Below are 56241 nucleotides of genomic sequence, written 5' to 3'. Positions count from 1 at the left end.
GCGCTGGTCATCGTCGAGAGATCGAGCGAGCCCTGGGCTCAAGATCGCCGAGATCGCGAGCCCGAGCAGAACCAGGCGCTTCGTGCGAGGGAGGGGGTTGGGAGTCATTTGGCTCATGAACCTTTCCCGACGAAGGGGGGAGTGGAGTCGTTTCGCTCATGGACCCTTCACCGCGTCGCCGCATTGACGACTGCGCGATAGAAGTGATTGGGGAAACGCGCCTGGACAACGCCGGACACGGTCCCGAGGAAATCCCAATGCTCGTTGATGGTCGCACTCCCTTGCAGCACGGCGAGGGTTTCCAGCGGAAAACGCTTCTTCGTCCGGCGGCGAACGACGATCACCTTCCCGTTCTTCGTGACGATATGAAACGGCTTCCGCTTCTGACCGTCCATGCGCTTCAACTGGCGGCGCACAACGGTATGCACCGGCGCACTGCCAATCGATCCGTAAGGCTTGATCAGGATGCCGCCCGACGCGAGACGGCCACGGCTATCTCGCTTCGCGCGGATCGACAGAGCGTTGTCGGGATACTTCTCCTTGCCCGCACCGATGACATGGCGCTCCATGTACTTGTCGATGCTGCCCACCGTCGCCATGAGCGTGCTGCCGTTGGCAGGGCGGATGCGGATGCCACCGACAACCCATGGCCGACGAAGCACGAAGATACTTGGAATCTGTGTGCGCAACGCCTGTTGGGCGTCCTTCGCGGTGAAGGTCAGCGCTTTTGCGGTCGCGGTGTTGATGCTGCGATCTCGAAGCTGATCGAGGCGTTCGAGCATCCCCTTTTCGAGCGCGAGCGTGATCTGCACTACAGATAGCTCCGCACGATCCGCTCGACTTCGTCGGCAATCTCTTCCGGCGTCTTCGCCTTGATCGTGATCACAGTGAAGCCCAGGCCGATCAGCTTCTTGTGCCGATCCTTCTGATCCTTCGAGCGCGACCCCTTCGGCGTCTTCAGTTCGAAGCTGAGCAGAAAACCGCCGGTGATATAAACGCGGACGTCGGGCTCGCCCGCCGTAAGGCCCGTGACCTTGGCTTCCATGCGCTCGCGTCGGGTGCGCTTGGCTCGGTTCATATCACCGGCGCAGGTGATCGGAAGCCCGGCGTCTTCGAGCGCGTGAAGGCGGGCTATGACTTCCGCCTGATAACGCCACTCAGGGATGTTGTTGACGATGCGGGTTTCCATGCGCGAATCTTCGCGCAGATCACCGCATCAAGAGAGACCGATCCGGTCTCCGTCATGGCTTGTTCCGGTTTAGCCCGGTAAGCGGACATGCTCGGCACAGACTTGAAGGTCCGAAGTGGGCCAAAGCGTTTTTTGGACATCGGGTGGCCTCACTCAACCTGAACTCGCGTGAAGCTCACATCATCGCCGCCACCCGAGGATCATCCAAGAAAGCTCGGCTACAAGCGCAAAATTCTTTTGAAGCATCGCTCTCGTTTTTCAACAATGCTTCCGATAGTACTTTCCGTAGTTCGACCTGCGGGCAGTTGACGATAACCTTTAAATTGCGCTCTAGGTTCTTGATTCGCTCGCCGCGTCTTTCAACCAAATTCGCCCTGTTCAAATCAAGCGCGACGAGTGAAATTTCTGCCGCTAAACTAGCGGTCGGCGTTGCGAAAATGAAAGGACCGACGAACCAGAAATGCGATGATGGGTCATCGCTATATGGGTCAAAAATATCCGTCTTGGTCCCTTTGTTAGTGTTGCATACGTCGCAGGCGAGCGTCAGGTTAAACCACTCGAAGGCGAGTGCCTTCTCCCATTTTTTGGGAGTTATGTGTTCTACGTCGCCGTACGCAATGTGAAGTAACTTGCTCTCGCAAAACGCACACTTGCCGTTCGTTTCCTCGATGATCGCCGCCTTAATCGGACCGAGGGCATATTTGCGCTTTACCAGAGCATCGTCGTTCCCACCCAGTAGCTCTTGGGTCCATCGCTCTTTGTTAGCGGCTAGAATGCTTGGTTCAGCGGATTTGCGAAGAGATATCATTTGGTTTTGCTAGCCCTGCTAACGCGTCGGAAAAATATTCGCCCAAACCGGCGTTGATAAGATCCGTTTTTAAGTTTGCCAACCGCTCCTTGGTGATCGGCGTGCCGACGTACTGACGTACGATATTGTTCAATTCCGTCTCAACCCACTCAGGGGCTGTCACTGGAACGCCAAGCACTTCACGCAAAATTTCACCGGCGGTTCCGGCCTTTTCAACCAGGTCCAGCTTTTGACTGTAGATGCGTCGCCTTTCCGTCAACGCTTTAGTTTCATCTACAAAATAGCGGAGTGCGTAAACGGTAGAGTCTCGAGTCGACGAAACAACAAACGGGCTATGAGTTGCAACGATAAATTGCACACGTGGAAACGCCGTTATGAGGTCGCCCATGAGAGATCGCTGCATCGATGGGTGAAGATGATTCTCTGGCTCATCCATTGTTACGACGAAGTGCGTGTTGTTCAGCGAATACAAATGTATCTGCCAGCATATGTCGATTAATGCCATTACGCCGCCAGATGCTGCATCTAAAAGGAACTCCCCAGACGCGGTGGAGAGTACGATGTCGGTCTGCCGGATTAAGATGCTTTGGAAGCCAAGTGTCTTCGGTAGCACTTTCCGCAAAATAGCTTCAAAACCTGACAAAGCTTCGTCTGCCGCGACATTGCGCTGAATCCGATTGTTCCCGGGGCCAAACGTTGCCATCGAAATCAGGGCTTCTTTCATCCTGTATGTTGGCGAATATCCGGTATGTCCCCCTTGAAATCGATTTACCGTTTCTGTGAAGTAGGAACTGTAAGCAGCCGACGGCGTCATCGCGTTGACGGGAATATTGGCGACCGGCTGATAGTTCGAAACTGGCCGATGCGAAGCAATATTGACGCCGGCGACGGCCTGTTGAGATTGAAATTGAAGTTGGTACTGAACTGAATTGCCGTTAGGGACAACGATAGGAGACGCAGAACCATCCGTGTACTGCATCTTGCCTATATGATTTACCGGTTGGGAAATTGTTTCCTCGCGGCCGAACATTTTCCAGGCAGCGCTCTTGAAAAGATCAAGCGCGTACGAAACCACGCCGGTTTCGCTCAATTTAGGTGTTGCAAGTATAGGTGCTTGATACCCAAAATGCCGTGAAAACAGGTTTAGTAGTGTGGTTTTCCCACATCCATTCGCGCCCGTCAAAATCGTCAGCTTTGGATGCAAGTCTAACTTCACATAGTCAAACTGTCGCCATCCCTGAATTTCCAGGCTTGAGAATAGACCCGATTGTATTGCCACTCTTATTCTTTCGATCTGCAGCTTCACCAACGATCTAGTTCATTAATTTGATAAGCGCAACTGAAAGCTGCAATCCGAAGCTCTCACTCCGACCCGCACCGCTTACTTCCAGCTAAGCCCAGCGAGCGGACGTTCTCGGCGCAGACTGGATAGCGGCACGGGCCGACTTGGCTGGAAGACGATAGTCACACCGGGATAACTAGGCGCCCGCCCTCGCCGATCACCGGCTCGCCGTACTTCCGCATAAAATACCGCGTACCCCTACGGCCTCGATCCGACGTTCGGACCACCGCCGAGCGGATCACGCCTATGTTCTCGAACATCTCACCGATCTGCACGACGCGGTCGCGAGCGATCTTGCCCTTGTTCGCGATCTCATACGCCGCGATGCCGGTCCGACCGGCAGCTTCGATGTAGGAGATCATCCGCTCTTCGTCGGTCAGGTTCTTCGAGAGGCGTCGCTTCCCCTTCGGCTGCTCGGCGAACTGCTCAGAGCCGGCCATAGCGAGATCGGGCTGCGTCTGCGCGACGATGGGCATGGTGTGCGGCCTATCGAGCCAGAGAGCATCACGGAGCGCCGCAACGGGGATGGTGGGGTGTTCTTTGGCGAACGTCCGGCAGAGCGTCATCAGGTTCGTCGCCTCGACCGTGATCGCGAACTTGATCTCGGCCTTGAGCGCCTGATGCTCGTTCCACGCACCGCCGGGATCACGGCCGAGCAACAGCCTGATCTTCAGGAACGTCGGATGCGCCTGCGTCAGGAAGCCAGCCAGTACCGGGTCGATCAGTGCGGGTTGCTCGACGGCTGCCGCCTTCGGCCGACCGCGACCGGGGCGCATCGCCGCCGGGAAGACCCGCCCGTGTCCTTGGCGCATTGAGAGCCAGATCAGCTTCTTCCGGTGCAGATACCGGGCAATGGTCTCAGCCTCGCTTGGATGGCACGGCAAGGCGTTGGCGAAGCCAACGAGGGACCATCCATCGTCCGGCACGGTTAGGAACGCCGCCTTGGCGTCCCACTCCGACATGACCTTCCTGCGCATCGGATAATATCAACTCCCATCCGTCGATCTTGGGTCGATATCCGTCGAGCCGGATAATATCAATGGACGATTTCGGGGTTTCGCCCCTATATATAACTGTAACGCCCTACACGCATATCTTCTTATATAAATATTACAAGTATATATTATTGTTATATATATGGGGGATACCCCTCAATGGTCGTCCTGAGCCCTGCGCCAGAGCAGGTTTCAGTTTTGCAGGCGTTTCCTCGCAAAACCCAAACCGCTCCCAAAAGATAATATGGAGTTCGCGATTTCCATGCGCGATCCCGGCCTGCTCTGACAGGCAGCGACCACATCTCGGCGGACAATCCGTCGATATTTCTCACAAATCCCTTGCGCGACGGATGATCCTTCGTGTATCCGTTGATTCCAGCGGAGCCGACCTGAATCAGGCCGGTTGGGTCGGGAGCACCACCGCACATCGCTGATCTGAAAAACGCCCTTCGGGGCGAACGGGAGAGCTTTGTCTATGCCTGAGAAGTATCCGAACACGCCGGGGTCGAAGGGCGGCGGCGCATCCAAGGATGCCGCCGAGCAGATTGCCAGCCGAGCTTTCATGCTCCGCTTCAAGATCGTCGAGCTTATGCAGCACGGCTATCGCCTGACGGCGGACGAGATCGCCAAGCAGATGGGCGAGAACGTCCTGGCGATCCGCCCTCGCGTCTCCGAACTCGTCAAGAAGGGCGTCCTGATCAAGCTGAAGGATCGCCGCAAGAACGCCAGCGGCATGACCGCTCACGTCCTTCGCCATCGCGACAGTGAGACGGAAGTCCCCCTCCCCGAACCCACCACCACCGCAAAGCCGCGTCGCTCCGCGCCGCAGGCAATGCACGCCGACCAGAACGCCTTGTTCGCTTGAGGGGATGACCATGAACGCCATCACCCACGACGAAGGCATGTTGGTCCGCCGGGCGCTCGGCCTCGAACGCTCACGCTCCATCAACCGCAACCGCGTGGCCGTTCACGCCAACGGCCAAGACATCAAGCTCGCCAAGAGCCTCGCCGAGAAGGGCGCGATGTTCTGCGACCTCGCCGCCGGGTACGGCGCGATGCGCATCTTCCGCGTCACGGCCGAAGGCGCTCGCGCGATCGGCAAGAAGCTGCCGCCCGCCCACAACGTTCAACCGCTCAACTGAGCCCTCCCCAACCTGCAAGCGATCCTTGCAGGTTCAACCTCTCACGAAAGCATCACTCCATGTTTCGCCTCTTCTTCGGGATCGTTGCCGGTGGGCACGGCCTCGCACTCGCTATCGAGTCCGCTCTCGCAGGCCACACCGCCATGGCCGTCCTGTTCACCGCGATGACCATCTTGCTGCTCGGCTACGGTTGGTTCGAGTTGAAGGCTCAGACCGCCACCAAGGCGCAGACCGACATACTGCGCGCGAACATCGACACGCTGATCCAGATGAACGCGAAGCGCTCGGGCGAGTCCGCCATGTTCGTGCAAGCGCTTCTTGATGCCCGTGAAGTCATTCAGGACAAGGCACCGAACGCAGCTATCGAGATCATCGACGATGCGCTCGCCGAGTTTCATGAGCCCGCCACCATCGTTCGCTTCTGCATCGACTGGCTGACCGATGTCGTTCACAACGCCAACAAGCATTGGTGGATCGACCCGGCCACCGGCGAAGACCTGCGCAACGCGCGGTTCATCGTGCCGACCAAGCTCATGCTGACCGTCAGCGAGATCGCCGAAGCGATGGAAGCCCATCGCAAGAATCTGGCAGACGACAAGCTGCCCAATTACCCCGGCCTGACCGTCGAGCTTGCCGATGCGCTCTTTCGCATCTTCGACCTCGCCGGTGCCCAGCGCCTCGCAGTTGGTGCCGCCGCTGCCGACAAGCTGCGTTTCAACGAAGTGCGGCCCGACCACAAGGCGGAAGCTCGCCTCAAGGCCGTGAACGGAAAGCACTACTGACATGGCGCGCACTCAGAACCCGGCTCTGCTCGCCCAGGCGCAAGCCTTCGTTGATCGCAAGTACGTCGTGACGGCTGACGAGCGCCAGAAGTCCATGGGGCTCGGCTACGTCACCGCAGAACGCACCGATCTCGCCCGCGAGATCACGAACTTCACCAGCGCGATCACCGCCGAATTGCAGGCCAAGCTCGCTGACACCGAGAAGCGGCTTAACGCACTTCGCGCCGCCTACCGCGTGGGTGACGGATCGTGAGCACGCTGGTCAGGCTTCCCATCAGTCAGGCGGCGTTCGCGGAGATCGCCGAGAAGCTGCGCGCCGCCGACTATCACCACTGCTTTCTGACCGGCGGCGGGATCGCAATGGACGGCATCGCCGTCGAGCCCGATCCGAACGCAGCCCTTCCGCCGAACATCGTCGAGGTTGATCCGAGAGACATCAGCCGCGACGCCTTCCGCAACATCTATGGACTCGACAACCTGGGGAACGGGGACAATGAAGCTGAATGACTTCGCCGCAGTCGGCGAACTGATCAAGGAACGCGACTACCTCAACGGCCTGCTCTTGCGTCTCGACGCCGAGCCGCGCATCACGATCAAGTCGCCGATGCTGAACACGCAGGACGTTCGGCCCGACATCGTCGAGAAGATGGTGCCCGAGATGAAGCTGATCATCTCGCAACAGATCGCCATCGTTGACGTGAATCTGGCCTTGCTCGGCGTGACCACCGAGAAGGACGCCGCGTGAGATGGCGCGCGTCCTGACCGACGTTGACGTGAAGATCGTCAACCGCACTCGCGCGAACGGCAATCCGTTCGCCGAGTTGCTGCATACCTGGGTCGAGGGCGGGCAGCGTCGCAACGCTCTGTCTCGCGTGCCATGGCCCGTCAACGACACGCCGCACAATCGCGCGTTCCACATTGAGGCGTTCAAGCAGCGCCAGTTGCGCGCTTGAGGCGATCCAAATGACTTCACGCAGAGATCGGATTCGCGAGAAGGTCATGGCGCGCGTCGAGATCGTGGACGGGCCGCTCGATACGCCCTGCCACATCTGGACAGGACCAACATCGGGGAGCACCGGAAGGGGTAAGGACTATCCGCGCATGTGTCTCGATGGCGGCACAATGGCCGTCCATATCGTGATGTTCGTGCTCGAACATGGCCCGATCCCCCCACGCAAGCAACTCGATCATCGCTGCCGCACACGCAAATGCGTGAACGCGGATCATCTGGAAATGGTGACGCACAAAGAAAACCAGCGTCGCCGAGAGGAGGCCCGGCGCTTCGAGTGTGAAGCCATAGCGGCCTAGTAGGAGACGAAAACATGAAGCGCCTTCTGAGCGCGGTCGCACTCGCGGCCGTGATAGGGACCTCTTTGCCTGCGTTCGGGTCCGACCTTCGTTCAATGATCGATGCTGCCGCAGACGAGCATGGCGTTCCGCGCCGCCTCGCGCATGCCGTGATCAAGGTGGAGAGCAACTATAACTGCCGCCTTCGCGGAAGTGCTGGCGAGCGGGGGATCATGCAGGTGAAGCCTGCCACCGCTCGCAGCGTTGGCGTCACCGGCAACTTGTTCGATTGCTCCACCGGCGTCCGCGCCGGAATGCGATACCTTCGTATCGCGATCTCGCGCGGCGGCCCGGGGTGCGCTGGCGTGAGCCTCTATCAGCGCGGTGTCTACGCTCGTCCCCGATGCACCGTCTACGGGCAGAAGGTGATCCGCGCCGCGAGTCTGTATCACTGACGAACGCGCGTGGATCGACCCAACGCTAGGATGTGGTTTAGCATCTTATCGCTTTCTCCCCGTTATTAACCGCTCACCCAATTGACGGCACATAAGGGGAACACATAGACAACGTTGCACCGACAAAACGCCGGTGCCTTGCGTGCCACTCACCAAGGAAGGATCGAGGTAGGTATCCTCGACAAGAAAGGACCATCAATCGTGATAAATCGGGGTGATGCGCTCGCGCTGGCTGTAGCGTTGAGTGCTGGGGAAGAAGTGACGCTTGGGCCGAGCGATAGCGCTTTGTGCGCAGAGGCACTCCAGCTTTATGCGAATACGCAGAGACGCAACGGAGTGATGAAGGCGATGCGCCTGCCCGCGATGATCGTCACCATCCTGATCGGAACGCTGGCGCTCGGCGGCTCTTCCGCAATCGTCAGCCGCGCCAAGGGCGAGGTTTCGATGTCGGAACTTACCTCTTTGCCGGTCGGTGACTTCGCCGCTGCCGTTCGTCGCTACGTCAAGCCGATTGCCCATGTCTCGCCCGCCTCGCTGGCGGCTCAGAGCTTCACCGCAGCGTTCGAAGATGACGACGGCTAGTCGCCCTTTCCATCGCCGCAAAAATACGGGAGCCCGCTTCGCAGCGGGCTTTTTTTATTCGTCGGCACACTCATTATAGCGCGAACCACCGATGCGACGGCCGACCGCCGGTCGGGGTCGAGGCGAACCGCTGCTCGATCTGCTTGGACTCGAGAAGCTGTTGCGTGATGTCGTTCAGCCGACGCAGATCGAACTCGCCGTTGACCATCTTCTTGAGCGCCGAGCTAGTGACGCCAGCCGCCCCGGCTTCCTTGATCCAGCGCCGAACCTTCAGGTACTCGGCCTGCTTATCGTTGAGTGCCAGGCGGTCGCTGACCTCGACGATGCAGTGCCGGGTCGAAAGCTCCATGAGCCTCGCCGCCCAATCGACCAGATCGCGCGTAAGCACGGGCTTCGTCGGATCGACACCGATGGCGACGATATGAGCGACGCGCAACGCCACCTCCATCAAGCGGGTCCACAGAGCGGCTAAGTCCGGCGAACACTTCTCGCCGCGCCGCTTGAATGCCAATCGCAACTCCATCCACCGTTCCTTCGCGCCGACGCCCCAATCTGCGACGCGAGGCCGCAGGATCGGGCGCGAGGACGAGTCCGGCAAATTGCCAGCGCCGTTGTGGGTGATGATCGCCCGGCAATCCTCGATCAGCTTCGTCGGCGGATCGAGCGACATCGTCGGCTCGACACCATCCGCCGGGTCGCCGGTGATCGTCAGGACGAGCCAGCGCGGCAGGAAGCCGTCCGAGATGCCCTTGCCGGACATCGCGGGCCAGAAATCGAACGGCGTGCTAGTTCCGTAAATCGAGAAGTTTGGGTTGTAGATCGGCGTCGCACTTTCGGCCGCCGCCGCCGTGCCCTTGAACATGCCATCGGCCGACGTGAACATGGTCATGAGCATCTGCCGGATACTTGACTGATGCGTCCCGGCGCGCCGATCCATGATCTTCGAGATGAAGCCGCCGAACTCGTCAATGAGCGACAACTGCGACGGGTTGTGCTCGATGGTCTTGCGGAGCGCCGAATCCGACAGGAAGCCTTCCGGCCCGAGATATCGGTCAAGACCGGATTCGATGGCGAGCCGCTGAAGCGCCTTGCGAGGATGGTCCTTGCCGTAGCCAGAGGGAGCCAGGGCGACGATGTAGAGGTTGGTGCGCAGGTTCGTCGGCCCGGCGTGATGACGCCCGGCGAGCGTCCCCACGAAGCCGAGAGCAGGCCCAAGGGCGAGAGGGCGCGACGGACTCGACGTAGACGCGGCGATCCAATCCATGATGTCGCCGACCAGTCCCGGCGGATGGCACAGAGCCTCCAATTCCGCCATCGTGGGCGCGATCTCGTTGTGCTCGGCATCCGTAGCAGGATCTTCGACAAGCTCGCCAGCGGGCTCCGCAGGCACCGTAGCGGGCACGTTGGAAGGCGGTGCGACCGTGGTGGTTTCCGTCTTCGGCGGGGTCGTTGTCACCCACGGAGTCTTGCCTTCCGACATCTGGCGCTCGACCCATGACTGCCCCGAGGCGACCGGCGTCGACTCGATGACCGCCTTCCCTCGCGCCGCCTCACGTGCAGCGGCTTCCGCCATCTGCGTGGCTTCCTTCCGCCGCGAGCGCAGGTCGATCTCGACGCCGAAGTTATAGCCAAGCTGCTCGCCCAGCCATTGCACGGCCGCGTCCCGTTGCGCCTCGCCAAGCTCCATCGCCTTCATGACAACGTTGATCGGCGTGAAGGTCTCCATAGTGCCGAAGTCCTGAATGCCGGTCGGGTCGAAGGATAGGTTCGGATGGCGCTTCGCCATCGGACGGCCCGAGCCGGACGAGCGCCAGGGCGCGACCGCGCGGTACTTAGCCCCAAGCCACCGGCCCTTCGGCAGCGCCAGCTTCGGCACCCAGGCATGCAGGTTCGACAGCGCGTCTTCGTTCAGCTTGCGGAAGAAGTCGGTCGAATGGCACTGACTGACATCGGGGATGTCGGCCGGGGGCTCATAGCGCCGGTCAGCCTGGGGATCATAGCCGAACGCCTTCAGCACTTCGCCGATGCGCTCGGCTATATCGTTGGGCAACTCGGTAAGGTCATCGAGCCGAAGGTCCATCAGCGTGTCGTCGGTCCACCAATAATACGGCTCGCCGGTGTCAGGATGGATCGAAGGCGGCAACACCGTCTGCTTGCCTTCCGAGAGCAGATCGACAAGACCGACCTTTTCAGGCGTGCGGAAGTTGCGCGAGCGGATGACATCCGTGTTGCCGCGATAGAAGAGTGAGATGCCCTTGCGGCCCTTTTTCTGCACGTTCGACGGCGGCAGCATTTCGAGCAGCGCCGTCATCGCCGCTTCGAGATCGATGTCGATGCAGATCAGTCCCATGCCGCAGGCCACGCCAACACCGGCGTTCGGCCACTTTGACCAGTAGTTGATCTGCAACTGGCTTGGCCGCGTGGTGCAGAAGTCGTTCCAGCCCTTGTATGCGCGCCAGCTATCGTCAGCGTATTGTCCCGGCAACTTACTGTTCGGCATGATCGGGATCGGATTGAAGCCGTTTTCATAGAGCCCCGGCCCGGTCTGCGCGAAAGGAGATTCGATCATCGAAGAGAGTCCTCAGAAGGGAGCAATAGCCTGGGTCACACGCTTGCGCATGTTCTCGCCGTAGGCGTTGAGGATGGTGGTCAGGAAGGTTGACCATTCTTTCTCGGTCAGTTCGGACAGGTTGAACTTGCCGAGCCGTTCGAGGTACGCCCCGGCATCAGCGCCAGCGTCTTGAAGTGCGAGGGCTTCAGTCACGGTGAGAGTCTTCGGCATCATGTGGAAGATGGCCTTTCCTAGTGAGATACATTCCGGTTCTTCGCAGAGCCAAAGCACAGGCTTGCCCTGCTTAGGTGCATAGCCAATGCCGGTCGCCTCGCGGCGGCAAACGCCGCAACAGATGGGCTCGGGATCAAACACGCGCATGATTGTCATTGCTCGCTAGACGGTCGCGGATTACGCGCTTGATCTGCGACACGCAGTTGTCGGCAGACCGGCGATCACCGGCACTCGATGGAAAGAAGAACTTCACCGATCTCCCACCTTCGAGATGCACGACAACATACGGATGCTTGCCCGCATGGAACGGCTCGAAGCGGTAGCCATGTTCATTCAGGTAGTCGCTCAACTTCAGGAACGACTCGTTGCGCCGAAGCGCCTTGTGAAACTTCCCCACAGTCGTCCCCTCAAAACGGAATGTCGTCGTCGAGATCGGCGTTGCCCCAAGGCGCGCGCGTCTGCGGCAGCGGCGGCGTCATCTGCGCATTCCACGGAGCCGTGGTCCGAACTGCCGCAGCCGGTTTGATGTGCCCAGGCATCACGGCGCGGTTGTTGTCATTCGCCACCGGGGCCTTCGTCGCCCAAGGCTTCGGTGCGTCCGTCGTCGGCTTCGGGTTCAGTTCAGCCCACCGATTCATGATCGCTTCGCGCGACGGCTGCACCGACACGAACGACTGCGACTGCCCTTCGGGCGCGATCTCGCCGAGCCTGCGCGCGACGATCTCCCAATGCTTACCGTTCGCCTTGATCATGATCTCGGCGGTCTCGCAAAGCTCTTTCGCGCGGTCGAACGTCTCTTGGATCGAGAACGGCGCGTCGTCCTTGCCGGTGTGCTGCCGCCACCACTTTTCGAACTTTACGCGGGCGAAGCCCTGATGTTCGGGGCAAATCCATTCCTTGTGCGAGACCGACCCGCACAGGTACTCGACGCGAATGCTCGGCGTGCCGCCGGGCTTATCGTGCCGATAGAACGTGCGCCGCTTCACCGGGATCCATTCGGGCTTCGTCACCGACATAATCGGCGCGGCGTCGGCGGTCTGCTTGATGTTCTTCTCAACATCACGCTCAAACTTGTGACCGCAGTCAGGGCACTCCATCAGACCGGCGAAGATCAGCGAGAAGCACTTCGGGCATTCCTTCACCGGTGCTTCACCGCCGCCCTTGCCCGGTTTCTTGATCTTGACGCAATCGATTGGCCCGTGCCTGCGGACGTTGCCACCGAAGTCGAGAACGAGACAATCTTCCTTCCCGTTGCGGATGGACTCTTCGAGCGTGTCGCCCAAGAGACGCGTTCCGCGCCCGCACATCTGAACATAAAGCTGCGTGCTGTCCGTCGCCCGCAACAGCGCGATCAGGTCGATGCGCTTGATGTTGGTACCGGTCGTGAGAACGCCGTAGTTGGTGACTGACGTAAGCTTGCCGGACTTGAGGTCTTCAAGAATCCGGTTGCGCTCACCCTTCTCCATGCCGCCGTGGATCGTTTCGCATGAATAGCCGCGTGCGCGGATCGCGTCACGAACATGGAATGCGTGCTCAACGCCAGCGCAGAACAAAAGCCATGACTTGCGCGGCCTCTCGTTGCTGGTCGCGTAGCCAATGATCTCATCGACCGCCGCTTCCGTGATCTCGCTCTTGTCGAACACGGCCTTGAGCGACTTATCGGTGAACTCGCCGCTGGAGCGACGGAGCTTGCTGAAATCGACCATTGTCTTCGCGGTGGCGGTGGCCTTCGAGACCAGCGGGCACAGGAAGCCCTTTTCGATAAGCTCGCGGATCGAGATTTCGTAGACGATGGCGTCGAACATCGCGTCGTCGCCCTCCGTGAGCATACCGGAGTTGGTGCGATACGGCGTCGCGGTCAGGCCCAGGATCAACATCTTCGGGTTGATCTTCTTCAGCGCCGCAATGAACTTGCCGTACATCGTCTCCGCGTCCGGCGGCAGCATGTGCGCTTCGTCGATGATCAGCAGATCGACATGACCGATACGGGCAGCGTGCCTCCACATCGTCTGGATGCCGCCGAAGATGATTTGAGAGTGCGCATCTCTGCGCCCCAGCCCGGCCGAGAAGATGCCAGCCGGTGCGAACGGCCACAGGCCGACCAGTTCGGCGTAGTTCTGCTCGATCAGTTCTGCAACGTGCGTCGCCATGACGATGCGCGTCTGCGGCTCGAAGCCGATCATCTCTTCCGTGATGGTGCCAAGCACCGGTGACTTGCCCCCTCCGGTCGGGATAACGATAAGGGGATTACCGGCAGGATTTTTCTGCCAGTAGTCATAGACCGCGTCGATTGCGTCGCGCTGATAGTATCTAAGTTCAAATGCCATTGGCCGCACCGAAGAGTAAGTTGTCGTTGGAAGCGCGAGCCGGATAGTTGGGAAGGTGAACGAGGTTCGGGGTGCCGCCGGTCTTGCCGACTTCGTTGCCCCATTGGTGCCAGCCACCGCGAGCATGACGGGCGAATATTTCGAGGTATGGACCGTCGATCAGGCGCTCGATGCGGCTGTAGGCTTCGAGCGGCTTCTGCGAGTGCTCGCCACGCGGCGAGAGCATCACCTTGTCGTCGGGGTCCATTTCGAGGATCAGCCGCGCGACATCCTTGCCCTTGCGCTTCGGCCGACCTTTGGTTCCGAAGATGCAAATCTCGGGATTGGCGCGAGTCCAATAGCCCATGCCCTTGTGTGGGCGCAGTCCGCGACCGACTTTGACGTAGTAGAAGCCGACCGTGCAGTAGTTGAAGCCCCACCGCTTCAGCGTCTCAATGCCCTTGTCGAGCAGCGGATCGACGCACCACATGAGGCAGCCGGAGTCTTCGGCCGCTATCTCGCCAACCGGCAATGCCTGGATATCGGCGAGCGACATGCAGTCATAGTGCTGCTCGGGCGAGTGATCCTTGCCTTCTTCAGACCACGTCTCGAAGGTCCACGCCGGATCGGCGTAAATCAGCGGAAACCTCACGACAACATCTCCGTCAGATCGGGCTCATGATCATCGCCGCCGTGAGATGCCACCGACGAAGCGTCGAGGTAGTAGACTTTGCTGTCCTTGAGGGGCTGATGCGTCGCCTTGTGATGGCAGTCGCAGAAAGACTTCTCGGTCGGCGCGCCGCACACGAGGCCTTCCATGCTGGACTCTCCCGGCAGGAAGAACATGCACTGGCCGCGCTTCGTCTCGATGAAGCGGGTCTTGAACGGAAACACAGACATCGCGCGTCAATCCCCTTGTGATGCGTAGTGGTCGGTGAGCTTGACGAAGTCGGCGAAGTCGATCTCTTCGCAGTGCGCGCCGTCGATGCCGCCTTGCTCATTGGGAGCCGGTTCGTCGATCCGGGTTGAGAAGACGCAGCCACTTTCGGGATGGTGCCAGTAGCGAAGCTGCGGCTCTGGCTTCACGCCGTCTCGCCACTCGCGCCCGTCACGCAGCGTGTAAAGCGCCCACTCTTCTTCATCACTCGCGTCGATCAGTTCGCCGGGGACAAGCGACGGCAGGAAGATATGAGCCGGACAGGCTTGCTTTTGCTCGGCTAGCGCGAGCGGCTTATTCCAGCGAACACATGACCATGCAGCGTCGCCGAACATCTCGGGTGTTGCGTGGATGCAGGTGCGGCATGAAAGGCGCGCGAATGAATGCTGATGGCAGATGGCGAGATGGTTGCACATCGTCCGGCACTTGAAGGCCATCTTCGCATTTGGGTCTTCGTGCAGACGCGGCGGCGGGTTCGCATACTTCACGATGCGCTCGGCGCGCATGAGCAGCCGGATCGCTTCGGCGTGATCCGTCTCGATGCGCTCGCTGTAGACCTCGCCGGTGTTCTTGTTTCGGCAGATGTAAACGCCGCGCTCGTAGCCGAATAGATGGCAGTAGGTGTTCAACTGCACCCAATGCGTGAAATAGCCCTTACGGACGCCTTCCTTCTTCACCTTCTGCCAATATTCGTCCTTCATCGACTTGCACTCGACGACGTGCCAAGTCTTCGGAGCTTCCGGTAGGCCGAGCACCTTGCCGTCCGTCTTGCCGCGCACGTGCCCGGCGACGGCCGCAGCGCGATACTGCTTGCCGCGATCATCGACATCGTCCACTTCGCAGCCGATCATGCGCAGCGCGTTGAGCAGCCGCGTCTCTTCGATTTCGCCGGTCTCGAATGTGATGGCCTTCAGGCCGTCGATCACTTCGGGCTGCGAGGCCCAGCGGAAGGTGTACCAAAGGGATCGCTCGCACTCTTCGCCAAGAAGCGAGATCGAGATGCCGATGGAGTCCCAAGCTTGGCTACGCGCCTTCGCATAGGCGGCGTAGATCGCTTCAGTTGTGGCGCTATGGGGTCTCGGCAACGGTGCCATTAGGCAAGCCTCTGTCGTTCGCGCCGAAGCGCGTTATGCAGACTGCAGTCTGTCGGGAAGGAAGAAGGTGCCGGGGCTAGAGCCCCGGCGCTAGACCAGCGCGCCGTTAGGCGGTGCGCTGCCAGGGCATCTGCCGAGCAGCGCCGGAAGCGGCCGAGCCGCCGTTCTGCGTCTGGCGAGCAGTCGAGGGATTCGGCTGGGTGGTGGTCGCCGCCTTCTTGTTGTCGTTCGCGGCCGGGGCTTCCTTGCTCGGGGGCGGCTCGTTCGCGTTGCCCGCATGGATGTACTTCTTGATCACCATGCGCTCTTTGTCTTGCCCGTTGTTAGCCTTGTAAGTCTCGACATCGAGGTCGGCATAGAACGGCTGGAAGAGAAGCTGATCGGTGTCAGTCAGATTGGCCTTGCCAATGCCGGTCGCTTCAGCGAGAGCCGCCAACTGAGCCTGACCGATCTTCTGCGCCGTCACGTTCTGATGGGTGACGTTGATGTTGCCAAAGACCTTCACGCCAGCGAACTCGCCTTCGATGACTTCGGTCTTGAACTCGAAGAGATCGCCGGTCTTCTTCGAGTTTTGCTTGACCTCGCCTTCGACGATGTTGAGCAGATAGCGGTCGCGCGGGATGATTACGCCGCCACCACCCTCCGCGTCCTTTTCATTCACGTCGGCAAGGTTCACGTTCAGTTGTGCCATGTCTCTCTCCTATGGCGTTCGAGTGTTTCGGTGATCAGGCGGCTTCGGCGAGGGGCGCAGGCAGGTACTTGGCGAGCGCCGCGTAGCCCTGCCCCTGCTTGAACTGCATCTCAGGAGGCATGCCGAAGCGGTTGCCAGCGATGAAGCCGGGCCGCTCTTCGAGGAACATCCAACGCGACCCGCCACCTTCGGCGTGCGTAAGCTGCTTGTTGAACCCGGCATCGACCTTCTTGATGGAAGCCTTGAAGTTGAGGAACGCGATCACATCGCTGTTCGCTTCAACGATGTCGGCCGCATCCTTGTGCAGGTTGACGCGGTAGCGCGAATACGGGTCCGTCGTCGGGGACTCGAAGCGGCTGATGTCGCAGTGACCGAGTTGCACCACGGCCATCTGCTTGACCGAGCGCAGCGTCATGATGCCGTCGATGTATTCGAGGAAGATGCTCGCAGCGACCTTGTAGCCCTTGCCGTAGCCGGGTTCTTCGACGTTCTTCCAGCCGTTGCGCGCGCAGGCTTCCGAGCGGATCAGGTTCTCGAGTCCCGTCGTCGAGTCGAAGACGGCGGTCGCGTAGTTGTGGTCTTCATTGACCAGCGCGCCGATTGCCTCGCACAGATCGTTGTAGGTGCGGACTTCGATGGTGTCCGCGACGATGCCCGCCGGGACGCTTTCGCCCGCCGCCGTCTGGATGAAGATCGGACGCGGAAACTCAGCAGCCAGCGACGACTTGCCGATCTTCGGCACGCCATAGATCGTAAGGATCGGTTGGTCTTCCGCAGCCGACTTCTTCTTAACGCTGCCCTTCAGTGAGATTGCCATGTGGCTCCCCGGTTAGTGCTCGACGGGGATGTCGAGCTTCAAAGTCTTCCTCCACACCAGCCGGTCAACGAGCCGGTAGCCAGTGCGATTGATCGTCTCGATCTTCACGGAATGGGATTTGGTCTTCGAGCGGATGCGGGACATGAACACGTCCACGCTATGGGTCGGCCGATCTGCGGTGCCGTAGAGAATGAGCATCGCCATCTGTTTCGTGACGATGCCGTTCGAGAGCAGTGCCAGGAACAGGTCACGCTCCTTGGGCGTCAGCCGCCAGTTCGACGGGAGCGCGACGGACGCGAGCATTGATTGGCGCAGGTCGGCGAACTTGCGTTCGAGTAGGCCGACGCGCTCGACCAGAGCTTCCTTCGTTTCGAGAGCCAAATCCATCTCTGGAACCCGCTTGACATCCGTCGCCATTCCGGTTTTAAGCCGAATCAGTTGGCAACCTTTTGCTGAAACCGTTGAACTTTATCTAACGGCCGGCTTCGGAAGTGTCAACGGATGGCGACGGATGGAAACACAAAATGTGCGAGTCCGTCCGTCGCTGGACACTAAACTAGGTGTGAGTGATCGGGTGGCTAACCTGAAAGACGTAGTCTAAAGAGGGCAAGCGACCATGGTGTTGAGTAGAGTACGGAGGGGGTTGAAGCACATGAAGTCGAGAGCAGATGAGAAGCGCAGCAAAGCGCATCCCGCGCTCGGAACTATAAAGTCACGTGTCGAGGAGCGCGTGACGGCGGCGCATATGTCGCGGAATGAGGCATCGCGCCGTGCTGGACTAGGACTGAGCTACGTTAACGATCTGCTTTCGGGAAAGTCGCTGAACCCCACACGCGAATCGCTGGCGAAGCTCGCTTCGGTACTCGATACTGATGTCGCCTACTTTTTCGGCGAGCAGGATACCCCACGAATCGCAGGGCTCGACACCAACGAGCCTTCAACATCACCGGACTGGCGTCACCGGGATTCCTGGCGCGAGCAGGCCGGTGGTGTGTCCCATCTCCCGCTCTATAGAATTGGCCTGACTGATCCTGACGGCTTCTTCGCGCTGGTCGATAGCCGTCGCGTTACGTGGACAACCCCCTACGGCGATTCCGATGCCTATGCCATCACGGTTCCTGACGACACGAATGCGCCGCGCTATCGCATAGGCGAAGTGGTGATCGTTAATCCGAGCAAGCCGGTTGTGCATGGTGGCTTCGCAGTTGTTCGGCAGACCGATGATCGAGTCGCCATCCGAGAAGTCGTTACGATCTCTCCCGACAAGATCAGCGTGCGTTGCTTGGGCGACGAAGCCATTACGGAAATCCCCCGGTCAAAGGTGAAGTCGCTCGACCGGATTGTGGGTTCCTGTGAATTGATTTGATTTTTTCATCCGTTATCATCCGTTGTCATCCGTTGACATAACGGATAGAAATCCATATGGTCCGTTGCAGCCTCACGGGAGGGGCAACGGATCATGGACCATCGGAACGCTACCGCCGCGCGTCGCGGCGACTGGATGCAAACCTACAGCGGCAAGCAATTCTGGCCGCTAGACCCCCAGGTCGAAGACCTCGACATTATCGACATCGCTGCGGCCTTGTCCAAGGACTGCCGATACGGCGGTCACACTCTCAAGTTCTACTCGGTCGCAGAACATAGCGTGCTGATGTGGCGCGAGGCCCGTAGGTGCGGTGCCTCGCTTCGCGATCAGCGGACCACGCTGCTGCACGACGGAAGCGAGGGTTATCTTCGCGATGTCATCCGCCCTATCAAGCCGGACCTCGCTAACTACAAGGCGATTGAGCACCGGCTGATGCTCTGCATCGCCGAGCGGTTTGACATCGACTGGCCTATCCCCGCCCATATCAAGGCGCTCGACGTGCGCATTGGTCTTGCGGAGGCCGCGCAAATCATGGCCCCGCCGCCAGCCCCGTGGGCCTCAAACTCCGACGATATGACGCCGCTCGATGTTCGGATCGAGTGCTGGTCGCCCGACTTTGCATTCGCTCAATTCATGGGCGCGGCGACGCGAATTGGGGTGCTGACCCATGCGTGAGCCCTGCCCCAATTGTAGCGGCGACTGCAGCGCTGCCAATCCGCCGGTGTCCGAGTGTCCGATGCGCGGCGGCTCCGTGAAGCCGAGCTTGTCCTATGCGGACTACCTCGCTCTTCTGCGCGCATACACCGCCCTGAGCGAAGGCGACTCGATGATTGCTCGCCGCCATCTCGCGACGCTCGAAGATGTCGCGATCCGTGACGAGATCGACGCGGTGATCCGCGCCGCTCAGTACGACGACGCGATGCACCGGCTGCATCTCTTCACCAACCCGAAATATCCGACCGTTGACGACTGCAAGGCGCACGTCGGCAACCCCCATCATTTCCATACGGCCAAGCAAGGGAGCCTTCTGTGAAATTCAAGATCAATCGCGACACTCTCGCTGACATTGTAGCGCGTGGCGTTTCCAGCGCACCGAAGAACTCGCCTGCCGTGATCGCGAATAACGCGCGGATCATCGTGCAGGACGGCGCGATCTCCATTGCCACCACCGACTTCGAGATGATGGTCGAAGCGACCGGCCCGTGTGAAGTGGAGGCCAGCGGCGCGACCACCGTCGATGCAATGAAGCTCAAGGCCGTCGTGGACCGTCTGCGGAAGGGCGTCGATGTCTCTGTGAGCGTGGACCCGACGAAGTATGAGTTGATCGTCAAGGCGGGGCGATCGCGCACCACCTTCCCGACGCTCGCCGCAGAAGACTGGCCTGCTCGCGAATACACGATGGACGGCGCGCAGTTCGCCATCGAAGGCGCTGATCTCGTCCGGCTGTTCGGCCACACCGCCCAGGCGCTTGCCAGCATTCCGAACTCGCCGATGGCAGGCGTCTTCCTGCATGTCGCCGAGAACGGCAAGCGCCTGGCCGCCGTTGGCACCACCGGCACGATCCTGTTCAAGGCGACGGTTCCTGCGCCCGATGGTGCCGACGACATGCCGCTGAACGACAACCGCCCCGGCGTGATCCTCTCGTCTGAGACGGTCAACTCCGTGCTGCGTCTCTTCCGCAGCGCCGACGTAGTGAATGTCGTCGTCAACTCAAGCTCGATCTTCTTCTACACCGACGCGACTCGTTTCTGCTCTTCGTTGCTGGTCGGCACGTATCCGAACTACCTGCCGCTCGTCTCGAACCCGGTGTCGGAGAACATCGTCGTCAGCCGCGAGTCGTGTGCGAACACCGTCGCGCTGCTCGAAACCTTCGCATCGAAGGAATTGGGCCATCGCTTGCAGTGCGCCGGTTCGGAAGACGGCTTTGTGATCGCGGTCGGCAGCCAGACCGGCGGCAGCGTGGACGTGGTCGAGGCCACGATCAACGGCGAGATCGACGCCTTTGGAATCAACGGACAGTTCATGAAGACGATGCTGAACTCGTTCCGTGCGAGCAGCATCGCGCTCCATCCCGATCATCGCAACCGCCGTATCCTGTTCCAGGCTGACGATGAACATCTGACCGGCGTCATCGCCATGATGAATATCGCCACCGATCTCGCATCGGGGCCGAAGCATGAATAGTCGCACCCGCGACCGCGCGTCCCGGCGCACGGTCACGATGCCTGAGCGCGTCGGCCCTCATGTGAAGTTGGTCTTCGCAGAGATGGCGCGTCTACGCATCACCTATGACGAGACCGAAGAAGGCTCTGGCGTTCGCCGCGCGTCGATCAAGGCGTGGCGTCGCAAGAACAAGCCGGGTCTTGAGTCGCTCGAAGCGGTGCTCGGCTTTCTCGGATGGGACTTCGTCGCGGTGCCGCGTGCGAAGGTTTTGCCAGACGAAATCCGCGAAGAGCTTCAGCCCATCGCCGACAAGCTCGGGCTGACCATGCCGCAGACGATCACGGCGCTGATCGAGATCGTCACCGGCATCCACGAACGCTTCCCCTTCCTGCGCGATCCGACCGCGATCCGGCCGGTGCGCTTCAAGAGCAAGCGAAAAGAACGACCGACCATCCACCCCGATCAACACTCGCTCTTGCAGGATTGCCAGACCCATGTCGCTCACTGACATCAACGACATCACCACGCAGCGAATGATCGAAGCCGCCAGAGCGCGCGGCGCAAAGCCGGACGTTGAGTCCGTTGCGCTCGCTCTGCTCGACGCTCGCTTCCGCGGCTTCGAGATCAATATGCGCATGGATGCCGTGATCGCTGCCGTGCGCGGCGTCAACAGCAACGTCACGGTCGAGCACGCCTACGCCTGACATCACCAATCATTGCCGCATCGGCCCTTGCATCCGGCCGTAAACCGGCTTAAAACCGGGTTATCCGTCGTCGGTCCGTGGCAATCCCAATGATCCCGCGAGAGACAATGAGCACCGCACTATCGCAACCGAGCGACGCGAAACACAAGGCCGCATTGAGAGACGAACTTCGTCGGCGCGCCGTCGATCCCGAGTTTAAGGAAGAGCGCCGCGAGCGGATTGCTGCGAAGCAAGCCAAGCGCATGCGCAACGTCGTCGTCGTGCTCAAGGTGAAGCGAGCATGAAGGCGGCGAACGACAACGTGCCGCTCGGCACCATCTCGACCGCCGCCGAAGTGATGGTGCGTCTGCGTGTGTCGCGCAAGACGCTCTATGCCTTGGTGGCGAAGCATCTGCCCGGCGCTGCTCGCGTCGGGCGCGACTACCGCTTCGAGGAAGCGGACATCCTGACTATCTGGCGTGGAATGAAGTCATGCGTCTCTATCTCTGGCAACGAACCCCCGGCAAATCGAACTGGATCATCCGGGGCACGGACGACAAAGGGCAAGAGGTCTACGAGTCTACAAAAACTACTGACAAAAAAACGGCCGAAGCGCTCCGCATAAAACGAGAGGGCCGCCTTCTCGCGGAGGTCGTTCACGGCAAGCAGGCCGTGGTGACATTCCATGAGGCCGTCGAGTCGTACCTTGCCAACGGCGGCTCGCCGCGCTTCCTTGGTACGTTCGACGAAGAGACCAGCCAATGGTCCGGCCTGATGAAGGAGCTTGAAGGCGTCCTTCTGAAGGACATCACTCAAGACAAGATGAACGGGATCGCGAAGACGCTTTATCCCAATTGTCAATACGACACGATCAACCGCCAGCTATGGACACCGTTTATTGCGATCTGGCGTAACGCCTGCCGGGCAGAGTGGGCCACACCGAAGCTATGGGTGCGCGCGAAGAAGCCGAAGGGGACTAATGTCCTCTCGATCAAGGCGAAGCGCGTCGGCTCCTATCCGGTCGATTACGGCACCGGCTGGCGCTTCGTGCAGGGCTTGGGCGTCGCCAACCAGATCATCATGACAATCCTGTTTTACACCGGATTGCGTCCCATCGAGCTTTTCGTGATGGAGACCGCCCAGGTCAACGTGCCCGGCCGGTGGATCACGATCCCCAAGTCCAAGATCGGCGAGCCGCGCGGCGTCCCGATCCATGAGGCCCTAGTTCCGTTGCTGAGCGACTTGGTCGAGAACCGGCCGGGTAAGTTGGTCCGCACATGGGACGGCGCTCCCTTCACGGTCTATGACGACAACGGCGGTCAGATGAAGAAGGCCATCGCCGCCGCCCGGCTGCGGACCCATATCTTCGACGTGGCCCCATACACCGCCCGGCACTCGGTCTCGACCCAGCTAGTCGTGAACGGGGTCCATCCGCACATTAAAGATCAGATCATGGGCCACGCGGCGGACGACATGAGCCGCCTCTATACCAGCGTGCCGCAACCCAAGCTGATCGAGGCGATCAACACCCTTCCGACCTCCCCCGATTGGCTCGACGCCGATTGGATGAAGTCGCCGGTCGCGCTGACCCCCCGCCGGGCCAAGACCCTGAAGAAGGCCGAGCGCGAAGCGGGGCAGCAAGCCTTGCAGGCATGGCTGAAGCGCCGGACGGCGGCATGAACCCGAGATATCCGAAAGCCAGGACTCAAGCGCGTTGCCAAAAAGTCTGTTCGGTCCAATCTTTAGGGAAACCCATCAGACCAATATCAACTGGCGCATCTCCAATTGTTTGCATCAAGCGCTCTGACCATCGTGATCCGTCAGCAATGCGTTCCATCATGTGATGGATTATTGCGCACAATACGTACAGTTTGTCCTGAGAAGCGGCGGGCCAAACACCTCTGTAGTTCTTGGGTATCTTAGGCCAAATTGTAAACGATCGATTCCAAACTCGACCATGATGGGCACAGACGTTGCGGGCAGTCGAGAGAACATGAAGCCAATTTTCGAGCACGTCGTGCTGTAGGTTGAACGCTTGAGATACCTTTTGACGAAGATGCCCCTTCATCAGCTTGTAGATTTTCGAGACTGCGCCAAACGAAAGTGCCTCCATCAGCATCCAACAAGGCGGGTGCGGGTCTGAGTATTTCGCACAAAAGCTTGCGATGAAAACATGCTGGTTCTTGGCGGGGTCGTTGCCCAAGCAGTCTAGGATAAGCGTCTCAATTTCAGTGTGCCGCCCGCGATCGAAGTTCTTTGCGTCGCTGAGCCACATAGCGCCTTCGGTAGTTGCGCCCACATTGTTCATTGTTGATTTGATGGAAATCTCTATTCGCTCAAGCGCATCAAGTAACAGAACTCGCAGTTTCCGATCGAACACATACAGGTCTAAGGCATTCTGAAATTTCGTGCCGTCTACGAATTTCTCGTTAGCCGGATCAGTAGGATCTACGAAAAAGCGAAGATAGCCACTCAGCCGAAAGTAGCCGATGAAATTGAGGTAGTGCTCGACATGAGCTTCATCTTCAACCAATAAGCCTCGCCCGCTTAAAAGCTCTCGCTGTGCTGGAATTGATAGGGGCGGCTTGTCGAATGCTGGCTTCAAGATAGAATTGCAAATTTGGGCAAAAAAAACCCCCCTGAGGCGCTTCTTCGAGAGGCGTGGGAGGCGTTGTTGAGGCGCATATTGCCTCTCACTCCCTAATTTGCAACAAGCGACAGACCAGTTCCTTGTGTTAAATTTTAGCAACCCGCACTTGCGGTTGCTAACTTGTTTTTTGGAACTTGTCAAGGGGCGGAAACCCCGCTATTTAGCGTCACCCCGTTGTTGCAATAAAAAGTTTTGAAACATGACAGCAAGGTCCGATTTGGTGGCCAAGTTGCAGTCCGAAATTCGCGGTATCGAGGTAAGGATATCAGAACTGGAAGCTGAGAAACACGCGCTCATGAGGATTTTAGAGCGGACAAAAAGCGAAATTTTCTCGGGTATTAGTGCAACGCGAAAAAACAGCTACAGCAAAATCGTAGTTGAACAAGAAATCCTCCAAGCGTTGCGACATCGAGGCGGACCCGTCTCCTCGGCAGACCTTCTCGCGCAGGCCCGGACTGTAAAATACAATCTCAAGCCGGTGACATTCCGCACCCACCTTCATCGGCTGAAAGCAAAGGGACTGATCGTCAATTCCGACGAAAAAGGGCGAGGGCACTGGTCCCTTGTTCCTAAGAAGGACTAACCCTTGCGAACGAAAGCCGCGCGGCGTGCAAAATCCGTGCACCCCATCTTTTAGAGGCAACAAATATCAGATAGATCAATACTTTACATAGGGCGCCCGCAGCCTTCACACGGGAGAGGTCCAAGGTTCGATCCCTTGTGCGTCCACCATTAGCCTTTTAAAAGTCAACGACTTAGCGGACTAGTTCCCTAACGATGTACCCCAAGAGAGCTCGGGTACAATAGGGGCACGTCGGTATGGCGCGGTTGCCCAGAATCGCTCCGCCACGATATGATTTGCCGGCAAAATCAATGCCTGTTCCGACGAATATATAGTTCAAGCGGAGTTCAGCCGACGGGTAGTTCGGGAAAGATCTTGTCGAGCGTAATCGGAAAGTCGCGGACACGCACACCGGTAGCGTTATAGATCGCGTTTGCGACTGCAGCTCCTGACCCGCAGTTGCCGAGCTCGCCGATGCCCTTGGCGCCAAGCGGATTGCCCTTGTCGTCCTCCTCGGGAAGGAAGACGGCTTCGACGCCTGGAACATCGGCATGCACGGGCACATGGTACTCGGCGAGATCGCGGTTGACGAAATGACCATGGCGAGGATCGAGCACGGTCTCTTCCATCAGCGCTGCCCCAACGCCCCAGATCATGCCGCCGATCATTTGCGAACGCGCCGTCTTCGGATTGAGGATGCGCCCGGCGGCGAAGACGCCAAGCATGCGCCGCAGCCGTGGTTCGCCGGTGTCGATATCGACCGCGACCTCGGCAAAATGCGCGCCGAACGCATGCTGGGAATAGGTGCGATAGGTTTCGCCGCGGGCCGCAGAACCCTCGGCCATTAATCCGTCCGGTGCGATCCGCTCCAGAAGACTGCCGAGGCTTTCCGAGCGTGAGCCGAGGTGGAGTTTGCCGCCCTCGAAACGAGCTTCCGAAATGTTCGCGCCACGCAAGGGTGAACGCTCGTGTGATGCGGCTGCGGACGCGATCTGCTCCCGCAATATCAGACAGGCATTGTGAACCGCCGTGCTCGAACTCGATGCGCCCCACGAGCCGCCCGAACCGGCGGTGCGCGGCAGGCTGCTGTCGCCGAGTTCGACCTTGACGGCCGAGAGCGGTACGCCCAGCCGCTCGGCCGCGACTTGCGCCAGGATCGTATATGTGCCGGTACCGATATCAGTCATGTCAGCCTGCACCGTGACCTGCCCCCGCGCATCGATGGCGACGCGTGCTGAGCCCGGTCCGAGATAATTGGCGCGGATCGCGGCTGCCATGCCATAGCCGATCAGCTTGCGGCCTTCCCGACGGCTGCCGGGCTTCACCGGGCGATCACGCCAGCCGAAGCGCTCGGCCCCATCGCGCATGCACGCGATCAGGTTTCGGCTGGAGAAGGCCACGTTGCGCTCCGGATCGCGCTCCGGCTCGTTGCGGATGCGTAATTCGATCGGATCGAGGCCGAGCTGTTCGGCAAGTTCGTCCATTGCGCATTCAAGCGCGAGCAGGCCGGATGCTTCGCCAGGTGCCCGCATCCATTCACCACGATTTGTGTCGAGGCGTACAAGGCGATGCATCGTACGGCGGTTCGCCGCTGCGTAGAGCGCCCGCGTCGGCACCGCGCTCTGCTCGGTGAACTCCTCGAAACGGGATGTCGAGGAGGTGACCTCATGCTCGATCGCGGTCAGGCGGCCATCGCGGTCCGCGCCGAGCCTGATCCGCTGTTTCATTGCCGGGCGATGGCCGGCATTGGCGAACATTTGCTGTCGCGTCAGAGCGACCCTAACCGGCCGGCCAAGAACGCGCGCGGCCAGTGCGGCGCAGACCGTCTCTGGATGAACGATCAACTTGGAACCGAAGCCGCCGCCGATGAAGGGGCTGATGACCCTGACATTCTGCGGCGAGATGCGCAGCGTATTGGCCAAGCCGGCCTGGATATTCGCCAGCGTCTGCGCCGAAGTATGGACGGTCAGTCGGTCCCCATCCCATTCGGCGATGGCCGCATGCGGCTCCATCGGATTATGGCTTTCGAACGGCGTCGCATAAACGGCGTCGAGCTTGACCGGCGCCTCGGCGAAAGCGCGGTCAAAGTCGCCAAGTATCGAGTCCGTGGGAAAGCCGGCATTGGTACGTTCGGGCCGGTAGATTTCGGCATTCGGCGCTGCGGCGTCGAACGCGCCCGGTTCGCTCGCATAGCGCAGCCTGATCAGCCTCGCTGCCCCTCGCGCCTCCTCGAAGGTCTCGGCGACGACCAGCGCGACCGGCTCATCATGATAGCGGATGCGCTCGCTCGCCAGCACCGGGCGGGCCCGCGTGAACACCTCCGGCACAGTTGGCGTGACAGCCGGACCGAAGGCCGCTTGGCTCGGTGCGTTCCTGTGCGTCATCACCAGGATGACGCCAGGTGCGCGCTCGGCGTCGCCGGTATCGATTTCGAGGATACGTCCCTTGGCGATGCTCGCACCGAGGATGTAGCCAAAGGCCGCCGCGCGATCGAGCCTGTGCTCGTAGGCGTAGCGTGCCCTCCCCGTGACCTTCAGCGCTCCGTCGATACGGTCCACGGGCTGGCCGATTGCCGTGGCAGCGCCGGGGCGCGATGTCGTCTGAACGATGTAATCTTTAGCCATCGTCTTATGCCTCAAACGTCTTGGGCGGCTTCAGCGAGCGTCCGGCGCAACGTGCGCCGCGCCAGCTCGATCTTGAAGGCGGCGTGGCCTTCGGCGCGCGCGCCGGAAAGAGCCGCATCGGCGGCCGCAGCGCAGATCTCGTCGCCCGCGGCCCGCCCGGCAAGCGCACGTTCGCCTTCGGCAGAGTGCCAAGGCTTGGGTGCAACGCCGCCCATTGCGATGCGCGCGCTGCGGATGCGTCCGGCGGCGACGTCGACAATTGCCGCGACCGAGACCAGGGCGAAAGCATAGGACGCGCGGTCGCGGACCTTGCGGTAGAGCTGCCGACCCGGCGGCGGTGGCGGCAAGATCACAGCGGTAATCATCTCGCCGGCGGCGAGCGTGGTCTCGATGTGCGGCGTCGTTCCCGGCAGGCGGTGCAGTTCGCCAAGCGGAAAGGCGCGTGTTCGGCCGTCGGATTGTATCGTCTCGACGCGCGCATCGAGCGCGGTCATGGCCACCGCCATGTCCGATGGGTGGACCGCGATGCAGGCCTCGCTGGCGCCGAGGATCGCGTGAAGCCGGTTGAAGCCGCCGCGCGCGCTGCAGCCCGAGCCGGGGTCGCGCTTGTTGCACGGCATGCCGCGTTCATAGAAATACGGGCAACGCGTACGTTGCAGCAGATTGCCGGCAGTACTGGCCTTGTTGCGGAGCTGGGCGGAGGCACCCGAGAGGAGCGCCTGCGAAAGCAGCGGATAGCGCCTTCTCACCCGCATGTCGGCCGCGAGATCGCTATTGGGAACCTGTGCCCCGATACGCAGGCCGCCTTCCGGCGTCTCCTCGATCAAGCGCAGTGGCAGGCGGTTAATATCGACGAGATGTATCGGCTGCTCGATCTCCAGCTTCATCAGGTCGATGAGATTGGTGCCGCCGGCGATGAATTTTGTACCGGGACGCGCGGCCACCGCGGCGGCCGCCTCGCGCAGGCCGGCTGCACGTTCATAGGTGAACGGCTTCATCGTTCAGGTCCTCCCGGCGACATCGCGAATGGCCGCGACAATGTTGGGATAGGCGGCGCAACGGCAGAGATTGCCGCTCATGCGCTCGCGAATTTCCGCATCGCTCAGCGTGGTCTGCGCAACAAGATCGCCCGTGACATGGCTCGGCCAGCCGTCCTTGGCTTCGTTCAGCATGCCGACGGCCGAGCAGATCTGGCCCGGCGTGCAATAACCGCACTGGAAGCCGTCGCGCGCGATGAACGCGGCCTGCATCGGATGCAGCGCCTCGCCCTGCGCCAACCCTTCGACTGTCGTGATCTCGTCGCCTTGGTGCATGATCGCAAGCGTCAAGCACGAGTTCATCCGCCTGCCGTTGATCAGGACCGTACAGGCGCCGCACTGACCGTGGTCGCAGCCCTTTTTGGACCCGGTCAGACCAAGCTGGTGGCGCAGCGCATCGAGCAGCGTGGTGCGCGGATCGAGTTCGAGCGAAGTCTGGCTGGCGTTGATGATCAAACTTACGGGGAGCTTCGTCGTTCCGCTTGCGGGCTCGAGAAGACTGCTAGACTGAGCAACCGTCGGCACAGCGTCGGCGATCCCGACAGTGAGCAGCGCCGTCGCTGCCGCGGCCCCCTGTATCACGGTCCTTCGTGTCGGCCCGTCATCGGTCGGGCGTCGGTCCTTGCAGTCGGCCATGTCGAGCTCGCTCCCTTGCGCATCCGGTGCTTGCTCGGCGCAAGATAGGTGCGCCGCTTCGGGCGTTCTTTCACGATTCCGGCGCTCTTACAGGATTCAGGAAAAAAGCTGTTGTCGGTAGGCTCGGGGCGTCATGCCTCGCTCGCGTTTGAATGCCGTGGTGAAATGGCTCTGGCTGGAGAAACCCAGTCTGGCCGCGATCAGCGCAAGTTCGTGGTCGGGATTCGCAAGAAGCTGCTCGGCGCGGCGAATCCGCCGTTCGATCACAAAGGCATAGGGAGCCATTCCGGTCGCCGTCCTGAAGCGGCGCGCGAAGGAATCGATCTCCATGTCTGCGATCGCCGCGAGATCGCTCAGCCTGATCTCCCGGCCGAGGTGCTCCTCGACATACTCCTCAATCCTGCGGAGCGTCGCCTTGCCGAGCGCGCCATGTGCGCTTGGACGGGTTTTGCCACCGTCGAGCGCCATGACCCGATGCATCGCAATGGCGGCGAGATGCTCGACATAGGCAGTGTCCGGCTTGCTGCCGAATGCAACGTCGTTATGCAGCGCCGTCAGCAGCGCGGCGATAACCGCATCGGCGCGATTGACCAATATTGGTAACGTCTCCGCCGAACGCTCGCATCCGAACCGACCGTGATCGAGCCAAAGGGCGGAGTAGACGAGATCCGGCTCGCAATAACTGCCGGAGCGCTCGACACCTGCGGGGATGAAGGAGAGCGCGCCCGGCCTGTCCCGGCCATCATAGACGAGTTCGCCGGAGCACGAAATCCGCGTTCGCGCGGTCTTGCCTGTATGGGTCAGCACGATCAGATGCGAGGGCGCTGTCCAAGTCAGCTCGGCTTCCCGGCAGGACCAGCGGCGATGGTCGAACACGATTGCACCATCAAGCCATGAGCATGTATCCGGTGGCCCCGATCCGGTCTCATCTGTGACGCGGAGTTCCCCCTCTCCGATCATCGGGGTCAAAGCCATGGCAGGTACCTTTCCTTGATCAACTCAATTCGCTTGATCTCATCGAAGCGGCCAAAGTGAATTCGGACACTTCCGCATACGAATTTGAGATCTCGCTCGGACGTCAAACGGTCGTCCTCCGTCACGAGGCGTGAAATGACTGTGCTATTTGCGCCATACGTCAGATCAAGTGGCGTCGTCGAGGTAGACGCATTCCGCAACACGAAGACGAGCAACCAACTTATCCGAAATGCGGATCTGCCAGAAATCGGTCCCTTCCGTGTGGGGTAGTCTTCATCGCTCTCGGCTGACGAGCCCCTCGGACTTTCGGGAACTATCCTGCCAAAAACAGCATCGATCGCAACGCACATGCAGCGCTCCTGACTTGTCGAACGTGCGCACGATGGGATCTGGATGTCGCAGAACTTTGCCGACCATTACCGGCAATTGTCGCGATCTGTCTCAGGAACGCCGCACTGCATAGTTCGCGACAAGTTGGAGCCGTGCTTCTGTCCACTCCTCTTCAATCACCTTGCTTTCAATACGGTTTCGCGGAGCTGCATCAAAGTCCTATGCCATACGGCTTTGCGACAAAGTGGCTCACCGGGACCGGATACTGCGACTGCTTGTACTCAACCCTACGCGACCGATACATTCTGTTACACTTTTCCGGTGGGTTGGGCGCTGGACTTCGGTATGATGTGGAACGGAGCAACTGGATGGACTCGGCACCGCACATCGCCGTCGTGGATGATCATCGCGACATCCGCGATCTCGTCGGCAAATATTTGATGCAACATGGCTACCGCATCAGCCTTGCGGAGAGCGCCGCCGCACTTCGCCGTCTGCTCGAACGAAGTGCTTTTGACCTGGTGGTTCTCGACGTCATGATGCCGGGCGAGGACGGATTGTCTCTCTGCCGCCATCTCCGCAGTACCACGGACCTCCCCGTTATCCTGTTGACTGCCATGGTGGAGCAGACCGATCGGATCGTCGGGCTCGAAATGGGCGCCGATGACTATGTTTGCAAGCCGTTCAATCCCCGCGAACTCCTCGCCCGTATCAAAGCAGTGCTTCGCCGTGTCCAAAGCCTGCCGCCGCAGAAAGGCCGGCTCGCGACCAAGATCGTACGTTTCGATCGATGGACTTTTGACGTCAGCCGGCGCGAGCTGGTGGGTCACGATGGCATTGCTGTCCCGCTCAGCACGGCAGAGTTTCGGCTGCTGTGCGCCTTTCTCGATCATCCCGGCCTGGTGCTCAGCCGCAATCAGCTCCTCGACCTGACGGTCGGCCGAGATGCCGATCCGTTCGATCGGAGCATCGACAATCAGGTCAGTCGTTTGCGGAAGAAGATCGAGGCCGACCCGAAGGTACCAGCGTTGATCAAGACCCACTGGGGCGGTGGATACAGCCTCGTTGCGCAGGTCGAGCAGCCATGATGGGGTTATGGAAGCGCAGCCTGGCGGCCCGCTTCATCTGCTTCACGCTGCTGTCGCTGATGCTGTCGCAAGCGGTTGTGTTCTTCATTTCCTGGGATGAGCACGGGCAGACGATCCGGAAGGCCGCCAAGGGCGAGATATTCAGCCGGTGCGCCTCGCTTGCCCGGGTCTTGGAGGCGACGCCTCCAGCGCTTCAGTCGGATATCCTGAACGCCAGCAACACCAGTTCAGCGAGATATTGGATATCGACCAACGGCCTGAAGGATGCCCCCGCCTGGCGAGAGGAGGCGTGGGAGCGTTTGGCACAACCGTTGCCACGCGTATCCTTCCCCGGCCACAGCGCGCCCGTCGAGGTGAGACCGGATTTCGTCCGAAATTCGGCCAGCAGTAGCAGCGCCACCTCCTCGCAATGGATCGATCTAAAGCCGGAAGCTTGGCCGCTGTCCCGGCCGGCGAAATTTCTCTATCTCGATAACGCCACCGGCATGGGTTTGGCCGTGCAGCTGGCGGACGGCGCATGGCTGAACACTGCATTTGCCAAACCCGCGCAAGACGGGTTCTGGACCTCCCAATCCACCGTCACGCTCGGCCTGTCGGCGTTGTTGTTGTCGATCATTGCCGTATTCGCCGCACGCGGCATCGCGCAACCGCTGCGTCGCCTGGCGGTAGCGGCTGAAGCCCTTGGCCGCGGCCAGGAGATCGTACCGCTGCCGGAGACCGGCCCCGACGATATCCGGCGTACCGCCGAGGCATTCAATCGCATGCAGGCGCGCCTGCATCGTTTCGTCGACGATCGAACCAGAATGCTGGCCGCCATCGGCCATGATCTGCGCACACCTCTGACCTCACTCCGTCTGCGTGCAGAGTTCGTGCCCGATCAGGAAGTGCGGGAGAAAATGCTCTCCACGATTACAGAGATCCAGACGATGACGGAAGCAACCCTCGCATTCGTCCGCGAGGATGCGACCGCAGAAGCCACCCGTACGGTGGACCTCTCAGCCCTTGTGGAAAGTCTTTGCGACGATCTCGCCGAACTCGGCTACGATGTTTCGTTCTCGGAGGGGACGAAGATCAGCTATAGCTGCCGACCAGACGCGCTGCGCCGCGCGTGCCGCAACCTCGTCGAAAATGCCATCCGTTATGGCGAGCGGGCGCGGGTCAGCGTGGAGAGGCGAGCGGATAGCATCGAAATCATCGTCTCCGATGATGGCCCCGGTATTCCGGACAACGCCAAGGAGCAGGTCTTTACGCCTTTCTTTCGGATGGAGAATTCGCGGAATCGCGAAACTGGAGGCGTCGGTCTTGGTCTTTCCATTGCGCGGACCATCGTCCGCCACCATGGCGGCGATATCACATTGATCAATCAGCAGAAGGGACTGCGCGCGGCCATCAGCCTGCCACCGCTGGATAGCGGAGCTCCTCCCAACAGCGGACCTCCTCCCATCGGGGTCCGGGTCGCGGCCGCAGGAGTGAAGGACAATATCAACGCTCTCGAACCGGCAACCCGCAGCGTGAGCGTCTACCTCAAGTAAAATCCAAGCATTCCTCAAAAGAATCGCTGGAGGCGCGCGAACAAAATCCGCGCGAGGCGATGCCGCCCGAGGCTCAAGTGCACAGGGATTTCAGCTCCGGCGGCGGGGCGCCCTTCCCCTCAAGCATCCCCAGCGCTAGCGCTGCCTCCACCCGCACGCTCGGATCCTGATCATCCGCTAGCTGTCGGAGCGGCAGAATGGCTTGTTCGATCCCCGGGAAGGCCGGACCGAGGCGTCCGAGGTGCCAGGCCGCGAGGCTGCGGACGAAGGCAAGCTCATTGCCCAACTCCGCGATGAGGACGGTGACCGGCGCTCCCCCCGGCGGCTCCACCCGGGCGAGTGCCGCCGCCGCCCAGACGCGCACGAACCCAACCGGGTCCTGGAGGGCCGCAGCGAGGTCGGATACAGCCTCGGTTGCCGCGGGGCCGATCTCGCCCAGGGCATATGCGCCGAGGCGGCGCCGGAGCGGATCGCTGCTCGAAAGCTCCCTCACCCACTCTGGGACGGAAGTCCCTATGTAAGCGACCTGCGCGCTCATGGCCCGTCCCTACTCAAGGACCCACGCCGAGCCGGCGGTCCAGGTTGAATGCGGCGCTTATCAGCCCGATGTGAGTGAATGCCTGCGGGAAGTTGCCCAGTGCTTCGCCACACGGACCCGTCTCCTCCGCGTACAGACCGAGGTGATTGGCGTAGGTCAGCATCTTCTCGAAGATGAAGCGGGCCTCCTCGGCGCGGCCCGCCCGGGCCAGCGCTTCCACCAGCCAGAACGTACACATATTGAACGTCCCCTCGCTCCCGGTCAGACCGTCGCCGGCTCCTCTGCCGATCTCGTAGCGGTGTACCAGGCTGTCGGAGACCAGCTCCGCCATGGTCCGATCCAGCGTCCCACGCATGCGGGGGTCGGTCGGCGACAGGAAGAAGACGAGCGGCATGATCAGGTTGGATGCATCCACCGCGTTGGTGCCGAAGTGCTGCACGAAGGTCTGCCGCTCGGTGTCCCAGCCGCGCGTCATGATGGCCTCGTAGATGCGGTCGCGTTCCACAGCCAGGTGGGTGCGGTCCAGCGGCAGGCTCCGCTTCTGCGCAAGGCGGATCGCTCGGTCCAGCGCGACCCAGCACTGCACCTTGGAGTACACGAACTGCTGCCGCCCACCACGCACCTCCCAGATGCCATCGTCGGCTCGCTCCCAGTTGTTCGCCACCCAGTCCAGCATCTTGCGCAGGTGGCACCAGGAGTCATAGGCGATCGGCGTCCCATACTTGTCGTACAGGTAGACGGCGTCCATCAGCTCGCCATAGATGTCGAGCTGTAGCTGGCCGACAGCGGCATTGCCGACTCGCACCGGGCGTGAGCCGCGGTAGCCGTCGAGGTGGTCGAGGACCTCCTCGGGCAGCTCGTGTCCGCCGTCGATGCGATACATCGTCTGCAACGGCTCGCCCCGGGCGCCCTCGACGGCCCGCTGCTCCAACCAGGCCATGAACTGCTCTGCCTCCGACGTCAGCCCCAGGCGCAGGAAAGCGTAGTTTGTGAAAGCGGCGTCGCGCACCCACGTATAGCGATAGTCCCAGTTGCGCACCCCACCGATCTCTTCCGGCAGCCCGCAGGTCGGCGCCGCCACGATCGCGCCGGTCGGCGCGAACGTCAACAGCTTCAACACCAGCGCCGAGCGGTTGACCATCTCGCGCCAGCGACCTGAATAGTTGCACTTCCTCAGCCACTGCCGCCAAAAGGCCAAGGTCTGCGTCAGCGCTTCCGTGCCGACCAGCCGCGCCTCGAGCAGGACGCCGTCATGAACGCTGTCGTGGCCGTTCTCCTCCACCTGGCGGAGGATGAACGTGGTCGTCTCGCCGGGGTTGAGGACGAACTCGGCAGCGACGCCATCGCCCTGCCGACCAAGCGGGAAGCGGCTGACCAGCGAGACTTTCATGCCTTGCGCCTCGAAGATCGCTCCCCGGCCTTCCAGGACGACCTGGTGGGGCCGGCGGGCAAAGTCGAAAGCCGGCCGGCAGTCGAGCCGGAAGCGGACCGACCCGCGCACCGCCCGCACGACCCGGACGATCTGGTGGATCTTTCTGGTCTCGCGCGAGCCTTGGACCGGCATGAAGTCCACGACCTCACCGACGCCCTGGTCGCTAAGAAAGCGCGTCACCAGGACGTTGCTGTCAGGCATGTACATCTGTTTGTGCTGCGCCTCGTAGAGACTGGCGATGCGGAATGAGCCCCCTTTCTGGTCGTCGAGGATCGCCGCGAAGACGCTCGGCGAGTCGAAGTGCGGCAGGCAGCACCAGTCGATGGAGCCGTCGATGCCGACCAGGGCAACGGTGTGCAGGTCGCCGATGACGCCGTAGGACTCGATCGGCTTGTAGCCCATGATCTCGTCTCCTCCGCTCGCTTGACGCGGCAACGCCAAAATACTCGGAGGCGTTCCGCCGGCCGTGCCTTGCGTTGATTCGATGCGCATCGCACAGCGTTCTACGCTGAACGTGGAAATTCCAGCCGTGCACCGAAGGGCCTCCTTTGGACGGCTCCTGGAGCGCCTCGCAGGACCTCAAAGCGCGTCTCATCGCCATCGCGCCAGAAACGGATGTCGAATAGCCCTGTACCGAGACGCAGATCGAGTACAGTCAGATCGGGCAACCATTGCGGCAGAGATGGATCAACGTACAGCTTTCCCTTCGGAGCGTCCGGCGCGAACCCAAGTATCGCCTGCAGAAACGCGAAGACCGACCCCGCTGCCCAGGCCTGTGGGATGTTGGCGCCAAGATATTGAACGGGAAAGCTCCTTCGATCACGCTCGATCGTCGTATAGAGCTCCGGCAACTGATTGGACAGGAAGTGACTTCCAGCATCGCTGATATCGCGTGCGATCCTTGCTGCCTCTGCGTGAAATCCATATCGTTTAAAGCCGAGAGCGATAACGGCATTGTCGTGGGGCCAGACCGACCCGGTTTGGTAATTGTATGGGTTGAACGCTGGGTTCGAAGCGGACAGCGTGCGGATGCCCCAACCGCTCCACATGTCCGATGCCATGAGACGTTGCACGACCTTTCCGGCGCGTTCCTGTGGAACGATGCCTGACCACAAGCAATGGCCGGCATTGGAGGCAACCGTAAGGACCTTTTTCTTTTCACCATCCAGCGCCAGGGCGTAGAAACCCAACTCCTCATCCCAGAAGGTCTCGTTGAACCGTTTGAAAAGCACTGCGGCTTTGCTGCGCAGATCCGCGGCACGGCGTGTCTTGCCGAGTTCATCGAACACTTCCGCCATGCGCAGCCAGGCGTCATAGACATAGCCCTGCAACTCGCAGAGCGCCTTCGGTCCCTTGACAAGCGATCCGTCAGGATAAACCACACTGTCTCCGGAATCCTTCCAGCCCATATTCTCGTAGCCGACCGGAGAGCGGGTCTGATATTCCTGGAATCCATCGCCGTCGCTATCACCGTGCTTGTCTATCCAGGACAGGCATCCCTCCGCGGTCTCAAGATGCTGATCCAACAGCGCCTTGTCGCCCGTTGCCCGCCAGGCCGCATGTAGCGTGATGAGATAGAGCGGCGTCGCATCGGCCGTGCCGTAATATGGCGTGTGCGGGATCAGCTTGAAATGAGCGAGTTCTCCGTAGCGGATTTCATGCAGGATCTTTCCCGGCTCAGCGTCGCGGTAATCGTCCCGTTCCTTCGCCTGGAGCGCGCCCAGGATGTCGAGCGTTCCACGGGCGAAATCTGGATAGATCAGCATGTTCTGTAGCGACACGATCAAGCTGTCCCGGCCAAACGGAGCCACAAACCACGGCAAGCCGGCGGCAGGCAGGAACACCATGTGATCGGTGCCGGCGATCGGGAGCCGAAGCGCCGCCATGTCCTCCAGCGCCTGGCGATAAAGGCGGTAGAACTCCTCGTTACTGCAGCGGATCTTCAGTACCGATTGCAGCCAGTCCGAGAGCGCCTCGGCGTGGCGGGTTCGTTCATGGTTGTGCACACATGCGTCCGGTGCAGCGAAGTGTCGGTCGCCATCCTCCAACGCATAGAGCAAGCAGCAATGCCAGGCTTCGCCCGCCTCGAGGCTGATTTCGAAGCTCAGCCGGCCATTAGCGTACTCGATTTCGCTCTGGCGATGTACAGGAGCAACGGTTACCGCGCGGACGAAATCGCTGTTGCGATAGCATGTGCGAAGTTCCTGCTTCGCCGACGACCATGTCGTGGTGATCCGCCCGCGGCGCACAATATCGCCCGACTTCACCTCGAAAATGTCGGCGAAATCCGACCGTATCGCGATCTCGAGCTGGAAGCGTACCTGCTTCGTGCCGTGATTTGTAATGTCGAGATCTTCGTGCATCCCGCCATTGATATATCGGCTGATCACAAAACCGAGCGTGCGCGGCGGGATCAAGCCGCCGGCGGTCGGAATCCCGGTGTTCGTAAGATAAATTCGGGACGCATAGTGCGTGATGGAACCTCCATTGAGAAGATCCCAAGGTTCACCATTTGCGTAGACGGCCCAGCTGCTGACTACCCTTGTATCAAAGAAATAAAGTCCCTTTTCGGTTGGCCAGTTGATTTGTCCGTCTGGTTCGCTGACCAGAACTGTTTGCCCCTGATGGATCGAGATTTGATGCGGACCAACCTGAACCTTAAATGGCATAGGATGCTCCCGAATTCGGCCGCTTGGTGCCGCGATCACAACAATGGCAACAACAACGACCAGATGAGGCTGCAAGCTTCTCCCATAAGGCGGACGCATTGTTAAGGCAGAAGCATTACGCGTTTCGGTCTCATCTGCCAGCCGGATTTCGGTTTCCGACAAGAACGAACGATACCTTGTCTCCCCTCTGGCTCGGTGGGGATCTTATGTGCGCGCACGCGCTGGCTCAAAGAACTCAGGTCGCAATCGCAAATGCCTAATAGCGAATAGGTCAGCTCTTCAGACCTACATCCCTTTGGTGGCGAACTGTCGTAACGCTGGACGGCTGGTCGTTGCTTCTCCGAAGAAGTCGCGCTACCACTTGGTGGGTGCGGACGCGCCTTGATACGGCGTTGACGATAGAGATGCCTTGGTACGAAGTGTTCTTTCCGCCGCACGCGCCGGGAGGACGAAGCTGAAGGGGCGAGACCATGAGCGCCGTCCTTCCGATCATTTGCCTTGCAAGGCATGGCGAGACCGCCTGGAGTCTCTCAGGCCAGCATACCGGCCTCACAGATTTGCCTCTCACCGAGCGCGGCGAACTCAATGCGCAGAGTTTGGGCTCGCGGTTGCAGGGTTTCACTTTCGCAAAAGTGTTCACGAGCCCCCTGAAGCGAGCGGTCCGGACGTCTGAGTTGGCTGGCTTCGGCGTCGAAGCGAAACCCGACCGCGATCTAGTGGAATGGAATTACGGCCAATACGAGGGGCGTCGCACAAAGGAGATCCACGAAGAGCGTCCCGGCTGGCAATTGTTTCGCGACGGCTGTCCGGGAGGAGAAACACCCAATCAAGTCGGCGCCCGGGCCGACCGCATCGTGGAGCGCGTTCGCAACGTCCCTGGGAACGTGTTATTGTTCTCGAGCGGACATTTTCTGCGAGTTTTGGCGGCACGCTGGTTAGGTCTCGATGCGGAGGCCGGACGATTCTTCACGCTCGACACTGCAAGCCTGAGCATACTTGGGTACGAACACGATCGGTCAGAACCAGTGATCCGGCTGTGGAATGACACCAGACACGTCGAAGGTCGATTCGCACCAGCCTTTGCGCGTTGAGATTTAGAAGCGCCCGTCGGAGTAACATAATCTTGAATATGACCCGCGCGTGTTAGGCGCGCACGCTGAGCATATTGCAGAGAGTTGCGTAAGGGTAAGACCGATGAATCAGGTCGTCTTTCTGGTCGACGTCGACAATACGCTTCTCGACAACGACCACATCCAGGCTGACATCAAGGCCCACCTCGAGCGCCAGTATGGTGCCGCCTGTCGCGACCGGTACTGGGCAATTCTCGACGACCTGTTTGTCGAACTGGGATATCGAGACTATCTTGGTGCACTGCAGCGGTACCGTGTCGAACACCCGCAGGACATGCATCTGTTGTCAATGTCTTCGTTCCTGGTCGATTACCCGTTCGCCAATCGTCTGTACCCGGGATCGCTGGATGTGCTCGAACGACTGCGTCAGTGGGGCCCCACCGTCCTTCTCACTGATGGCGACGTTGTTTTTCAACCGCGCAAGGTTGAGCGCTCCGGCCTTTCAGAGGCCGTCAACTCGCATGTGTTGATCTACATCCACAAGGAACTCGCGCTCGACGATGTCGAGTCCCGTTATCCGGCATTGCACTACGTCCTGGTAGACGACAAGCCGCGAATCCTCGCCGCGGTCAAGGAAGCCTGGGGCGGTCGCGTCACCACCGTTTTTCCCCGACAGGGACAATATGCGCATGACGCGAAGGCGCTCGCCTCCTTCGCCACACCGGACGTGACGGTGGACCGGATCGGAGACCTGCTCGACTATGATCTGGGTCGCCTGCTTGCGGCGGTCCCTCGACTCGAAGCTGTGCGGAGGTGAAGCGATGAAGGCAACGCAAAAGCTCCACGAGCTCGGACAGAGCGTTTGGCTCGACAACATCACCCGTGAGCTGCTGACGAGTGGCACTTTAAAGCGCTACATTGCCGACTTGTCGCTGTCGGGGCTCACATCGAACCCGACAATCTTCGATCACGCGATCAAGAACAGCTCACACTATGATTCTGCGATCCGCAGCAAGCTGAACGAGGGAAAGTCGGGTGAGACGCTATTCTTCGAACTAGCGATCGAAGATCTAGCGCAGGCAGCCGACCTGTTCCGCCCGATTTGGGACCGCACCAATGGTGTAGACGGATGGGTCTCGCTCGAGGTCTCGCCACTCCTTGTACATGATACGGCCAGCACGATCGCAGCCGCCAGGGAGTTGCACGCACAGGCGAAGCGCCCCAACCTCTTCATCAAGATACCCGGCACCAGGGAAGGGCTGCCCGCCATCGAAGAGGCAATTTTCGCCGGCGTGCCCGTGAATGTGACCCTGTTGTTCAGCCGAGAGCACTACCGCGCCGCGGCCGAGGCATATCTGCGGGGCATCGAGCGGCGCATTGCAGCCGGTCTGAATCCAAATGTTGGCTCCGTTGCGTCGGTCTTCGTCAGTCGCTGGGATGCCGCCGTCGCCAACAAGGTTCCCGCGCCTTTACACAACAAGCTGGGTATCGCAATCGCGAAACGAACATACAAGACAGCCTGCGAATTGCTCGGCTCCTCACGCTCGCGGCGTATCTACAACGAGGGTGGGCGGCCTCAGCGCCTGCTATGGGCGAGCACCGGAACCAAGGATCCCGCGGCATCCGACGTCCTGTACATCAAGGCGCTGGCCGCGCCGCTCACGGTCAACACCATGCCGGAAAGCACGGTGAAGGCCCTCGCCGACCACGGAGACGTCGGAGAGATGTTGGCGGCCGATGGCGGCGACTCCGAAGAGGTGCTGGCGCAATTTGCAAAGGCCGGCGTCGATGTCGAAGCGCTAGCAGCAACGTTGCAGGACGAAGGTGCCAAGTCGTTTGTCAAATCCTGGAACGAGCTGCTGGGCGTCATCTCTGCCAAAACCGAGGTGCTCAAGAAGGCAAGCTAGGTTGCAATCGAGACGAAGGTCCTCGCAATGAATATACTGGTCGTTGACGTGGGCGGCACCCACGTCAAGATCCTTGCCTCCGGCGAAAAAGTAAGGCGAGAAATTGACTCCGGGCCGACCCTGACGGCCCGGCAGATGGTGTCGAGCGTCAAGAAACTCGCCGATGGCTGGGAATATGACCTCGTCTCGATTGGCTATCCGGGCCCGGTTGTGCACGACCGGCCTGTGGCGGAACCTCATAATCTGGGAAAAGGCTGGATGGGCTTCAACTTCACTGCGGCATTCAAACTGCCGACGAAAGTCATCAACGATGCGGCGATGCAGGCGCTCGGCAGCTACGGGGGCGGCAAAATGTTGTTCCTCGGACTCGGAACGGGACTCGGCTCGGCGATGGTCATCGATGGCATCGTGCAGCCGATGGAGCTCGGGCACTTACCCTACAAGAAGCGGATCTATGAGGACTATGTCGGCGCCCGCGCGCTGGAGGAATTTGGCAAGAAAGCATGGCGGAAGCACGTCGAAGATGTCGTTGAACATCTGGTTGCGGCACTCCAACCGGAGGACGTCGTGCTGGGCGGCGGCAATGCCAAACTGTTGAAAGAACTGCCGCCATTGTGCCGGCTTGGGGATAATGCCAACGCATTCAAGGGTGGCTTCCGAATGTGGGAAGGCCCGCCAAAGGGAAAGATCACTCGCTCGCGCAAACAAACTGCGCAAGCCGCCATAGCGCGTTAACAGGAGCGATGAATGGCAACGGCCACGAAAACGGTCACCGAGCTTCCCGCCTGGAAAGACCTGTCCGCCCATTTTCAGAAGATCGGCCGCCTGCATCTGCGCGAGCTCTTTGCTCAAGACCCAAAACGCGGCGAGCGTTTGACGGTCGAAGCAGCCGGGCTCTACCTCGACTATTCGAAGAACCGGATTACCGATGAAACGTTGGCTCTGCTGTTGCAACTGGCCGAACAGTCCGGGCTCCGCGCGCGGATCGATGCGATGTTCGGAGGCCAGAAGATCAACGTTTCCGAAAAGCGGGCCGTCCTGCATGTCGCGCTCCGCGCGCCGAAGGGGCAATCGATCCTGGTTGATGGCGAGGACGTTGTGCCGCAGGTCCATTCGGTGCTCGACCGCATGGCCGATTTTTCCGATCGCGTACGCGGCGGTGCGTGGCGCGGCCACACCGGCAAGCCAATCCGCAACATCGTCAACATCGGCATCGGCGGCTCCGATCTGGGGCCGGTGATGGCCTACGAGGCGCTCAAGCATTGCAGCGACCGCGCGATGACGTTCCGGTTCGTCTCCAACGTGGACGGCACCGATTTCGCGGAAGCGACCCGCGATCTCGATCCGGCCGAGACTCTGTTCATTATCTCTTCCAAGACTTTCACTACACTGGAGACCATGACCAACGCCAGGAGCGCGCGCGATTGGTCGCTCGCGGGACTTGGGGGAGACGAGAAGTCGGTCGCGAAGCATTTCGTCGCGGTGTCGACCAACGCGAAGGAAGTGACGAAGTTCGGCATCGATATCGCCAACATGTTCGGCTTCTGGGACTGGGTTGGCGGACGGTACTCCATGGACTCCGCGATCGGACTCTCGACGATGCTTGCCATCGGCCCGGACAACTTTCGCGCCATGCTCGGCGGCTTCCATGAGATGGATGAGCATTTCCGCACCGCGCCGTTCGAGCGTAACCTGCCGGTGCTGATGGGGCTGCTCGCCATCTGGTACAATAACTTCTTTGGCGCGCAGACGGTGGCGGTGCTGCCTTACGAACAATACCTGAAACGGTTCCCGGCATATCTCCAGCAGTTGACGATGGAGAGCAACGGCAAGCACGTCACGCTCGAGGGCAATCCTCTCAACTACAACACCGGTCCGATCTATTGGGGCGAGCCTGGGACCAACGGCCAGCATTCCTTCTATCAGCTCATCCATCAGGGAACCCGTCTCATTCCTTGCGACTTCATCGCGTTTCACAAGACACTCAACCATCTTGGAGAGCAGCACGACATGCTGCTCGCGAACGTCTTTGCTCAGGGCGAAGCGCTCGCATTTGGCAAGACGGCTGACGAAGTAAGGCGGGAGGGGTCTGCCGATTGGCTCGTTCCGCATCGCGTGTTCGAAGGAAACAGGCCGTCGACTACGATTCTGCTGGAACGGCTAACACCCGCGGCTCTCGGCAAACTCGTCGCGCTGTACGAGCACAACGTCTTCACGCAGGGCGCAATTTGGCAGATCGATTCATTCGACCAATGGGGCGTCGAACTCGGCAAGGTGCTGGCGCAACGCATCATCCCCGAACTCACCAATGAAGCCGAACCCAAATTCGGACACGACAGCTCGACCAACACATTGATCCGCCGACATCGCACGTTCAGGGAGAAGTCGCACTAAATACTGATCTCGACACGCCAGGATACCTGCGCACTCGGGGGGAAGTCACACCGCGAAAAAAAGAGGAGCCACTCATGCAACTCGGGATGATCGGTCTCGGCCGAATGGGCGCCAATATGGTGCGAAGACTTGTTCGACATGGTCACCAATGTGTCGTCTTCGACATGTCGCCGAACGCCGTTGCAGAACTGGTGAAAGAGAAGGCGACGGGAAGCGCCTCTCTGGCGGATTTCGTGGCGAAGCTCGAAAAGCCGCGCGCGATCTGGTTGATGGTTCCGGCGGCAGTCGTAGATAGATCGATCGGTGATCTGCTGCCGCTGCTCGAAGCCGGCGACATTCTGATTGACGGCGGCAACTCCTACTACATCGATGACATCAGGCGTTCCAAGGAGTTGGCGCACAATGGCATCCATTATGTCGATGTCGGCACCAGCGGCGGCGTGTGGGGTCTCGAGCGCGGCTACTGCATGATGATCGGCGGCCCTGACGAGGCCGTGCAGCGGCTGGATCCGATCTTCAAGACCCTCGCTCCCGGTCTCGGCGAAATCCCGCGCACCCCGGGACGAGAGCGTGCCTCCGCAGGCACCTCCGAGCACGGCTACCTCCACTGCGGACAGAGCGGTGCCGGTCATTTTGTCAAAATGGTCCACAACGGTATCGAGTACGGGCTGATGGCGGCGTACGCCGAGGGCCTCGGTATCCTGCGCGCAGCGAACATCGGCAAGCACGCGCACGCGGCGGACGCCGAAACAACACCGCTTCGCAGTCCCCAGCACTACCAATACGACCTGAAGCTGCCCGAGATCGCAGAAGTGTGGCGGCGCGGCAGCGTGATTGCCTCGTGGCTTCTCGATTTGACAGCAACCGCGTTGCTGGAAGATCCGGCGCTGTCCAAATTCGCTGGGCGCGTCTCCGACTCCGGCGAAGGACGCTGGACCATCGCAGCAGCGATCGACGAAGCAGTCCCCGCCCCGGTGCTGACGACGGCGCTATACGAGCGTTTCAGCTCTCGCGGCGAGGCCGATTTCCAGAACAAGCTGCTTTCGGCAATGCGCTACGAGTTCGGTGGACACTTGGAAAAGGCGGCCAATGAGAGACCGAGATAGCCATGAGCGAACCTAAATCCGACGCATTGGTGTTTTTCGGCGCGACCGGCGATCTTGCCTACAAGAAGATCTTTCCGTCGCTGCAAGCGATGCTGAAACGGGGCCACCTCGATGTGCCTGTCATCGGCGTCGCAAAGGCCGGCTGGACACTCGACCAGCTCAAGGCCCGAGTACGAGACAGCCTCGAAAAGCACGGCGGCCTCGACGCCGCTGCGTTTGACAAGCTGGCCGGCCTTTTGCGTTACGTAGACGGCGACTACGCCGATCCGAGCACGTTCGACGCCCTTCGCAAGCAGCTCGGTTCGGCACAGCGGCCGGCACATTATCTGGCGATCCCACCGGCGTTGTTTGCAACCGTAGTGGAACGGCTCGACACTGCCGATTGCACCAACGGCGCGCGCGTCATTGTGGAGAAGCCATTCGGGCATGATCTCGCCTCCGCACGCAACCTCAACAGGATTCTGCTCGCCAGATTCGACGAAGATCACATCTTCCGCATAGACCACTATCTCGGAAAACGACCTGTTCACAACATGGTCTTCTTTCGCTTCGCTAACGCGTTCCTGGAATCGTTCTGGGACCGCAAGTTCGTGAGCAGCGTGCAGATCACGATGGCGGAGAATTTCGGCGTGCAGGGTCGTGGCGCGTTCTATGATCAAACTGGCACAATTCGCGACGTGATCCAGAATCATCTGTTTCAGGTGTTGGCCAATCTGGCGATGGAACCGCCAGCCCGATCCGACAGCGAATCCCTGCGTGACGAGAAGGTCAAGGTCTTGAGATCGGTTCCGCCGATCGTTGAGAACGAGCTGGTGCGCGGACAGTTTCAGGGCTACCGGCAGGAGCCTGGCGTTGCTCCGGACTCGCAAGTGGAGACGTTCGCTGCGTTACGGCTGGAGATCGACTCCTGGCGGTGGCAGGGAGTGCCATTTTATATCCGTGCCGGAAAATCGCTGCCGGTGACTTGCACGGAAGTGATCGTACGCCTTCGTGAGGCGCCGCGGATCTTTCCCCATTGCGCCGCGATACCCAATTATTTGCGGTTTCGCATCAATCCCGACATGGCCATTGCCCTTGGGACGATGGTGATGGACGAGGATGACCGAGAGGTCGGCGAGCCGGTTGAATTGTTGGCGAGCCGGCGCCCTGGCCCAGAGGAAATGGATGCGTATGAACGCGTGCTCGGCGACGCCATGAATGGCGACCGGACGCTGTTTGCACGACAGGACTATGTCGAAGAAGCATGGCGGATCGTCGATCCGGTGTTGAAGAAGGCGACTCCCGTCTACGAATACCAAGCCGGAAGCTGGGGGCCTCACGAAGTGGACAAGAATGTCACGCCACCGGGCGGCTGGCACAACCCAACGGTAGCGTAACGCAGAGAGTGAGGAATGAAGATCGAAGTGCTCCTCGATCCCCGGCTCTGTTGCTTGATGACGGCAGCCTATCGCTGACGATGCACGTACACGGCTGCCGCGCGCAGGCGGCCTGTAATCGACACCCGCGGGAGGAAATCAGCCATGACAGACGCCGAACTCGACCAGCTCGCGATCAACACCATCCGCACACTGTCGATTGACGCGGTCCAGGCCGCCAACTCGGGCCATCCCGGCACACCAATGGCGCTTGCGCCGCTCGTCTATACGCTCTGGAACCGAGTCATGCGCTTCGATCCGCAAGATCCGATCTGGCCCGGCCGTGATCGCTTCGTGCTGTCGAACGGCCACGCATCGATGCTGCTGTGGTCAGTGCTCTACCTTACCCGTACGCAGGCCGTGAATGCTGAGTACGAGACGTTGGGCAGGCCTGCTGTCACCCTCGACGATATCCGGCGCTTTCGGCAGTTCGGAAGTCATGCGCCAGGGCATCCCGAATACCACCTGGTATCCGGCGTGGAGACGACCACCGGCCCGCTCGGACAAGGCATTGCGACCAGCGTCGGGATGGCAATCGCGCAGCGCTGGCTCGCTGCGCGCTATAATAAGCCGGATTTTGCCATCTTCGATTACGACATCTATGCCGTATGCGGAGACGGATGCCTGATGGAGGGCGTTGGCTCTGAAGCGGCGTCGCTCGCTGGCCACCTCGGCCTCGACAATCTGTGCTGGATCTACGACAACAACCACATCACGATAGAAGGCAGCACGCGGCTGGCGTTCACCGAAGATGTAGCCGTTCGTTTCACCGGCTATGGCTGGAATATCCTTCACGTTAATGACGCCAACGACATTGCCGGCATTGAACAGGCCCTGGCAACGTTTCGCGATACGAAAGGCCGACCGACGCTGGTGATACTCAACAGCCATATCGGATATGGCTCGCCACACCGCCACGATACGGCCGCGGCGCATGGCGAGCCGCTCGGTGTTGAGGAAGTCAAACTCACCAAACGCGCCTATGGCTGGCCCGAAGACTCGAATTTCCTGGTGCCTGACGGCGTTCTCGAACGCTTCGCCGCCGGCGTCGGTGAGCGAGGCGCCGAGGCGCACCGCAAATGGCAAGCTCTGTTCACTGATTACCGCTCGAAGTATGCCGCGCTGGCGACCGAGATTGATCAGATGCAACGCCGCGAGCTTCCGGCAGGCTGGGACCGCAACCTGCCGTCATTCCCGGCAGATCTGAAGGGGCTTGCGGGGCGTGAGGCGTCGGGAAAGGTCCTGAACGTTCTGGCGCAAAACGTTCCCTGGTTGATTGGCGGTTCGGCAGATCTGGGTCCATCGACCAAGACGCTGCTAACCTTTGAAGGCGCAGGCGACGTTCAGGCCGCCACACCGGGCGGCAAGAACTTCCATTTCGGCATCCGCGAACACGCGATGGCTGCAATTCTCAACGGTCTGGCACTCTCGAAGCTGCGGCCGTTCGGCGCGACCTTCCTGATTTTCAGCGACTACGCCCGGCCCGCGATACGACTGGCGGCGCTAATGGAACTACCCGTGATCTTTGCTTTTACCCATGATGCCATGGGCGATGGCGAAGACGGCCCAACGCATCAACCAATCGAGCAACTCGCTTCAATGCGGGCAATGCCGGGTATGACGCTGTTCCGGCCGGGTGACGCCAACGAAGTGGTGGAAGTCTATCGCTACGTCATGCAGCTTCGTCATCGGCCAGCCTTGCTGGTCCTGTCTCGTCAACCGTTACCGACCCTCGATCGCAGCAAATATGCATCGGCATCCGGCGTCGCACGAGGCGCCTACGTGCTTGCCGACGCTCCTGACGGTAAACCGGACATCATCTTGATTGCCACCGGCAGTGAGTTGAGCCTCGCAGCCAACGCTCATGAGAGACTTAGCCTGGATGGTATCCGCTCGCGCGTGGTCTCGATGGCTTCCTGGGATGTCTTCGAACGCGAGACGCAGGAATACCGCGACGCCGTCTTGCCGCCGGAGGTCACGGCGCGCGTTGCAATCGAGCAGGCGTCAACGTTCGGTTGGGAGCGTTACGTTGGCCCGACCGGTCGGGTCATCGGCATGCACACTTTCGGCGCCTCCGCCCCGCTGAAGGCCCTGCAGCAGGAGTTCGGATTCACCGTCGATAACGTTGTGACGACGGCCAAGGCGCTCTTGCGGCCTGCAAAAGCCACATAGCCATGAATATCCTTGAGGAGCGAAAACCGCTGTCGGCGGAGCACGCGCGGCTTCAAGATTCGTCGCCGGATACGCCTGGCAACTGGAAAACGATCGGGCCATACGTCAGCGAGCGCGCCTGGGGTACCGTGCGCGAAGACTACAGTGCCGACGGACAGGCCTGGCAATACTTCCCATACGAACATGCGCGCTCGCGCGCCTATCGGTGGAACGAGGACGGTCTTGCCGGCCTTTGCGATCGCGCGCAGCGCCTGTGTTTTGCTCTTGCCTTTTGGAATGGACGAGACCCCTTCCTGAAGGAACGTATCTTCGGTCTCGGCGGTCCAGAAGGAAATCACGGCGAAGACGCCAAGGAGTACTGGTGGTACATCGACGCAACACCGACCAGCTCGTGGCTTCGTTGGCGTTACCACTATCCGCACGCGGAGTTTCCCTACGCGTTGCTTCGGCAGGAGAACGCAAGACGCAACAAGGACGAGGTCGAATTTGAACTCGTGGATACCGGCATTTTCGAAGGGGACCGTTACTGGCAAGTCACGGCGGATTACGCCAAGGCGTCACCTGATGACATATGCATGCGCATCAGCGTTCGTAACGCGGGACCCGATCCGGCAGAGCTTCACGTGCTTCCGACTCTGTGGTTCCGCAACCGCTGGTCATGGGAGGCCGGCGTCGCGCGGCCGATGATCCGGGCGACTGCTGAAACTGGCAACATCGGCGCGATCGCTGAAGAAGAACTGCTGGGTCGCTGGCGCTTCACTGCCGGGACGGATCCGGCGGGAAAGCCGCCACGGCTGCTGTTCTGTGAGAACGAAACCAATGCCCGGTACCTGTATGATATCACCGCTGAGCAGACGCCGTATCCAAAGGACGGCATCAACGACCACGTCGTTCACGGTGCGGCAACGGTAAGTCCTGCCGAGCAGGGTACAAAAATGGCCTGCTGGTATCGCCTCGAAGTCGCTGCCGGCGAAACTGTCGAGCTCAGGCTTCGCCTCGCACGTGATGGGCACGGCCAGACTGCGAGCCCCCTCGGGGCAGACTTCGAGCGGATCCACGCCGACCGGAGCCGCGAAGCTGACGAATACTATAAAGCGCTGACCCCTGACGGCGCGAGCGAGGATGAGGCCGCAGTCATGCGGCAGGCGTTCGCTGGAATGCTGTGGGGCCAGCAGTTCTACCACTACGACGTCGCGCGCTGGCTCGACGGCGACATCATACGTCCGCCCGAGGCACGCGCGTCGGGTCGCAACGCGGGCTGGCGCCATCTCAACAACCACGACATCATCGCCATGCCCGACAAATGGGAGTATCCGTGGTATGCCTCATGGGACCTCGCCTTCCATTGCGTGGTGCTGGCGCACATCGACCCCTCGGCAGCGAAGCATCAATTGCTGCTGCTGACGCGCGAATGGTACATGCACGCGAACGGCCAGTTGCCGGCGTATGAATGGAATTTTGGAGATGTGAATCCGCCAGTTCAGGCGTGGGCCACGCTTGCAGTGTTCCGGATCGATGGCGGCACTGATTTCGATTTTCTGGCTCGGACTTTTCAAAAGCTCCTGATCAACTTCACCTGGTGGGTAAATCGAGAAGACGCATGTGGCGACAACGTGTTCGAGGGCGGCTTTCTCGGACTCGACAATATCGGCCCGTTCGACCGCTCGCAGATGCTTCCCGACGGCGATGTCCTGGAGCAGTCGGATGGCACCGCCTGGATGGCCAAGTTCTGTCTCAACATGCTGGAGATGGCACTCCTGCTTGCCAACCATCAGCCTAGCTACGAGGACGTCGCGGTAAAGTTCTTCGAGCATTTCGCTCTCATCGCTGCCGCCATGAGCAGGCTCTGGGACGACCAAGACGGCTTTTTCTACGATCGACTTCGCAAGCGCGACGGCTCGACTTTCACGGTGCGCGCGCGTTCTATGGTGGGATTACTGCCAATCTTTGCGGCGGTACGGCTCGATGCGGCGCTGTGGGAGCGACTGCCGATGTTCCGCGAGCGCGCGCGCTGGTACATCGACAACAAGCCGCACCTTGCAGAATTCCTGCACATGCCGCCGACCAATGATCGCCCTCAGCTGATCTCGCTGGTGGGCAAGCCACGCATGAAGCGGATTCTCGCGCGTATGCTCGATGAGTCGGAATTTCTGTCGCCTTACGGGCTCCGATCGCTGTCGCGTTACCACCGCGAACATCCGCTCATTGTCAACCTGGACGGACATGTCGCTCGTCTCGACTATGAGCCGGGCGAATCTCGGACCGGACTGTTCGGCGGCAATTCGAATTGGCGCGGACCGATTTGGTTCCCGCTCAATTTTCTCGCGATCGAGTCGCTACGACATCTTCATACCAGCCTCGGCGAAGACTTTACCGTTGAACTGCCGACAGGATCAGGCAGGCAGGCGAGCCTCGAGCAAGTGGCCGAAGAACTCGAGCGTCGACTGCTCAAATTGTTTCTCCGGAACGCAGAGGGCGAGCGACCAGCGCTGGGATCAAATCCCCGCTTCCGGCGCGGCGGGGCTTGGTGCGATTTATTGCTTTTCTACGAGTATTTTCATGGCGACACCGGCGAGGGCCTTGGCGCCTCGCATCAGACCGGCTGGACCGCTCTCGCCGGTGCGCTGGTGGCTAATCGGCGTTTGCGAAATGATAGGGACGCCTGCAGATGGCGCAATATTTCACTTTGTTCATCACCTACGTCGAGCGCGAGTCAGGAGGCATAAGTTTCCCAATGTGGGGTTCGGTCACAGCGTGCTTCGTGGGTCGATGCGATGGAACTTCCTTCGCTCCTCCTCGGTCAGGTTGCGCTGCTGCTCTTCCGTCGGGCGCCGTTGCCATTCGTCGTTATCCTCACCACCGCAGCCCCATGAAGTCTTCTTGCGGCTCGAACAAGGCGCGTCCGGCAGCACCGACCTTGCGCCAGACACGCGTTGTCTCGACAAAGGCGGCTTCGCTGAACACCTGAAAGCCGACGCTGCGACAATAAACCTGGCACGATCTGGTCTGAATCCGGCCTCAGCCGCTCGAAGCATCACCACTGTCCCACGCAGATCGGGACAGCAATTCCAGCTTCCAAGTGTAACGATCTGCCCGCTGACGGTCCAAATTGCGCGTCAGCACACAGCTCGAACCAACGCGCGCCGGAAGCTGATGATCTAACATTACGGTTTGACGACAGCCGTTGCCCGTGGCGCCGCCTATGGCCCACTACGGCTACATACCGACACAAATCCATATAATACATGGATTTTTTAGTTTAGCGTGACGCCGGTTTGGTTGGCCAGGATCTTCGGATTGGGGTTCTAGATCGCAGCGTCGGTGCGGGAGTTCACGCGCCGTTCACGGACTGCTGATCGCCGCGACGGAACCGGAGGTATCGCGGTTCCGTTGAGGACGGGGGCCAACTTGGGAGAACCATCCGATGCGTAAACTGATTATCGCCGCCACCGCACTGGCGTTTATTTCGTCGGCCGCTTCAGCACAGACCACCGACAAGTCCGGCGGCACCACTGGCCCCGCGGCGCAGAGCGACAATGCGAGCAAGGATGATGCGTCGAAAATGGCGCCGAAGAAGAGTTCGAAGAAGGTGGCCAAGAAGTCGTCGAAGAAATCCGGCGAAGACACGATGCATCAGTAAGACAGGATTCATGGGGATCAAGGCCGTCCTTCGGGGCGGCCTTTTTTGATGTGCCTCTTCGCTGTGCTCACCGTCCTTGCGTCCGGATTTCCACTGAATTGCAGGCCACTGCACGCACCGGGAGGAACATTTCCCTTAGTGTCGAATTACCGGCTGAAGACCTGCGGGCATGGACGGGTGATGCTGAACCTCTTTGACGATTCGGAAGAAGAAGCAGAGATCGAAAAGATCCTGGCGCATCACACCGCGATCAGCGCCGACGCCGACGAGCAGCAGTTTCGCGATGTGCTTCAGGCGCTGCCCGCCGCGATCTACACGACGGACGCAGACGGTCGCATCACCTTCTTCAACCACGCTTGCATCGAGTTCGCCGGCCGTGTGCCTGCCATCGGCGACATGTGGTGCGTGAGCTGGAAGCTGTTCCGCACGGACGGCACGCCGCTTGCGCATGAGGAATGCCCGATGGCGATCGCGCTTCGTGAGAACCGTCCGGTGCGCAACGTGGAAGCAATCGCCGAACGGCCCGATGGCTCGCGCATCTGTTTCATGCCCTACCCCACGCCCTTGCGCGACGCTGACGGCCGGCTGATCGGCGCCGTCAACATGCTGGTCGATACCACCATGCGCAAGCAGGCCGAGGAGCGCATGATGCGGCTCGCCTGGGAGGTCGATCATCGCGCCAACAATCTGCTGGCGGTGATCCAGGCGATCCTGCGCCTGACCAAGGCCGATACTGCGGAGGAGTTCCAGGCGGTCTTCCAGGGGCGCCTCAGCGCGCTCGCCAATGTGCAGCGGCTGTTCTCGGTGTCGCGCTGGACCGGCGCCAACATCCGCGCGATCATCGAACAGGAGCTCAAGCCCTATGCGGTGCACGACTCGAGACGGGTCGCGATAGACGGCGGCGATTTGAGGCTGACGGCCACGCTGGCGCAGGCGATCGCGGTCACCGTGCACGAGCTCGCCACCAACGCCGCCAAATATGGCTCGCTCTCCAGCCCCTCGGGAAAGATCGCCGTCAGTTGGCAGACCGATAACGCCAACCTTTCCCTGCGCTGGCAGGAGAGCGGCGGACCAAGAGTGGCCGAGCCCACCCGCACCGGATTTGGCGTCGACGCCGTCGACGGCGTGGTCCGAACCTTGAGCGGCACCATCATCCGGCAGTGGAAGCCGGAAGGCCTGATCTGCGAATTCTGCTTCCCGGATATCGCGGCGTAGGCCGCGCCTCCCTTACATCTGCACCTCGATCAGCCTCGGTCCCGGCTCGGCGATCGCCTCCGCGAGCGCCTTGTTGAATTCGTCGGCGGTCGTGACCGCGCGGCCTGGCACGCCCATGCCCTTCGCGAGCGAGACGAAGTCGATGGTCGGCCGGTCGATCTTCAGCATGTCCTGCGCGCGCTTACCCGGCTCGCCGGCGCCGACGCCGTCGAACTCGCCGCGCAGGATCTGGTAGATGCGATTGGCGAACACGATGGTGACGACGTTGAGGTTCTCGCGGGCCTGCGTCCACAGCGCCTGGATCGTGTACATCGAAGAGCCGTCGCCGACCATGCAGATCACCTTGCGATCGGGAGCGGCCACCGCGGCGCCGGTCGCAACCGGCGGCGAGAAGCCGATCGAGCCGCCCATGTTCTGCAGCCAGTCATGCGGCGCGGCGGCCGCCGTCGGCGGGAAGAAGCCGCGGCCGGTGGTGATGGATTCATCGACCACGATGGCGTTCTCCGGAATCGCGCACGCAATCGCCTGCGCGATCGAGGCAAACGTCAGCGCACCAGTCGGCTTCGCAAGCTCGACGAGCTTCTGCGGCTTGACGTCCTGCGGCTTGGCCCCGAGCGCGCCCGCGAGCGCCTCCAGCGCCGCCACCGAATTCTCCCCGCCCGCGGTCATCCGATGCACCTCGCACCCCTCCGGCTTCAGCAGGCTCGGCTTGTTCGGATAGGCGAAGAAGGCGACGGGGTCGTTGGCCTCGACCAGCACGATGTTCTTGAAGTCCTTGAGAATAGGCAGCGCCTGCTCGATCACGTAAGGAATGCGGTCGATCAGGAAGCGGCCCCTGCCGCGCGCCATTTTCGGGTTGTAGGTCTGGCCCATCACCTTGCAGCCGGTCTTGCCGGCGATCTGCTGCGCCAGCGCCAGCCCATGCTCGGTCAGCGCACTGCCGGTCAGCAGCAACAGGTTCTGCGCGCCGCCTTCGCGCAGGATCTTGGCCGCCGCTTCCACCGCCTGTGCCGAATAGTTCGGCCGCTGGCTTTCGGCCGGGACCTGGGCGATACCGTCAGCCTCGTTCCAGGCGGTGTCGGCCGGCAGGATCAGGGTCGCAATCTGCGGCGGCGTGCTCTTGGCGGCGGCAATCGCGGCAGCGCCATCGGCGGCGACCGACTTGGCATCCGGCGAGGTCCTGACCCAGGCCGACATCGGCCGCGCCAGGCCCTCGATGTCGGAGGTCAGCGGCGCGTTATACGCGATGTGGTAGGTCGCGTGCTGGCCGACGATGTTGACGATGCCGGAATTCGCCTTCTTGGCGTTGTGCAGGTTGGCGAGGCCGTTGGCGAGACCCGGGCCGAGATGCAGCAGCGTCGAAGCGGGTGTTTCCTTGATACGGAAATAACCGTCGGCCGCCCCCGTCACCACGCCCTCGAACAGGCCGAGCACGCAGCGCATGCCCTCGACCCTGTCAAGCGCGGCGACGAAATGCATCTCCGAGGTGCCGGGATTGGTGAAGCAGACGTCGACGCCGCCCGCGACCAATGTCCGCACCAGACTTTCCGCACCATTCATGTCTCGCTCCCGCATTCCCGCGCTGTTTTGTTGGCCCAAGTAATGTTGTGTTGGCCCAAGTCGACTATCTCAAGCCCGGCGTTCCGAGCCCAGATCAACCATTGTTCGCCCGTTTCGTCAAAGGTTTAGCGGGACATTGCTGCCATCGTTTCTGATGTGTTGCCTTTTTTAACCGAGGTGCCCGAAAATCCGTCGCTCACGGCGGCGTGGGTTGCGCATTCGAACAACTTATGGCCTCACTTTCATGAGGCTGGAAATAACGCGAGGAAGGCAATGACACGGGGCAGGGTTTTGCTGGCGGCGGCGCTCTTGATGCTGGGAGGCGCCGGTCAGGCGCAGGCCCAATTCTTCGACACCCGCGACATCATGGGCGGCGGCCTGAACTTCTTCGGCACCGGCGCGAGCCCGATCCAACGGACGACCGTGATGTACCCGAGCCGTTATGCGCCGGGCACGATCGTCATCAACACCGCCGAGCGACGGCTTTATCTCGTCCTCAATGACGGCCAGGCGCTGCGTTATGGCATCGGGGTCGGCCGCGATGGCTTTCGCTGGGGCGGAACCCATCGCATCACCGCCAAGAAGGAATGGCCGAGCTGGACGCCGCCGGCGCAGATGCTGCGGCGCCGTCCCGACTTGCCGCGCCACATGGCCGGCGGCGTCGAAAATCCGCTCGGCGCCCGCGCGCTGTATCTCGGCTCGACGCTCTACCGCATCCACGGCTCGAACGAGCCGGAGACGATCGGACAGGCGGTATCGTCGGGCTGCTTCCGCATGACCAACGAGGATGTGGTGGATCTCTATAGCCGCGTTTCCGTGGGCACCACCGTCGTCGTCAAGAATTAGGACGGTGCGGGAACCAGCGCTGCCATGCGCAAGCAAGCTTGCGCGCGCACGGTGATTGCGGCAGCGTTATAGCGATGTGCACGCTTCACCGTATCCTGGCTGTCCTCGCAATCGCCTCGGCCGCGATCATGCCCGGCCTCGTTGCGCCGCCGGCATGGTCGGGCGAGAACCCATCGATCGCCGCGCGCCAGCGCAACGAGAAGAAAGCCTTCACCGATAGCGAGATCATCGAAGGCTTCATGAAGACGGCGTTCGGCGCCGAGTACCACCTCGCCGGCCGCGTCGACCGCATCCGCAAATATGACTCGCCGATCAGGGTGTTCGCCGACGGCACCCGCGCCGACCGCAAGGCGCAGCTCGCAAAGATCGTCGGCGATGTCGCCGCCAAGGTCCAGCACCTCGACATCGCCATGACCGAGAGCAGCGAGATCGCCAATGTGAGGGTGAAGCTGGTGCGCGACCGCGATCTCTATCGCACCATCACGACCTTCTATGGCAGCGAGCGCGCGAAAGAAATCCGCTCCTCGCTCGATCCGCAATGCCTGAGCGGCTTTCGCAAGAACGACAATTTCGAGATCGAGCATTCCGACGTGATCCTCACGGTCGATAACGGCGACTTCGTCTTCTTCGATTGCGCCTATGAGGAACTGCTGCAGTCGCTCGGCCCGATCAACGATACCTCGAGCGTGCCCTGGACCATGTTCAACGACAACGTCTCGATGGGCTATTTCGACATCTACGACCAGTACATCCTCAACCTGCTCTACGATCCCCGCATCAAGGCCGGCATGACCGTGCAGGACGTCAAGGCCTTGCTGCCCGACGTCCTCGCCGACGTCCGCGCCTGGGTGAAGAAGGTGAACAATCTGACCGAGTGAGGGGGTGCTTCCCTTCTCCCCTTGTGGGAGAAGGTGGCGCGCATGCAATCCGCGACGGATGAGGGGTTGTCTCCGCGGGCGACGGTGCGCGTGGAGAAAGACCCCTCACCCATGTGCGCTCTTGGCTAGCGACGGAGTAGCCCTCTCCCACAAGGGGAGAGGGCGCACCAATTGACAGCGCCGTGCCTACCATCCAGCGCAGTGCTCGCGATGGTGGGCACGCTTCGCTTTGCCCACCCTACGGCGTCGCGGAAAGTTCTGATTCAATTTTCAAACAGCAATTCCGCAGGATGGGTAGAGCGAAGCGAAACCCATCCTACGAGACTGTGAATCTTTTTATATCGGGCGCGTGGCAGCTGTGATTCTCTTCGCGGATTGATTTGCAGGAGGGGGATGATGGCTGGTGACGAGTTGTTTGGAGAGCTGCCGGAACAAGCGGAGCCACGGGCCGAAGCAGTGCGGCGCGGTGCGCCGCGGCTGCGCGAGCCGGTGCGCGACCAGGTCGAACTGCGAGCGGTCGATATCGACAGCCTGATCGGAC

At 60.7% G+C, this 56241-nt stretch carries 61 protein-coding genes and 1 pseudogene (1 of these 62 only partly in view); 36 read left to right on the top strand and 26 right to left on the bottom strand.

The window, feature by feature from the left end:
- The 6 genes from YY7_RS0123990 to YY7_RS0123965 form a co-directional block, all read right to left on the bottom strand.
- A protein-coding gene (locus YY7_RS0123990; protein WP_028165465.1) for a hypothetical protein crosses the window boundary here: on the bottom strand, positions 1-11 show its 5' portion. 313 nt of this gene lie to the left of the window's left edge; 11 of the gene's 324 nt are visible here — the first part of the coding sequence; it begins with the start codon at positions 9-11; its stop codon lies off the left edge, out of view.
- Positions 12-167: 156 nt separating this feature from the next.
- Positions 168-812, bottom strand: a complete 645-nt coding sequence (locus tag YY7_RS0123985) for a hypothetical protein (RefSeq protein WP_028165464.1) — start codon at positions 810-812, stop codon at positions 168-170.
- The gene (locus tag YY7_RS0123980; protein ID WP_028165463.1) at positions 812-1189 is read right to left on the bottom strand and encodes a hypothetical protein; all 378 of its coding nucleotides are present in this window, start codon (positions 1187-1189) and stop codon (positions 812-814) included. Before YY7_RS0123980 ends, YY7_RS0123985 begins: the two co-directional genes overlap by 1 nt.
- A 175-nt stretch (positions 1190-1364) precedes the next feature.
- On the bottom strand, positions 1365-1997 hold the full coding sequence (locus YY7_RS0123975) for an HNH endonuclease (protein WP_028165462.1): 633 nt from the start codon (positions 1995-1997) through the stop codon (positions 1365-1367).
- Positions 1972-3303, bottom strand: coding sequence for an AAA family ATPase (locus YY7_RS0123970; protein WP_210164704.1), 1332 nt, complete (start codon positions 3301-3303; stop codon positions 1972-1974). The genes YY7_RS0123975 and YY7_RS0123970 overlap by 26 nt, the downstream gene beginning before the upstream one ends.
- A gap of 158 nt (positions 3304-3461) precedes the next feature.
- Entirely contained in the window at positions 3462-4316 is an 855-nt protein-coding gene (locus YY7_RS0123965) for a hypothetical protein (RefSeq protein ID WP_028165460.1), read from the bottom strand.
- A gap of 493 nt (positions 4317-4809) precedes the next feature.
- Here YY7_RS0123965 and YY7_RS0123960 point away from each other — a divergent pair, with 493 nt between their 5' ends.
- The 10 genes from YY7_RS0123960 (at position 4810) to YY7_RS0123915 (ending at position 8582) form a co-directional block, all read left to right on the top strand.
- The gene (locus YY7_RS0123960) at positions 4810-5199 is read left to right on the top strand and encodes a hypothetical protein (RefSeq protein ID WP_028165459.1); all 390 of its coding nucleotides are present in this window, start codon (positions 4810-4812) and stop codon (positions 5197-5199) included.
- Between the two features lie 10 nt (positions 5200-5209).
- On the top strand, positions 5210-5476 hold the full coding sequence (locus tag YY7_RS0123955; protein ID WP_155255302.1) for a hypothetical protein: 267 nt from the start codon (positions 5210-5212) through the stop codon (positions 5474-5476).
- A 173-nt stretch (positions 5477-5649) separates the two neighbouring features.
- Positions 5650-6258, top strand: a complete 609-nt coding sequence (locus tag YY7_RS60605; RefSeq protein WP_155255301.1) for a hypothetical protein — start codon at positions 5650-5652, stop codon at positions 6256-6258.
- 1 nt (position 6259) lies between these two features.
- The gene (locus tag YY7_RS0123945; RefSeq protein ID WP_028165456.1) at positions 6260-6511 is read left to right on the top strand and encodes a hypothetical protein; all 252 of its coding nucleotides are present in this window, start codon (positions 6260-6262) and stop codon (positions 6509-6511) included.
- A complete protein-coding gene (locus tag YY7_RS0123940; protein WP_028165455.1) occupies positions 6508-6765 on the top strand; it encodes a hypothetical protein in 258 nt (85 codons plus the stop codon). Before YY7_RS0123945 ends, YY7_RS0123940 begins: the two co-directional genes overlap by 4 nt.
- Positions 6752-7003, top strand: a complete 252-nt coding sequence (locus YY7_RS0123935; protein WP_028165454.1) for a hypothetical protein — start codon at positions 6752-6754, stop codon at positions 7001-7003. The genes YY7_RS0123940 and YY7_RS0123935 overlap by 14 nt, the downstream gene beginning before the upstream one ends.
- Before the next feature lies 1 nt (position 7004).
- Positions 7005-7211 (top strand): hypothetical protein, encoded by a 207-nt coding sequence (locus YY7_RS0123930; protein WP_028165453.1) that lies wholly within the window; start codon positions 7005-7007, stop codon positions 7209-7211.
- A 10-nt stretch (positions 7212-7221) separates the two neighbouring features.
- Entirely contained in the window at positions 7222-7566 is a 345-nt protein-coding gene (locus YY7_RS0123925) for an HNH endonuclease signature motif containing protein (protein ID WP_028165452.1), read from the top strand.
- Positions 7567-7580: 14 nt separating this feature from the next.
- Positions 7581-8000 (top strand): transglycosylase SLT domain-containing protein, encoded by a 420-nt coding sequence (locus tag YY7_RS52565; protein WP_051396871.1) that lies wholly within the window; start codon positions 7581-7583, stop codon positions 7998-8000.
- 339 nt (positions 8001-8339) lie between these two features.
- Entirely contained in the window at positions 8340-8582 is a 243-nt protein-coding gene (locus YY7_RS0123915) for a hypothetical protein (protein WP_028165451.1), read from the top strand.
- Positions 8583-8655: 73 nt separating this feature from the next.
- Here the strand turns inward: YY7_RS0123915 and YY7_RS0123910 are convergent, their stop codons facing one another.
- From YY7_RS0123910 to YY7_RS0123865, 10 genes are all read right to left on the bottom strand, one after another.
- On the bottom strand, positions 8656-11151 hold the full coding sequence (locus tag YY7_RS0123910; protein ID WP_028165450.1) for a bifunctional DNA primase/polymerase: 2496 nt from the start codon (positions 11149-11151) through the stop codon (positions 8656-8658).
- A 12-nt stretch (positions 11152-11163) separates the two neighbouring features.
- On the bottom strand, positions 11164-11514 hold the full coding sequence (locus YY7_RS0123905) for a DUF6511 domain-containing protein (protein ID WP_028165449.1): 351 nt from the start codon (positions 11512-11514) through the stop codon (positions 11164-11166).
- A complete protein-coding gene (locus tag YY7_RS0123900; protein ID WP_245287370.1) occupies positions 11501-11716 on the bottom strand; it encodes a hypothetical protein in 216 nt (71 codons plus the stop codon). Before YY7_RS0123900 ends, YY7_RS0123905 begins: the two co-directional genes overlap by 14 nt.
- 58 nt (positions 11717-11774) lie before the next feature.
- Positions 11775-13694: a DEAD/DEAH box helicase gene (locus YY7_RS0123895; protein ID WP_028165447.1), complete on the bottom strand. Its 1920-nt coding sequence runs from the start codon at positions 13692-13694 to the stop codon at positions 11775-11777.
- Positions 13684-14325: an MT-A70 family methyltransferase gene (locus YY7_RS52560; RefSeq protein ID WP_035690688.1), complete on the bottom strand. Its 642-nt coding sequence runs from the start codon at positions 14323-14325 to the stop codon at positions 13684-13686. Before YY7_RS52560 ends, YY7_RS0123895 begins: the two co-directional genes overlap by 11 nt.
- Entirely contained in the window at positions 14322-14573 is a 252-nt protein-coding gene (locus tag YY7_RS0123885) for a hypothetical protein (protein WP_028165446.1), read from the bottom strand. Before YY7_RS0123885 ends, YY7_RS52560 begins: the two co-directional genes overlap by 4 nt.
- 6 nt (positions 14574-14579) lie before the next feature.
- Complete coding sequence (locus YY7_RS0123880) at positions 14580-15704, bottom strand: hypothetical protein (protein ID WP_028165445.1); 1125 nt, start codon at positions 15702-15704, stop codon at positions 14580-14582.
- A 106-nt stretch (positions 15705-15810) separates the two neighbouring features.
- Positions 15811-16395: a DUF669 domain-containing protein gene (locus tag YY7_RS0123875; protein WP_028165444.1), complete on the bottom strand. Its 585-nt coding sequence runs from the start codon at positions 16393-16395 to the stop codon at positions 15811-15813.
- 34 nt (positions 16396-16429) lie between these two features.
- Positions 16430-17212, bottom strand: coding sequence for an ATP-binding protein (locus YY7_RS0123870; RefSeq protein ID WP_028165443.1), 783 nt, complete (start codon positions 17210-17212; stop codon positions 16430-16432).
- A 12-nt stretch (positions 17213-17224) separates the two neighbouring features.
- On the bottom strand, positions 17225-17599 hold the full coding sequence (locus tag YY7_RS0123865) for a helix-turn-helix domain-containing protein (protein WP_433994522.1): 375 nt from the start codon (positions 17597-17599) through the stop codon (positions 17225-17227).
- A 265-nt stretch (positions 17600-17864) separates the two neighbouring features.
- Between YY7_RS0123865 and YY7_RS0123860 the strand changes: the two genes are divergently transcribed.
- The 9 genes from YY7_RS0123860 (at position 17865) to YY7_RS0123825 (ending at position 23104) form a co-directional block, all read left to right on the top strand.
- The gene (locus tag YY7_RS0123860; protein ID WP_245287368.1) at positions 17865-18578 is read left to right on the top strand and encodes an XRE family transcriptional regulator; all 714 of its coding nucleotides are present in this window, start codon (positions 17865-17867) and stop codon (positions 18576-18578) included.
- Positions 18579-18671: 93 nt separating this feature from the next.
- On the top strand, positions 18672-19253 hold the full coding sequence (locus YY7_RS52555) for a hypothetical protein (RefSeq protein WP_051396870.1): 582 nt from the start codon (positions 18672-18674) through the stop codon (positions 19251-19253).
- Positions 19254-19314: 61 nt separating this feature from the next.
- The gene (locus YY7_RS0123850; RefSeq protein WP_028165440.1) at positions 19315-19611 is read left to right on the top strand and encodes a hypothetical protein; all 297 of its coding nucleotides are present in this window, start codon (positions 19315-19317) and stop codon (positions 19609-19611) included.
- Entirely contained in the window at positions 19608-20762 is a 1155-nt protein-coding gene (locus YY7_RS0123845; RefSeq protein WP_028165439.1) for a DNA-directed DNA polymerase, read from the top strand. The genes YY7_RS0123850 and YY7_RS0123845 overlap by 4 nt, the downstream gene beginning before the upstream one ends.
- Positions 20755-21249 (top strand): hypothetical protein, encoded by a 495-nt coding sequence (locus tag YY7_RS0123840; protein ID WP_028165438.1) that lies wholly within the window; start codon positions 20755-20757, stop codon positions 21247-21249. Before YY7_RS0123845 ends, YY7_RS0123840 begins: the two co-directional genes overlap by 8 nt.
- Complete coding sequence (locus YY7_RS0123835) at positions 21236-21445, top strand: hypothetical protein (RefSeq protein ID WP_028165437.1); 210 nt, start codon at positions 21236-21238, stop codon at positions 21443-21445. The genes YY7_RS0123840 and YY7_RS0123835 overlap by 14 nt, the downstream gene beginning before the upstream one ends.
- Before the next feature lie 107 nt (positions 21446-21552).
- Positions 21553-21729, top strand: a complete 177-nt coding sequence (locus YY7_RS60600; protein ID WP_155255300.1) for a hypothetical protein — start codon at positions 21553-21555, stop codon at positions 21727-21729.
- Positions 21726-22049, top strand: a complete 324-nt coding sequence (locus YY7_RS65120; protein ID WP_080663817.1) for a helix-turn-helix domain-containing protein — start codon at positions 21726-21728, stop codon at positions 22047-22049. The genes YY7_RS60600 and YY7_RS65120 overlap by 4 nt, the downstream gene beginning before the upstream one ends.
- A complete protein-coding gene (locus YY7_RS0123825; protein ID WP_433994523.1) occupies positions 21962-23104 on the top strand; it encodes a tyrosine-type recombinase/integrase in 1143 nt (380 codons plus the stop codon). Before YY7_RS65120 ends, YY7_RS0123825 begins: the two co-directional genes overlap by 88 nt.
- A gap of 25 nt (positions 23105-23129) precedes the next feature.
- On the opposite strand, the gene YY7_RS0123820 is transcribed toward YY7_RS0123825, so the two are convergent.
- Positions 23130-24029, bottom strand: coding sequence for an Abi family protein (locus YY7_RS0123820; protein ID WP_196237311.1), 900 nt, complete (start codon positions 24027-24029; stop codon positions 23130-23132).
- A 265-nt stretch (positions 24030-24294) separates the two neighbouring features.
- Between YY7_RS0123820 and YY7_RS0123815 the strand changes: the two genes are divergently transcribed.
- A complete protein-coding gene (locus YY7_RS0123815; protein ID WP_155255299.1) occupies positions 24295-24657 on the top strand; it encodes a hypothetical protein in 363 nt (120 codons plus the stop codon).
- Positions 24658-24983: 326 nt separating this feature from the next.
- Here the strand turns inward: YY7_RS0123815 and YY7_RS0123810 are convergent, their stop codons facing one another.
- From YY7_RS0123810 to YY7_RS0123795, 4 genes are all read right to left on the bottom strand, one after another.
- Positions 24984-27260 carry a xanthine dehydrogenase family protein molybdopterin-binding subunit gene (locus YY7_RS0123810; protein ID WP_035690683.1) on the bottom strand — a complete coding sequence of 759 codons (2277 nt, stop codon included), beginning with the start codon at positions 27258-27260 and terminating at the stop codon, positions 24984-24986.
- 11 nt (positions 27261-27271) lie between these two features.
- Positions 27272-28258: an FAD binding domain-containing protein gene (locus YY7_RS0123805; RefSeq protein ID WP_028165432.1), complete on the bottom strand. Its 987-nt coding sequence runs from the start codon at positions 28256-28258 to the stop codon at positions 27272-27274.
- A gap of 3 nt (positions 28259-28261) precedes the next feature.
- Positions 28262-28933, bottom strand: coding sequence for a 2Fe-2S iron-sulfur cluster-binding protein (locus YY7_RS0123800; RefSeq protein WP_028165431.1), 672 nt, complete (start codon positions 28931-28933; stop codon positions 28262-28264).
- Positions 28934-29029: 96 nt separating this feature from the next.
- Positions 29030-29908 (bottom strand): AraC family transcriptional regulator, encoded by an 879-nt coding sequence (locus tag YY7_RS0123795; RefSeq protein ID WP_028165430.1) that lies wholly within the window; start codon positions 29906-29908, stop codon positions 29030-29032.
- A gap of 698 nt (positions 29909-30606) precedes the next feature.
- Here YY7_RS0123795 and YY7_RS0123785 point away from each other — a divergent pair.
- Together YY7_RS0123785 and YY7_RS52550 are read left to right on the top strand one after the other, a co-directional pair.
- A complete protein-coding gene (locus tag YY7_RS0123785; RefSeq protein WP_028165428.1) occupies positions 30607-31326 on the top strand; it encodes a response regulator in 720 nt (239 codons plus the stop codon).
- A complete protein-coding gene (locus tag YY7_RS52550; RefSeq protein ID WP_080663815.1) occupies positions 31323-32858 on the top strand; it encodes a sensor histidine kinase in 1536 nt (511 codons plus the stop codon). The genes YY7_RS0123785 and YY7_RS52550 overlap by 4 nt, the downstream gene beginning before the upstream one ends.
- A 73-nt stretch (positions 32859-32931) precedes the next feature.
- On the opposite strand, the gene YY7_RS0123775 is transcribed toward YY7_RS52550, so the two are convergent.
- The 3 genes from YY7_RS0123775 to YY7_RS52545 all read right to left on the bottom strand — a co-directional run bounded on the left by YY7_RS0123775 (position 32932) and on the right by YY7_RS52545 (position 37659).
- A complete protein-coding gene (locus tag YY7_RS0123775; RefSeq protein ID WP_028165427.1) occupies positions 32932-33396 on the bottom strand; it encodes a HEAT repeat domain-containing protein in 465 nt (154 codons plus the stop codon).
- 13 nt (positions 33397-33409) lie between these two features.
- The gene (locus YY7_RS0123770; protein WP_028165426.1) at positions 33410-35230 is read right to left on the bottom strand and encodes a glycoside hydrolase family 15 protein; all 1821 of its coding nucleotides are present in this window, start codon (positions 35228-35230) and stop codon (positions 33410-33412) included.
- Between the two features lie 101 nt (positions 35231-35331).
- The gene (locus YY7_RS52545; protein WP_349642672.1) at positions 35332-37659 is read right to left on the bottom strand and encodes an amylo-alpha-1,6-glucosidase; all 2328 of its coding nucleotides are present in this window, start codon (positions 37657-37659) and stop codon (positions 35332-35334) included.
- 308 nt (positions 37660-37967) lie between these two features.
- Between YY7_RS52545 and YY7_RS0123760 the strand changes: the two genes are divergently transcribed.
- The 9 genes from YY7_RS0123760 to YY7_RS52540 all read left to right on the top strand — a co-directional run bounded on the left by YY7_RS0123760 (position 37968) and on the right by YY7_RS52540 (position 50287).
- Complete coding sequence (locus tag YY7_RS0123760) at positions 37968-38588, top strand: histidine phosphatase family protein (RefSeq protein WP_028165425.1); 621 nt, start codon at positions 37968-37970, stop codon at positions 38586-38588.
- A gap of 103 nt (positions 38589-38691) precedes the next feature.
- On the top strand, positions 38692-39384 hold the full coding sequence (locus tag YY7_RS0123755; RefSeq protein WP_035690679.1) for an HAD family hydrolase: 693 nt from the start codon (positions 38692-38694) through the stop codon (positions 39382-39384).
- On the top strand, positions 39329-40474 hold the full coding sequence (gene tal / locus YY7_RS0123750; protein WP_245287367.1) for a transaldolase: 1146 nt from the start codon (positions 39329-39331) through the stop codon (positions 40472-40474). The genes YY7_RS0123755 and tal overlap by 56 nt, the downstream gene beginning before the upstream one ends.
- 27 nt (positions 40475-40501) lie before the next feature.
- Positions 40502-41209 carry an ROK family protein gene (locus YY7_RS0123745; RefSeq protein WP_051396868.1) on the top strand — a complete coding sequence of 236 codons (708 nt, stop codon included), beginning with the start codon at positions 40502-40504 and terminating at the stop codon, positions 41207-41209.
- 12 nt (positions 41210-41221) lie between these two features.
- Positions 41222-42868, top strand: coding sequence for a glucose-6-phosphate isomerase (pgi, locus tag YY7_RS0123740; RefSeq protein WP_028165421.1), 1647 nt, complete (start codon positions 41222-41224; stop codon positions 42866-42868).
- A gap of 74 nt (positions 42869-42942) precedes the next feature.
- Positions 42943-43974, top strand: a complete 1032-nt coding sequence (gnd, locus tag YY7_RS0123735) for a phosphogluconate dehydrogenase (NAD(+)-dependent, decarboxylating) (RefSeq protein WP_028165420.1) — start codon at positions 42943-42945, stop codon at positions 43972-43974.
- A gap of 2 nt (positions 43975-43976) precedes the next feature.
- Positions 43977-45350 carry a glucose-6-phosphate dehydrogenase gene (zwf, locus tag YY7_RS0123730; protein WP_028165419.1) on the top strand — a complete coding sequence of 458 codons (1374 nt, stop codon included), beginning with the start codon at positions 43977-43979 and terminating at the stop codon, positions 45348-45350.
- Between the two features lie 144 nt (positions 45351-45494).
- Positions 45495-47561, top strand: a complete 2067-nt coding sequence (gene tkt / locus YY7_RS0123725) for a transketolase (protein ID WP_028165418.1) — start codon at positions 45495-45497, stop codon at positions 47559-47561.
- 2 nt (positions 47562-47563) lie between these two features.
- Entirely contained in the window at positions 47564-50287 is a 2724-nt protein-coding gene (locus tag YY7_RS52540) for an MGH1-like glycoside hydrolase domain-containing protein (RefSeq protein ID WP_063623392.1), read from the top strand.
- Between the two features lie 21 nt (positions 50288-50308).
- On the opposite strand, the gene YY7_RS60595 is transcribed toward YY7_RS52540, so the two are convergent.
- Positions 50309-50491 (bottom strand): hypothetical protein, encoded by a 183-nt coding sequence (locus tag YY7_RS60595; protein WP_155255298.1) that lies wholly within the window; start codon positions 50489-50491, stop codon positions 50309-50311.
- Between the two features lie 494 nt (positions 50492-50985).
- Here YY7_RS60595 and YY7_RS0123710 point away from each other — a divergent pair, with 494 nt between their 5' ends.
- Both YY7_RS0123710 and YY7_RS52535 read left to right on the top strand, forming a co-directional pair.
- Positions 50986-51201, top strand: a complete 216-nt coding sequence (locus YY7_RS0123710; RefSeq protein WP_028165417.1) for a hypothetical protein — start codon at positions 50986-50988, stop codon at positions 51199-51201.
- Between the two features lie 180 nt (positions 51202-51381).
- Positions 51382-52416 carry an HWE histidine kinase domain-containing protein gene (locus tag YY7_RS52535; protein ID WP_051396867.1) on the top strand — a complete coding sequence of 345 codons (1035 nt, stop codon included), beginning with the start codon at positions 51382-51384 and terminating at the stop codon, positions 52414-52416.
- A 12-nt stretch (positions 52417-52428) separates the two neighbouring features.
- Here the strand turns inward: YY7_RS52535 and YY7_RS0123700 are convergent, their stop codons facing one another.
- On the bottom strand, positions 52429-53976 hold the full coding sequence (locus YY7_RS0123700) for an acetolactate synthase large subunit (protein WP_028165416.1): 1548 nt from the start codon (positions 53974-53976) through the stop codon (positions 52429-52431).
- Positions 53977-54249: 273 nt separating this feature from the next.
- On the opposite strand from YY7_RS0123700, the gene YY7_RS0123695 reads away from it, so the two are divergent.
- The 3 genes and pseudogenes from YY7_RS0123695 to YY7_RS60590 form a co-directional block, all read left to right on the top strand.
- A complete protein-coding gene (locus YY7_RS0123695; RefSeq protein WP_028165415.1) occupies positions 54250-54822 on the top strand; it encodes a L,D-transpeptidase in 573 nt (190 codons plus the stop codon).
- Between the two features lie 128 nt (positions 54823-54950).
- On the top strand, positions 54951-55700 hold the full coding sequence (locus YY7_RS0123690) for a DUF2927 domain-containing protein (protein WP_196237315.1): 750 nt from the start codon (positions 54951-54953) through the stop codon (positions 55698-55700).
- A 393-nt stretch (positions 55701-56093) separates the two neighbouring features.
- Positions 56094-56241: pseudogene (locus YY7_RS60590) on the top strand (IS5/IS1182 family transposase); the annotation flags it as partial.

The organism is Bradyrhizobium elkanii WSM2783 (assembly GCF_000472865.1).
Lineage (GTDB): Bacteria > Pseudomonadota > Alphaproteobacteria > Rhizobiales > Xanthobacteraceae > Bradyrhizobium > Bradyrhizobium elkanii_A.
This window is presented reverse-complemented; position numbering and strand designations above follow the sequence as displayed.

Excerpts from the sequence above, each read along its gene's own strand:
- YY7_RS0123980 (WP_028165463.1), bottom strand. The coding sequence starts at position 1,189 with ATGGAAACCCGCATCGTCAACAACATCCCTGAGTGGCGTTATCAGGCG.
- YY7_RS0123975 (WP_028165462.1), bottom strand. The coding sequence starts at position 1,997 with ATGATATCTCTTCGCAAATCCGCTGAACCAAGCATTCTAGCCGCTAAC.
- YY7_RS0123965 (WP_028165460.1), bottom strand. The coding sequence starts at position 4,316 with ATGCGCAGGAAGGTCATGTCGGAGTGGGACGCCAAGGCGGCGTTCCTA.
- YY7_RS0123960 (WP_028165459.1), top strand. The coding sequence starts at position 4,810 with ATGCCTGAGAAGTATCCGAACACGCCGGGGTCGAAGGGCGGCGGCGCA.
- YY7_RS0123955 (WP_155255302.1), top strand. The coding sequence starts at position 5,210 with ATGAACGCCATCACCCACGACGAAGGCATGTTGGTCCGCCGGGCGCTC.
- YY7_RS0123945 (WP_028165456.1), top strand. The coding sequence starts at position 6,260 with ATGGCGCGCACTCAGAACCCGGCTCTGCTCGCCCAGGCGCAAGCCTTC.
- YY7_RS0123935 (WP_028165454.1), top strand. The coding sequence starts at position 6,752 with ATGAAGCTGAATGACTTCGCCGCAGTCGGCGAACTGATCAAGGAACGC.
- YY7_RS0123930 (WP_028165453.1), top strand. The coding sequence starts at position 7,005 with ATGGCGCGCGTCCTGACCGACGTTGACGTGAAGATCGTCAACCGCACT.
- YY7_RS0123925 (WP_028165452.1), top strand. The coding sequence starts at position 7,222 with ATGACTTCACGCAGAGATCGGATTCGCGAGAAGGTCATGGCGCGCGTC.
- YY7_RS52565 (WP_051396871.1), top strand. The coding sequence starts at position 7,581 with ATGAAGCGCCTTCTGAGCGCGGTCGCACTCGCGGCCGTGATAGGGACC.
- YY7_RS0123915 (WP_028165451.1), top strand. The coding sequence starts at position 8,340 with ATGAAGGCGATGCGCCTGCCCGCGATGATCGTCACCATCCTGATCGGA.
- YY7_RS0123910 (WP_028165450.1), bottom strand. The coding sequence starts at position 11,151 with ATGATCGAATCTCCTTTCGCGCAGACCGGGCCGGGGCTCTATGAAAAC.
- YY7_RS0123905 (WP_028165449.1), bottom strand. The coding sequence starts at position 11,514 with ATGCGCGTGTTTGATCCCGAGCCCATCTGTTGCGGCGTTTGCCGCCGC.
- YY7_RS0123895 (WP_028165447.1), bottom strand. The coding sequence starts at position 13,694 with ATGGCATTTGAACTTAGATACTATCAGCGCGACGCAATCGACGCGGTC.
- YY7_RS0123885 (WP_028165446.1), bottom strand. The coding sequence starts at position 14,573 with ATGTCTGTGTTTCCGTTCAAGACCCGCTTCATCGAGACGAAGCGCGGC.
- YY7_RS0123880 (WP_028165445.1), bottom strand. The coding sequence starts at position 15,704 with ATGGCACCGTTGCCGAGACCCCATAGCGCCACAACTGAAGCGATCTAC.
- YY7_RS0123875 (WP_028165444.1), bottom strand. The coding sequence starts at position 16,395 with ATGGCACAACTGAACGTGAACCTTGCCGACGTGAATGAAAAGGACGCG.
- YY7_RS0123870 (WP_028165443.1), bottom strand. The coding sequence starts at position 17,212 with ATGGCAATCTCACTGAAGGGCAGCGTTAAGAAGAAGTCGGCTGCGGAA.
- YY7_RS0123865 (WP_433994522.1), bottom strand. The coding sequence starts at position 17,599 with ATGGATTTGGCTCTCGAAACGAAGGAAGCTCTGGTCGAGCGCGTCGGC.
- YY7_RS0123860 (WP_245287368.1), top strand. The coding sequence starts at position 17,865 with ATGAAGTCGAGAGCAGATGAGAAGCGCAGCAAAGCGCATCCCGCGCTC.
- YY7_RS52555 (WP_051396870.1), top strand. The coding sequence starts at position 18,672 with ATGGACCATCGGAACGCTACCGCCGCGCGTCGCGGCGACTGGATGCAA.
- YY7_RS0123850 (WP_028165440.1), top strand. The coding sequence starts at position 19,315 with ATGCGCGGCGGCTCCGTGAAGCCGAGCTTGTCCTATGCGGACTACCTC.
- YY7_RS0123840 (WP_028165438.1), top strand. The coding sequence starts at position 20,755 with ATGAATAGTCGCACCCGCGACCGCGCGTCCCGGCGCACGGTCACGATG.
- YY7_RS0123835 (WP_028165437.1), top strand. The coding sequence starts at position 21,236 with ATGTCGCTCACTGACATCAACGACATCACCACGCAGCGAATGATCGAA.
- YY7_RS60600 (WP_155255300.1), top strand. The coding sequence starts at position 21,553 with ATGAGCACCGCACTATCGCAACCGAGCGACGCGAAACACAAGGCCGCA.
- YY7_RS65120 (WP_080663817.1), top strand. The coding sequence starts at position 21,726 with ATGAAGGCGGCGAACGACAACGTGCCGCTCGGCACCATCTCGACCGCC.
- YY7_RS0123810 (WP_035690683.1), bottom strand. The coding sequence starts at position 27,260 with ATGGCTAAAGATTACATCGTTCAGACGACATCGCGCCCCGGCGCTGCC.
- YY7_RS0123805 (WP_028165432.1), bottom strand. The coding sequence starts at position 28,258 with ATGAAGCCGTTCACCTATGAACGTGCAGCCGGCCTGCGCGAGGCGGCC.
- YY7_RS0123800 (WP_028165431.1), bottom strand. The coding sequence starts at position 28,933 with ATGGCCGACTGCAAGGACCGACGCCCGACCGATGACGGGCCGACACGA.
- YY7_RS0123795 (WP_028165430.1), bottom strand. The coding sequence starts at position 29,908 with ATGGCTTTGACCCCGATGATCGGAGAGGGGGAACTCCGCGTCACAGAT.
- YY7_RS0123785 (WP_028165428.1), top strand. The coding sequence starts at position 30,607 with ATGGACTCGGCACCGCACATCGCCGTCGTGGATGATCATCGCGACATC.
- YY7_RS52550 (WP_080663815.1), top strand. The coding sequence starts at position 31,323 with ATGATGGGGTTATGGAAGCGCAGCCTGGCGGCCCGCTTCATCTGCTTC.
- YY7_RS0123775 (WP_028165427.1), bottom strand. The coding sequence starts at position 33,396 with ATGAGCGCGCAGGTCGCTTACATAGGGACTTCCGTCCCAGAGTGGGTG.
- YY7_RS0123770 (WP_028165426.1), bottom strand. The coding sequence starts at position 35,230 with ATGGGCTACAAGCCGATCGAGTCCTACGGCGTCATCGGCGACCTGCAC.
- YY7_RS0123760 (WP_028165425.1), top strand. The coding sequence starts at position 37,968 with ATGAGCGCCGTCCTTCCGATCATTTGCCTTGCAAGGCATGGCGAGACC.
- YY7_RS0123755 (WP_035690679.1), top strand. The coding sequence starts at position 38,692 with ATGAATCAGGTCGTCTTTCTGGTCGACGTCGACAATACGCTTCTCGAC.
- tal (WP_245287367.1), top strand. The coding sequence starts at position 39,329 with ATGATCTGGGTCGCCTGCTTGCGGCGGTCCCTCGACTCGAAGCTGTGC.
- YY7_RS0123745 (WP_051396868.1), top strand. The coding sequence starts at position 40,502 with ATGAATATACTGGTCGTTGACGTGGGCGGCACCCACGTCAAGATCCTT.
- pgi (WP_028165421.1), top strand. The coding sequence starts at position 41,222 with ATGGCAACGGCCACGAAAACGGTCACCGAGCTTCCCGCCTGGAAAGAC.
- gnd (WP_028165420.1), top strand. The coding sequence starts at position 42,943 with ATGCAACTCGGGATGATCGGTCTCGGCCGAATGGGCGCCAATATGGTG.
- zwf (WP_028165419.1), top strand. The coding sequence starts at position 43,977 with ATGAGCGAACCTAAATCCGACGCATTGGTGTTTTTCGGCGCGACCGGC.
- tkt (WP_028165418.1), top strand. The coding sequence starts at position 45,495 with ATGACAGACGCCGAACTCGACCAGCTCGCGATCAACACCATCCGCACA.
- YY7_RS52540 (WP_063623392.1), top strand. The coding sequence starts at position 47,564 with ATGAATATCCTTGAGGAGCGAAAACCGCTGTCGGCGGAGCACGCGCGG.
- YY7_RS0123710 (WP_028165417.1), top strand. The coding sequence starts at position 50,986 with ATGCGTAAACTGATTATCGCCGCCACCGCACTGGCGTTTATTTCGTCG.
- YY7_RS52535 (WP_051396867.1), top strand. The coding sequence starts at position 51,382 with ATGCTGAACCTCTTTGACGATTCGGAAGAAGAAGCAGAGATCGAAAAG.
- YY7_RS0123700 (WP_028165416.1), bottom strand. The coding sequence starts at position 53,976 with ATGAATGGTGCGGAAAGTCTGGTGCGGACATTGGTCGCGGGCGGCGTC.
- YY7_RS0123695 (WP_028165415.1), top strand. The coding sequence starts at position 54,250 with ATGACACGGGGCAGGGTTTTGCTGGCGGCGGCGCTCTTGATGCTGGGA.
- YY7_RS0123690 (WP_196237315.1), top strand. The coding sequence starts at position 54,951 with ATGCCCGGCCTCGTTGCGCCGCCGGCATGGTCGGGCGAGAACCCATCG.